The organism is Streptococcus pluranimalium, from assembly GCF_047785705.1.
Classification (GTDB): Bacteria; Bacillota; Bacilli; order Lactobacillales; family Streptococcaceae; genus Streptococcus; species Streptococcus pluranimalium_A.
Genome location: NZ_JBLOJV010000014.1, coordinates 1 through 42,029, shown reverse-complemented (window position 1 = coordinate 42,029; position 42,029 = coordinate 1). Strand labels below are relative to the sequence as shown.

Annotated in this window: 32 protein-coding genes and 1 other RNA gene; 27 read left to right on the top strand and 6 right to left on the bottom strand. The window is 40.8% G+C overall.

Going from position 1 to position 42,029, the window contains the following annotated elements; all coding sequences use genetic code 11:
- Positions 1-116: 116 nt before the first annotated feature.
- Positions 117-743, bottom strand: a complete 627-nt coding sequence (locus ACMZ6Z_RS05165) for a DUF3862 domain-containing protein (protein WP_416131538.1) — start codon at positions 741-743, stop codon at positions 117-119.
- Positions 744-852: 109 nt separating this feature from the next.
- Positions 853-1,464, bottom strand: coding sequence for a TVP38/TMEM64 family protein (locus ACMZ6Z_RS05160; RefSeq protein WP_416131537.1), 612 nt, complete (start codon positions 1,462-1,464; stop codon positions 853-855).
- Between the two features lie 76 nt (positions 1,465-1,540).
- Between ACMZ6Z_RS05160 and ssrA the strand changes: the two genes are divergently transcribed.
- From ssrA to pyk, 4 genes are all read left to right on the top strand, one after another.
- Positions 1,541-1,888, top strand: a transfer-messenger RNA (tmRNA) gene (ssrA, locus tag ACMZ6Z_RS05155).
- 79 nt (positions 1,889-1,967) lie between these two features.
- A complete protein-coding gene (locus ACMZ6Z_RS05150; protein ID WP_416131536.1) occupies positions 1,968-5,072 on the top strand; it encodes a DNA polymerase III subunit alpha in 3,105 nt (1,034 codons plus the stop codon).
- Between the two features lie 80 nt (positions 5,073-5,152).
- Positions 5,153-6,160 (top strand): 6-phosphofructokinase, encoded by a 1,008-nt coding sequence (gene pfkA, locus ACMZ6Z_RS05145; protein WP_416131535.1) that lies wholly within the window; start codon positions 5,153-5,155, stop codon positions 6,158-6,160.
- Positions 6,161-6,233: 73 nt separating this feature from the next.
- Entirely contained in the window at positions 6,234-7,736 is a 1,503-nt protein-coding gene (gene pyk / locus ACMZ6Z_RS05140; RefSeq protein WP_416131540.1) for a pyruvate kinase, read from the top strand.
- Between the two features lie 426 nt (positions 7,737-8,162).
- On the opposite strand, the gene guaA is transcribed toward pyk, so the two are convergent.
- On the bottom strand, positions 8,163-9,725 hold the full coding sequence (guaA, locus tag ACMZ6Z_RS05135) for a glutamine-hydrolyzing GMP synthase (RefSeq protein ID WP_416131534.1): 1,563 nt from the start codon (positions 9,723-9,725) through the stop codon (positions 8,163-8,165).
- A 335-nt stretch (positions 9,726-10,060) separates the two neighbouring features.
- Here guaA and ACMZ6Z_RS05130 point away from each other — a divergent pair, with 335 nt between their 5' ends.
- The 23 genes from ACMZ6Z_RS05130 to ACMZ6Z_RS05020 all read left to right on the top strand — a co-directional run bounded on the left by ACMZ6Z_RS05130 (position 10,061) and on the right by ACMZ6Z_RS05020 (position 38,137).
- Entirely contained in the window at positions 10,061-11,110 is a 1,050-nt protein-coding gene (locus tag ACMZ6Z_RS05130) for a BMP family lipoprotein (protein WP_416131533.1), read from the top strand.
- Between the two features lie 229 nt (positions 11,111-11,339).
- On the top strand, positions 11,340-11,717 hold the full coding sequence (locus ACMZ6Z_RS05125) for a VOC family protein (RefSeq protein WP_416131532.1): 378 nt from the start codon (positions 11,340-11,342) through the stop codon (positions 11,715-11,717).
- 274 nt (positions 11,718-11,991) lie between these two features.
- Positions 11,992-13,341: an NADP-specific glutamate dehydrogenase gene (gdhA, locus tag ACMZ6Z_RS05120; RefSeq protein ID WP_416131531.1), complete on the top strand. Its 1,350-nt coding sequence runs from the start codon at positions 11,992-11,994 to the stop codon at positions 13,339-13,341.
- Positions 13,342-13,504: 163 nt separating this feature from the next.
- The gene (yycF, locus tag ACMZ6Z_RS05115) at positions 13,505-14,212 is read left to right on the top strand and encodes a response regulator YycF (protein ID WP_416131530.1); all 708 of its coding nucleotides are present in this window, start codon (positions 13,505-13,507) and stop codon (positions 14,210-14,212) included.
- Positions 14,205-15,560 (top strand): cell wall metabolism sensor histidine kinase VicK, encoded by a 1,356-nt coding sequence (gene vicK / locus ACMZ6Z_RS05110; RefSeq protein WP_416131529.1) that lies wholly within the window; start codon positions 14,205-14,207, stop codon positions 15,558-15,560. The genes yycF and vicK overlap by 8 nt, the downstream gene beginning before the upstream one ends.
- Positions 15,553-16,362, top strand: coding sequence for an MBL fold metallo-hydrolase (locus ACMZ6Z_RS05105; protein WP_416131528.1), 810 nt, complete (start codon positions 15,553-15,555; stop codon positions 16,360-16,362). Before vicK ends, ACMZ6Z_RS05105 begins: the two co-directional genes overlap by 8 nt.
- 430 nt (positions 16,363-16,792) lie before the next feature.
- Positions 16,793-17,494: a ribonuclease III gene (gene rnc, locus ACMZ6Z_RS05100; RefSeq protein ID WP_416131527.1), complete on the top strand. Its 702-nt coding sequence runs from the start codon at positions 16,793-16,795 to the stop codon at positions 17,492-17,494.
- Position 17,495: 1 nt separating this feature from the next.
- Entirely contained in the window at positions 17,496-21,041 is a 3,546-nt protein-coding gene (gene smc, locus ACMZ6Z_RS05095) for a chromosome segregation protein SMC (RefSeq protein WP_416131526.1), read from the top strand.
- A 71-nt stretch (positions 21,042-21,112) separates the two neighbouring features.
- Positions 21,113-22,342, top strand: a complete 1,230-nt coding sequence (locus tag ACMZ6Z_RS05090) for an MFS transporter (protein WP_416131525.1) — start codon at positions 21,113-21,115, stop codon at positions 22,340-22,342.
- Between the two features lie 186 nt (positions 22,343-22,528).
- On the top strand, positions 22,529-23,281 hold the full coding sequence (locus ACMZ6Z_RS05085; RefSeq protein WP_416131524.1) for a DeoR/GlpR family DNA-binding transcription regulator: 753 nt from the start codon (positions 22,529-22,531) through the stop codon (positions 23,279-23,281).
- Positions 23,278-24,189 carry a 1-phosphofructokinase gene (gene pfkB, locus ACMZ6Z_RS05080; RefSeq protein ID WP_416131523.1) on the top strand — a complete coding sequence of 304 codons (912 nt, stop codon included), beginning with the start codon at positions 23,278-23,280 and terminating at the stop codon, positions 24,187-24,189. Before ACMZ6Z_RS05085 ends, pfkB begins: the two co-directional genes overlap by 4 nt.
- Complete coding sequence (locus ACMZ6Z_RS05075; protein WP_416131522.1) at positions 24,186-26,135, top strand: fructose-specific PTS transporter subunit EIIC; 1,950 nt, start codon at positions 24,186-24,188, stop codon at positions 26,133-26,135. The genes pfkB and ACMZ6Z_RS05075 overlap by 4 nt, the downstream gene beginning before the upstream one ends.
- Positions 26,136-26,403: 268 nt before the next feature.
- A complete protein-coding gene (locus tag ACMZ6Z_RS05070) occupies positions 26,404-26,964 on the top strand; it encodes a glucosaminidase domain-containing protein (protein ID WP_416131539.1) in 561 nt (186 codons plus the stop codon).
- 65 nt (positions 26,965-27,029) lie between these two features.
- A complete protein-coding gene (locus tag ACMZ6Z_RS05065; RefSeq protein WP_416131521.1) occupies positions 27,030-27,551 on the top strand; it encodes a hypothetical protein in 522 nt (173 codons plus the stop codon).
- Positions 27,552-27,651: 100 nt separating this feature from the next.
- A complete protein-coding gene (locus ACMZ6Z_RS05060) occupies positions 27,652-28,032 on the top strand; it encodes a DUF1149 family protein (protein ID WP_416131520.1) in 381 nt (126 codons plus the stop codon).
- Positions 28,032-28,883 (top strand): DegV family protein, encoded by an 852-nt coding sequence (locus ACMZ6Z_RS05055; RefSeq protein WP_416131519.1) that lies wholly within the window; start codon positions 28,032-28,034, stop codon positions 28,881-28,883. The genes ACMZ6Z_RS05060 and ACMZ6Z_RS05055 overlap by 1 nt, the downstream gene beginning before the upstream one ends.
- Positions 28,884-29,073: 190 nt before the next feature.
- Entirely contained in the window at positions 29,074-30,276 is a 1,203-nt protein-coding gene (locus tag ACMZ6Z_RS05050) for a CCA tRNA nucleotidyltransferase (protein WP_416131518.1), read from the top strand.
- 86 nt (positions 30,277-30,362) lie between these two features.
- Positions 30,363-32,234 (top strand): ABC-F family ATP-binding cassette domain-containing protein, encoded by a 1,872-nt coding sequence (locus tag ACMZ6Z_RS05045; protein ID WP_416131517.1) that lies wholly within the window; start codon positions 30,363-30,365, stop codon positions 32,232-32,234.
- A 16-nt stretch (positions 32,235-32,250) separates the two neighbouring features.
- The gene (locus ACMZ6Z_RS05040; RefSeq protein ID WP_416131516.1) at positions 32,251-32,724 is read left to right on the top strand and encodes an NUDIX hydrolase; all 474 of its coding nucleotides are present in this window, start codon (positions 32,251-32,253) and stop codon (positions 32,722-32,724) included.
- A gap of 3 nt (positions 32,725-32,727) precedes the next feature.
- Complete coding sequence (locus ACMZ6Z_RS05035; protein WP_416131515.1) at positions 32,728-34,095, top strand: MATE family efflux transporter; 1,368 nt, start codon at positions 32,728-32,730, stop codon at positions 34,093-34,095.
- A 3-nt stretch (positions 34,096-34,098) separates the two neighbouring features.
- Positions 34,099-34,578: a GNAT family N-acetyltransferase gene (locus tag ACMZ6Z_RS05030; protein WP_416131514.1), complete on the top strand. Its 480-nt coding sequence runs from the start codon at positions 34,099-34,101 to the stop codon at positions 34,576-34,578.
- 38 nt (positions 34,579-34,616) lie between these two features.
- Complete coding sequence (locus ACMZ6Z_RS05025) at positions 34,617-36,359, top strand: ABC transporter ATP-binding protein (protein ID WP_416131513.1); 1,743 nt, start codon at positions 34,617-34,619, stop codon at positions 36,357-36,359.
- Positions 36,359-38,137 (top strand): ABC transporter ATP-binding protein, encoded by a 1,779-nt coding sequence (locus ACMZ6Z_RS05020; protein WP_416131512.1) that lies wholly within the window; start codon positions 36,359-36,361, stop codon positions 38,135-38,137. The genes ACMZ6Z_RS05025 and ACMZ6Z_RS05020 overlap by 1 nt, the downstream gene beginning before the upstream one ends.
- A gap of 246 nt (positions 38,138-38,383) precedes the next feature.
- Here the strand turns inward: ACMZ6Z_RS05020 and rpsU are convergent, their stop codons facing one another.
- The 3 genes from rpsU to ACMZ6Z_RS05005 form a co-directional block, all read right to left on the bottom strand.
- Positions 38,384-38,560: a 30S ribosomal protein S21 gene (rpsU, locus tag ACMZ6Z_RS05015; RefSeq protein WP_002884573.1), complete on the bottom strand. Its 177-nt coding sequence runs from the start codon at positions 38,558-38,560 to the stop codon at positions 38,384-38,386.
- A 199-nt stretch (positions 38,561-38,759) separates the two neighbouring features.
- Positions 38,760-39,416, bottom strand: a complete 657-nt coding sequence (locus ACMZ6Z_RS05010; protein ID WP_416131511.1) for an ATP-binding cassette domain-containing protein — start codon at positions 39,414-39,416, stop codon at positions 38,760-38,762.
- Positions 39,417-39,420: 4 nt separating this feature from the next.
- Complete coding sequence (locus ACMZ6Z_RS05005; protein ID WP_416131510.1) at positions 39,421-41,622, bottom strand: ABC transporter permease; 2,202 nt, start codon at positions 41,620-41,622, stop codon at positions 39,421-39,423.
- Between the last annotated feature and the right edge of the window lie 407 nt (positions 41,623-42,029).

Sequence of the window (42,029 nt, the reverse complement as noted above, 5' to 3'; positions counted from 1 at the left end):
TATCATTGCTTTGAATATAAAAATGGAGAGGACCAACTCGGTTCTCTCCAGGTGTTAGCTTTTCATCAATCGACTACAGTCTTATAGAGCTTTTAGTTTTGATTGAGGCCGTTTCTTTACTCTTTTAGTCCATGTTGTGTTTTATTGCTTAGAATACCGTTTTTGAAGTTAAGTTCTATTTGTTTGCCTTTTTGGTTTCCTTTTAAATTGCTTGACCAGAGGGCTTGGATGTGTTCTCCATCTGATGATACGGATTGAGACATGACGTCAGGAAAGCCGAGAATGTCTGTTGCTTGGCTAAAGGTTAAATCGTTGGAAAGTTTGTCATCAAAGATAGCTTTGGTAATGGTTGCTTTGCGGTCAAAGGCAAAATTAGAGATGCTTTTGGCAATCGTGCTATCTTCAAAAAGTTGAGCATTGATGGTCACGTCATCAATTTTCCAGACATAGACATCAAGTGTGACATCACCTGCTGGTTTTGTTTCATAAGAAGTCGGCTCACCATATATGGCCTTGATGTCATCAAGGGTTGAACCACCTTTAAAGTTATCTTCAACGGTAGCAGTTGTGATATTATCAAAATTTAGCCTTACCTGAGGATCCTGCTTAAGTTCTGCTTGAGACTGTAGAGAGCTAATAGCTTTTTTTGGAGTATTTTCCGAAGCATTTTTTGGGGTTGAGCATGCCGAAAGACTTAACATCATAAGACTTACAGTAGCTAAGGGTAATACTTTTTTGAACATGATCTATATTCCTTTTAATAATTATTGTAATAAAGTTTGATGAGATATTGGCGTTGACTTGGGTTACATTTGGGCTAGATGACGAAGGCTAAAGGGTTTTCCTTAAAACTTATCGTAAGAATTTTTTTAACCAATTTCCACCAAACATCCAAAGGGCGCTGTAACCGATGATAGAAAAAGGTTTGGCGATGACAATAATAGTGATAAAGCGTTTTAAGCTTATGCTTGTCAAAGCAGTAACCATGACCATAATATCAGCAGGTGAGACAGGGGCTAGCATGCTTAGGATAAAGAGGTTTTCAAAATGCTTACTTTCTAACTTTTGCTCGTATTTGAAAAAGATATCTTCCTTAACAAAAAGAAGGATAAATTTTCGACCAAATTGTTTGACCAAAAGAAATAGTATAATACTTCCAATAATAATGCCAACGTAATTGTAGATAAAGCCTTGCCACCAGCCAAAGACCCAAAAGCCCACAAGAGTCGTGAGACCACCTGGAATAACGGGGAAAACCACTTGAATGATTTGAATAGCGATAAAGATGAGAGGGCCTAGAAGGTCGTGTCTTTGAATCACTTTTTTTAAAACGTTTGTGTCATTTAATATCCCAATATGATATAACCACAGAATCAAGACACCTGTAGCTAGCAAGCACAAAAAGCCAATCAGTCGAATGATTTTTTGAAACAATCGGTAGCGTTCGCTATATTTTATTTCCATAGCTTAATCATACCATAACAGACTTTTTTTTGCTATTTGAAATAACATTTGATATACTATGGGTATCACTTTGTTTGGGGTCGTTACGGATTCGACAGGCATTATGTGGCATATTCTGCGACTCATCGTGCGGATGTAAAACGTCAGTTAAATATAACTGCAAAAAATAACACTTCTTACGCTTTAGCTGCCTAAAAACCAGCGAGTGTGACTTGCTTGGAATTGCTTGTGTTTCTAGCTAAGTCTTATGTTAACAAGCTACGTTTAAGTATTGTCTAGCTACTTAAAAAGAGATTGATAGACTCGCTTAGTATAGGGTTGAGCTATGTGTCGATACTAAGCTAAATCAAGGCATAGCCTATGGTTGTAGACGAATATGATGGCAGGTGTTTGGACGTGGGTTCGACTCCCACCGGCTCCATATGTCCCCTTTATCAGAAATGGTAGAGGGGTTCTTTTGGCTTTTGCTAGTATTTGTTGTGATGAAAATAGTGGAGAAGGATATGTTTGTACCCTTAGAAACAAAGACTGTCTATAGTTTTATGGAAAGTCTGATAGATATTGATGCTTATATTTCTCGAGGGCGGGAATTGGGTTACTCGCGCTTGGGGATTATGGATAGGGATAATTTATATGCAGCCTATCATTTTATTCAACAGTCTCAAGCAGCTGGTATCCAACCTATTGTTGGTCTTTCTACTGCTTTGATTTATCAGGACAAGCCTTTGGAATCTCGTTTGGTTGCGTTAACATCAAGAGGTTATCAAAATCTCATGAAGCTCTCTACAGAAATTATGTCGGGGAAACGGCACTTAGAGGATTTGTTACCTTACTTTGAGGACCTACTATTGATCATCCCCTATGAGGATGGGGTGGATTCTTTGGAGTTACCCCTACCTTTTTCGATAGGTGTGTCTTTAGATACGCCAGTAATGGCCTTTCAACATCCTATTATTCCTCTACATGAGGTCAGGGCTTTTGAGTCATCTGATAGCGAAACCCTTCAAATGCTCCAAGCCATTAAGGCAAATAGTCCTTTAACAGAGGTTGTTTTAAGCTCACGAGAGGCTGTTTTAGCTGATGCTCAAACCATGACAAAAGCCTTTGAAGAGCGTTTTCCTGGAATTACCACTCAATTAGTCAAACAAATAGAACATATAAGGTATACTTTTGATACCAATCTAAAATTGCCACGATTTAATCGTGCTATAGAAGCTCATGTTGAGCTGAGGGAGCGTACCTTTGCTGGCTTGGCAGAAAAAGGCTTGGATACCCCCATTTATCAGGAGAGACTGGAAAAAGAGTTGACCATTATTCATGACATGGGGTTTGATGACTATTTCTTAATTGTTTGGGACTTATTAGCTTTTGGTCGCAGAAGAGGTTATTATATGGGGATGGGTCGGGGGTCGGCAGCTGGTAGCTTAGTTGCCTATGCTCTCTCCATTACAGGGATTGATCCTCTCAAAAATGACTTACTGTTTGAGCGTTTCTTAAATACTGAAAGGTACAGTATGCCTGATATTGACATTGATCTTCCAGATATTTATCGGAGTGAGTTTTTGCATTATGTCCGTGACAGATACGGCTCAAATCATACTGCGCAGATTGTGACCTTCTCGACATTCGGGGCAAAACAGGCTATCAGAGATGTTTTTAAGCGTTTTGGGGCGGCTGAACATGAGCTGACAACGATTACTAAAAAAATTTCATTTCGTGATAATCTATCAAGTGTTTATGAGAAAAATCTATCTTTTAGGCAGATCATCAACAGCAAACCTGAGTACCAGAGGGCTTTTGAGATTGCTAAACGTATTGAGGGTAATCCGCGACAGACTTCCATTCATGCCGCTGGAGTGGTGATGAGCGATGACTTATTGACAGACCATATTCCTTTAAAATCTGGTGATGAGATGATGATTACGCAGTACGACGCAGCAGCGGTTGAAGCCAATGGTCTATTGAAAATGGATTTTCTGGGCTTACGTAATCTGACTTTTGTTCAAAAAATGAAGGAAACGGTAGCTTCTGAGTTGGGGCAAGATATCATGATTGAAGCGATTGATTTAGAAGACCCAGAAACCTTAAAACTCTTTGCAGCAGGACGAACCAAGGGCATTTTTCAATTTGAGCAGGCAGGAGCGATTAACCTTCTAAAGCGCATTAAGCCAACTCGATTTGAGGAGGTTGTCGCAACGACCAGTCTTAATCGTCCTGGTGCCAGTGATTACATCGATAATTTCATTGCTCGAAAATATGGCAAAGAACCGATTGACTTGATAGATCCTGTAGTGGCTCCTATTTTAGAGCCAACATTTGGTATCATGCTTTATCAAGAGCAAGTCATGCAGATTGCACAAGTGTTTTCAGGATTTACTCTTGGTAAGGCAGATATGCTACGCCGTGCCATGTCTAAAAAAGATGCGACTGAGATGCAAAAAATGAAGGCTGATTTTTTAAATGGCGCATCAGAACTAGGGAGAGATCCCAAAACTGCCCAGCGTTTATTTGAGATGATGGCTAAGTTTGCTGGCTATGGCTTTAATAGAAGTCATGCCTTTGCTTATGCTGCCCTTGCCTTTCAATTAGCCTACTTCAAGACCCACTACCCATCTGTTTTTTATGATGTCATGCTAAATGACTCTAGTAGCGACTATCTCAGTGATGCTTTAACGGCAGGTTTTACCTTGGCCAAACCATCCATCAATCATATCCCTTATAAGGATCATATTGCCAATGGTCAGATTTATTTGGGGCTTAAGCACCTTAAAGGTCTCAACAAAACGCTAGCTCATTGGATTATTGAGCAGAGACCTTTTAGCAGTATTGAAGATTTTTTAAAGCGTTTACCTGCCCCATTTCAAAAAGCTGATAATCTGTTACCACTCATCCAAGCAGGTCTATTTGATGGTTTTGAAAAAAATCGTCGCCAAATTGAAGTTAACCTAGAGCCGTTGTTGTTATTTGTGCAAGAATTAGGCAGTTTATTTGCCGAATCCTCCTATAGTTGGATAGCGGTAGATGATTATTCTAATGCTGAAAAATACCGTCAAGAACTGGCTATATTAGGCGTTGGCATCAGCCCTCATCCTTTAAAAGAATTGATGGCAAATAGCTCTCGTGCCTTTGATAACATTTCTCATCTGATTGCTAACCAAAACGTTACTATCTTGGCGCAAATTGAGGCTATCAAAGTGATCAGAACAAAATCAAGTGGTCAGCAGATGGCTTTTTTGAGGGTAACTGATACCGAACATGACCTAGATGTGACTCTATTTCCAGAAACCTATCATCATTTATCTGTTCATCTCAAAGAAGAAGGCATTTATTACTTTACAGGGCGCACACAAGAACGTGATGGACGGGTTCAACTGGTCTTGAATGATATTGAATTGGTTAGCACTGAAAAGTGTTGGCTTCAAATCCAAAACCATGAGCATGACCATCTTATTGCAGAAATCCTAAAAGATTATCCTGGTTCGATACCTGTTGTCCTTCATTATCAAGACAGTCACGAAACCATTCAAAGTAAAATTTACTTTGTCAAAAAATCACAAGAACTTGAAACGAGGCTCAGTCCTTATGTCATGAAAACGGTTTTTCGGTAAATAATCAGCGAAAACCTCCCGTTTTAAGGCTAAATATGCTATAATGAAGAAGTTAAAAATGTAAAGGAGTAACATGCAAAATGAAACGTATTGCTGTTTTAACTAGTGGTGGTGACGCTCCTGGTATGAATGCTGCTGTTCGTGCAGTAGCGCGTAAAGCCATTACAGAAGGAATGGAAATTTTTGGTATCAATCGAGGTTATGCTGGTATGGTCGATGGGGATATTTTTCAACTCGAAGCCAGTTCGGTTGCTAATATTCTCTCTAATGGCGGAACCTTTTTACAATCTGCTCGCTATCCAGAGTTTGCCACTCTTGAGGGCCAGCTCAAAGGGATTGAACAATTAAAGAAACATGGTATTGAAGGTATTGTTGTTATTGGTGGTGACGGTTCTTACCATGGTGCTATGCGCTTGACAGAGCATGGTTTTCCAGCTATTGGACTTCCTGGAACAATTGATAATGATATTGTTGGAACAGATTACACGATTGGTTTTGACACTGCTGTGAGCACAGCTACCGAAGCTCTTGACCGTATTCGTGATACTTCGGCATCTCATGACCGTACTTTTGTTGTTGAGGTTATGGGACGTAATGCTGGAGATATCGCTTTGTGGTCTGGTATTGCATCAGGTGCAGATCAAATCATTATTCCAGAGGAAGATTATGATATTGATACTGTCGTTGCTAAAATCAAAGACGGTTATCGCCGTAAGAAAAAACACCATATCATCGTTCTTGCTGAAGGTGTTATGAGAGGTGAAGCATTTGCTGCTAAGTTAAAAGAAGCAGGCGATCAGTCAGACCTTCGTGTGACCAATTTAGGACATCTTCTTCGTGGCGGTGCGCCGACGGCGCGTGACCGTGTTCTAGCGTCATGGATGGGAGCGCGAGCTGTCGAACTTCTCAAAGAAGGCCGTGGTGGTCTTGCTGTTGGTATCCATAAAGAAGCCTTAGTAGAAAGCCCAATCCTAGGCAGTGCTGACGAGGGTGCTTTGTTCACACTTGAAGGTGATAAGATTGTGGTCAATAATCCACATAAAGCACGTTTGGACTTTGCACAATTAAACAGAGATTTGGCAAACTAATCTCTGAAAAATAGCTATCAAATTAAAGTAAACGTCAATCATTGACAAAAATAAAGGGAGTTTAGATATCATGATGAATAAACGAGTGAAAATCGTTGCAACATTAGGTCCGGCAGTTGAAATCCGAGGTGGTAAGCGTTTTGGTGAAGATGGTTACTGGGGAGAGCAACTTGATGTTGAAAGTTCTGCAGCTAAAATCGCTGAGTTGATTGAGGCTGGGGCCAATGTTTTTCGTTTCAACTTCTCACACGGTGATCACGCAGAGCAAGGCGCACGTATGGCAACAGTACGTCGTGCTGAAGAACTAGCACGTCAAAAAGTTGGTTTCCTTTTGGATACCAAAGGCCCTGAGATGCGTACAGAACTTTTTGAGAATGATGCTAAAGAGTTCTTGTATCTAACAGGTGAAAAAATCCGTGTGGCTACTATCCAAGGTCAAAAATCAACAAGAGATATCATCGCTCTTAACGTTGCAGGTGCATTGGACATTTACGAGGAAGTTTCTGTTGGCAATACCATACTTATCGATGATGGGAAACTTGGTTTGCGCGTGATTGAAAAAGATATCGCGAAACGTGAGTTTGTTGTGGAAGTTGAAAATGACGGTATTATTGCCAAACAAAAAGGTGTGAACATCCCTAATACCAAAATTCCATTCCCAGCACTTGCAGAACGTGATAATGCTGATATTCGCTTTGGTCTTGAGCAAGGTCTTAACTTCATTGCGATCTCATTTGTTCGTACAGCCAAAGACGTTGAAGAAGTACGTGCCATCTGTAAAGAAACAGGTAATGAACACGTTCAATTATTCGCTAAAATCGAAAACCAACAAGGGATTGATAATATTGATGAAATCATCGAAGCTGCTGATGGTATCATGATTGCTCGTGGTGATATGGGGATTGAAGTACCGTTTGAGATGGTGCCAGTATTCCAAAAAATGATTATCACCAAAGTCAATGCTGCTGGTAAAGCTGTCATCACAGCAACCAACATGTTAGAAACAATGACTGATAAGCCGCGTGCAACGCGTTCAGAAGTATCAGATGTTTTCAACGCAGTTATTGATGGTACAGATGCTACCATGCTCTCAGGTGAATCGGCTAATGGTAAATACCCTGTTGAAGCTGTTAGAACAATGGCTACTATTGATAGAAATGCCCAAGACCTTCTGAACGAATACGGTCGTTTGGATTCATCAGCATTCCCACGCAATAATAAGACAGACGCTGTTGCTTCGGCTGTTAAAGATGCGTCACATTCAATGGATATCAAACTTGTTGTTACGATCACTGAATCTGGTAACACAGCGCGTGCTATTTCAAAATTCCGTCCAGATGCTGATATTTTAGCAGTGACTTTCGATGAAAAAGTAGAGCGTGCGTTGATGATGTATTGGGGTGTGATTCCAGTATTGACCAATAAACCAAACTCGACAGATGACATGTTTGAACTAGCTGAAAAGGTAGCTCTTGAGACAGGTCTTGTCCAGTCAGGGGATAACATTGTTATCGTTGCAGGTGTCCCTGTTGGTTCAGGAGGAACTAACACCATGCGTATTCGTACAGTAAAGTAAGAAACGGCGAACAAAACGAATATGTCACTATCGACTAGTTAACCGATTTTCTGTCAAGTTGACAATGACAGCATCAAACATAAAGCAAGAGCCTTGTTCCTCATTTCAAGAGGAGCAAGGTCTTTTTGTTTTTCTTGGCATTATTTGAGAGATGTTCATACTGGTAAATAAGTCACTTTATTGTGATACCTATTTGAACGGCTATGAGATGTTTTTTAATGTTTATTGTAACCGCCCAATATACTCCGTTATTGGGCGGTTACGTTCATCGATGTCCTATCCTTAATTCAAATAAGGATACAAAAAAGAAGCCCTTAAAGGACTTCTTTGGAGATGGTTCAAACCAATTTATCTCATTTTAATACTTTATACAGTTGTTAAAATGCTCTTAAATCAAGAATTTTTAGCCAAAGTTACTCTTAGCTATTATTCCCACTCAACGGTTGCGGGTGGTTTGCTTGTAATGTCGTAGACGATACGGTTGACGTGGTCTACTTCGTTGACGATGCGTGTTGAGATTTTTTTGAGAACTTCCCAAGGTAATTGGGCAAAGTCAGCGGTCATCCCATCAATAGAAGTGATGGCACGAATGGCAATCGTGTAATCATAAGTACGTCCATCACCCATAACACCGACAGAACGAACGCCTGTATTGACGGTGAAGTATTGCCAAACATCACGGTCTAGTCCAGCTTTAGCGATTTCCTCACGCAGAATGGCATCAGATTCGCGGACGGTTTGTAATTTTTCTTCAGTGATTGCTCCCATGACACGAATGGCTAGTCCTGGTCCAGGGAAGGGCTGACGCCAGACCACTTCATCTGGCATTCCAAGAGCAGTTCCAAGAGCACGTACTTCATCCTTGAAAAGTGTGCTTAGGGGTTCAATCAGCTGGAATTGCATATCTTCTGGAAGACCACCAACGTTGTGATGTGATTTGATGGTTTGAGCTGTCTCTGTCCCAGACTCGATAATATCGGTATAGAGTGTTCCTTGTGCTAGGAAGTCTACGCCTTTAAGTTTACTTGCCTCATCATCAAAGACATAGACAAACTCGTTACCAATGATTTTACGTTTCTTTTCTGGATCTTCAACATCAACAAGAAGGTCTAAGAAACGTTTAGCAGCATCAACACGGATGATATTGAGACCAAACTTGCCACCAAGCATATCCATTACTTGATCGCCTTCATTTTGACGAAGCAGCCCGTGATCGACAAAGATACAGGTTAGCTGATCGCCAATAGCTTTTTGAAGAAGAACGCCAACAACAGATGAGTCCACTCCACCTGAAAGGCCAAGAAGTACTTTTTTATCGCCAACCGTTTGACGGATTTTTTCCACGGCCATATCAATGAAATTATCCATTGACCAGTCGCCTCTAGCCCCACAGATATTCATGGCGAAGTTACGTAGCATATCGTTGCCGTACTCTGAATGCCTAACTTCTGGGTGAAATTGGATGCCGTAGATTTGTTTGTCAGGATTTTCCATGGCAGCGTAGGGGCAATCAATAGAGTCCCCAACAGCTTCAAAACCATCAGGGATTTCAGTAACAGCATCACCGTGGCTCATCAAGACTAGTTGCTTGTCTGGTGTATTTGAGAAAAGTGGTGATTTGGCTGTTAAACGCAGTTGAGATTGTCCGTATTCACGATTGCCGGCCTCACCTGCAGGCACGACTTTCCCCCCAAGTGTATGAGTGATGAGTTGCATTCCATAGCAAATGCCTAAAATAGGGATACCTAGTGTCAAAATAGCCTCATCAATCCCAAAAGCCTCATCAGCATAAACCGAATTAGGTCCCCCAGATAAGACGATACCGATGGGATTGATGTCACGGATTTCCGCAGCAGTGATCTTATGGCTTTTTAGTTCTGAGAACACGCCAAATTCACGAATACGACGTGCAATCAACTGATTGTACTGGCTACCGTAGTCAAGAACAATAATTTTTTGAACCTCATTTAAAAGTGAGACGTCAGTCATGATTACCTTCCTTTTTTACGTCACATGGACTCTAGTCAATCTATTCTAGCATAATTGTTCTTGTTTTTCATTAGCCATGTGACAAGTTAAGGTTCTTACTTTAGAAAAAACAACTTCAAAACACTTCTAGTATGGTTAGCTCATTATAAAAAAAACCTTTTTTCTTTGGAATACTATTCTAATCAAGAGTGAAAATCACAATATTTCTTTAAAATCCGAACATCACGATATTATTTTTCAAAAAACGTTGCAAAAACAACATAAGCTTGTTATGCTAGTAGTCTAAAACAATAAGGCCATTTGATTGGCAAAACGATTAGGGAGATTCATTTATCATGAACAAAAAACTTGTAACAGTTGGTCTAGCTTCAGCGGCAGTATTAGCACTTGGTGCATGTAGCAACCGTTCTGAGAAAAGTCAGTCATCATCGTCTGATTTGAAAGTCGCTATGGTCACTGACCAAGGCGGTATTGATGACAAATCTTTTAACCAGTCAGCTTGGGAAGGTCTTCAAGCCTGGGGTAAAGAAAATGGTTTGAAAAAAGGTGAGGGATTCGACTACTGGCAATCATCGACAGAATCAGAGTATGCGACAAACTTAGATACTGTTGTATCAAGTGGTTACAATTTGATTTTTGGAATTGGTTTTAATCTTCAAGATGCTATTGATAAGGTATCAGCTGATAATCCTGATACTAAGTATGCTCTTGTGGATGCTGTTGTTGAAGGTAAGGATAATGTGGCAAGCATTACTTTTGGAGACAATGAAGCCTCTTATCTAGCGGGTGTTGCAGCAGCTAAGGCGACAAAGACCAAACATGTCGGCTTTGTGGGTGGTATGGAAGTCTCTGTCATCAAACGCTTTGAAAAAGGTTTTGAGGCAGGTGTGAAGTCTGTTGATGAGACCATCAAGATTGACATTGCTTATGCGGGTTCATTTGCAGATGCTGCTAAAGGCAAAACCATCGCAGCTGCGCAATATGGTGCAGGAGCAGATGTTATCTTCCATGCTGCTGGTGGTACAGGAGCAGGGGTTTTCAACGAAGCAAAACTAGAAAATGAAACACGTGACGAAGCTGACAAAGTTTGGGTTATCGGTGCTGACCGTGATCAAAGCGATGAGGGAGAATACACCTCAAAAGATGGTAAAAAAGCAAACTTTGTGCTAGCATCAACGATCAAGCAAGTTGGTAAAGCCCTTCAAATCGTTACAAAACAAACAAAAGACGGTAAATTCCCAGGTGGTAAGTTATCTGTATTTGGTTTGAAAGAAGACGGTGTTGGTCTTGCCATGACTGGTTTATCAGAGGACGGCAAAAAAGCTGTTGAAGATGCGAAAAAAGCTATTGTCGCGGGTGATGTTAAAGTACCAGAAGTAAACTAATGTCACTAAAGCATAAGGTTTAGCAAAAGGTCTCACTATCAATACCAGGCATCCTTCAGGTCTTTAACAACCATGATAGGATGCTTTTTTGGATAAAAAGATTTTCTCAAACCGGTTTTGATTGCTTTAGCGATGAGGTCTCAAATTTTTTTCGGAAATTAACTTATGTTTCTAAATAGTTGCTAAAAACTGTAAAAACGATTACACTACTAACTAGGAGGTTATTGTTATGAAAATGTTACATACTTGTATTCGTGTCCAAGATTTGGAGGCTTCTATTGCTTTTTACACCAAGGCTTTTCCACTGTCAGAAGTCCGTCGTAAAGACTTTCCAGATCACAAATTTACCTTGGTTTTTCTCAAAACCCCTGATGAAAGTTTTGAGATTGAGTTGACCTATAATTATGACCATGGGCCTTATGATATTGGTGATGGTTATGGTCACTTAGCTGTAGGTGTTGATGATTTAGAAAAAACGCATGATGAGCACAAGGCAGCTGGTTTTGAGGTCACAGACTTAAAAGGTCTTCCAGGACAAGACCCGCATTATTATTTTGTTAAAGACCCAGATGACTACAAGATTGAAGTTATTCGATTGTCTAAGTAAGAAAGTGACCATAGTGAGATGAGCCTAAAGGTTCATCCTTTTAAAATCATCAAAAAAGCTAGAGTTTTTTCACTCTGGCTTTTTGTTTGCTCAAGACTATCAGTAGCTTTTCATTAAAGGTTATAAGGACGGCCTAGCTATCCTTTGTTAGCTCTTGGTTTTTATCACCAAGCTGAGTGTTCAGATAAAAAATGAAGGCAAACACTTGACAGGAAAATTCAGAAAATTTATACTACTTAAGTAACTAAAATTATCATTTTGAAAGGATAAGTATATGGTATCAGGAAAAGCCTATGTTGCTAGTGTTTTTGAAAAAGTCAAGGAGCAAAATGCTCATGAGGAAGAGTTTTTACAAGCAGTCGAGGAAGTTTTTGATTCCTTAGTGCCTGTTTTTGATCAGTATCCGCAGTATATTGAGGAAAATCTCTTGGAGCGTCTGGTAGAGCCTGAGCGCATTGTTTCTTTCCGTGTTCCCTGGGTTGATGATAAGGGACAGGTTCGGGTTAATCGTGGTTACCGAGTGCAGTTTTCATCAGCTATCGGTCCTTACAAAGGTGGGCTTCGCTTCCACCCGTCTGTCAATCAATCCATCGTGAAGTTTCTTGGATTTGAGCAAATCTTTAAAAACTCTTTGACTGGTCAGCCTATCGGCGGTGGTAAGGGGGGATCTAACTTTGATCCTAAGGGCAAATCAGATCTTGAAATTATGCGTTTTACACAAAGTTTCATGACGGAATTGCATAAGCATATTGGACCAGACACTGATGTGCCAGCTGGTGATATTGGTGTCGGTGGACGTGAGATTGGCTACTTATTTGGTCAGTACAAGCGTCTTAAGGGCTATGAGAATGGTGTGCTGACAGGTAAAGGACTGACTTATGGTGGCTCATTAGCTCGTACAGAGGCAACTGGTTATGGTGTGGTTTATTTTGCTGAGCAAATGCTAAAATCTCGTGGTCAAGAGTTGGCTGGTAAGACAGCTATCGTCTCAGGATCTGGTAATGTGGCTATCTATGCGACTGAGAAATTACATGAGCTAGGTGCTAAAGTAGTGGCTGTTTCGGACTCATCAGGTTATGTTTACCATGAGGCAGGCATTGATCTTGACCTCCTCAAAGATTTAAAAGAAGTCAAACGTGCACGTATCAGTGCCTATGTGGACACCCATTCAGATGCTGTCTTTACACCTGCTGGCGGAGACTCGATTTGGACCATCAAAGCTGATTTAGCCTTTCCGTGTGCTACTCAAAATGAGTTAAACGAAGACGATGCCAAGGCCTTAATTACTAATGGAGTCAGCGCTGTTGCAGAAGGGGCAAATATGCCATCAACCCTCAAGGCTGTTGCAGCCTTCCATGAGGCTGGTGTTGCTTTTGGTCCAGCAAAAGCTGCCAATGCTGGGGGTGTGGCTGTATCAGCTCTTGAAATGGCACAAAATAGTAGCCGAACAGCTTGGTCATTCGAAGAAGTGGATGGTAAACTAAAAGAGATCATGACAGACATTTATCATCACTCGGCAGAAGCAGCCGAAGCTTTTGATGCTAAAGGTAATCTTGTTGTTGGTGCCAACATCGCAGGGTTCTTGAAAGTTGCAGAAGCCATGTCTGCACAAGGTATCGTTTAAAAAGCTTGCAGAATTTTATTAAAGTTAATAGCAATGACTCAAGCCTCCAAAGTCAGAAACGACTTTGGGGGCTTTTGAATTGTTTTGAATGAGTGGCTAAGCACGCGACATATTTCTCATTTAAGAGAAATTTTGGTATAATTAAGAAAAGGTAGGTGTCCAAATGAAAACAATTCTTGTGGTTGATGATGAAAGACCGATTTCAGATATTATCAAATTTAACCTTAGCAAAGAAGGTTATAAGATTGAGACAGCCTTTGATGGTCATGAGGCTGTTCAACAATTTGAGGCCATAAAGCCTGACTTGGTTATTCTAGATTTGATGTTACCAGGTATTGATGGTCTTGAAGTTGCCAAAGAAATCCGAAAAACAAGTCATACCCCAATTATCATGCTATCAGCTAAAGATTCTGAATTTGACAAGGTGATTGGCTTAGAAATTGGAGCAGATGATTATGTAACAAAACCCTTTTCTAATCGTGAACTGCTAGCGCGTGTCAAGGCACAACTACGTCGTATTGAAACCATCGAAACGGTGGCTGAAGAGTCTCTACAGTCTTCACCAACTGAGTTGACCATTGGAAATCTCACTATTTTACCAGAGGCCTTTATTGCCAAAAAAAATGGTGACGAAGTGGAGTTGACCCACCGTGAGTTTGAACTGCTCTATCATTTGGCACAGCATATCGGTCAGGTGATGACACGTGAACACTTGCTTGAAACGGTTTGGGGTTATGATTATTTTGGCGATGTCCGTACGGTGGATGTTACCATTCGTCGCCTTCGTGAAAAAATTGAGACCACACCAAGCCGTCCAGAATACATTCTCACTCGCCGTGGAGTGGGGTACTTTATGAAAGCCCATGATTAGTTTCACTTTTTTATCTTTTAGAGATATGATCATCGCAGGACTAATGTTCGTTTTAGTCCTGATTTATGTTTTTTTAATCATCCGAGATACCTTGAATAGTCGCCGCCTACAGCAATTAACGGAACAGGTGCAAGCCTTGATTTCAGGCGAATATGTGGTCAACCAAGTGACAAAAGGTTCCGTTGAGGTCAAGGATTTGGCGGGTCACTTGAATGACTTATCCGAGGTCTTTCGCTTGACGCATGAACATTTAGGGCAAGAAAAAAATCGTTTGTCTAGTATCTTGTCTTATATGAGTGATGGGGTCTTGGCAACGGATCGTCGGGGAAATATCATCATGATCAATGATATGGCGCGTCAGCAGTTAAATTTGTCTGACGAGGGTGATGTGGCCATCAATATCATGACGCTTTTGGAAGAGACTGCTTATACCTATCATGACTTAATCAGTAAGACACCAGAAGTGACCCTTAATCGTGTGAATGACTTTGGAGAATTTACCGTGTTGAGGGTTAACTTTGCTCTGATTAGGAGAGAAAGTGGCTTTGTTGCAGGCTTAGTTGCTGTTCTTCATGATACGACGGAGCAGGAGAAAGAAGAGCGTGAGCGCCGTCTTTTTGTGTCCAATGTTAGTCATGAATTGCGTACACCTTTAACCTCAGTTAAGTCCTATCTTGAAGCCTTGGATGAGGGGGCCCTGAAAGAGTCTGTGGCTCCTGGTTTTATCAGGGTATCCTTGGATGAGACCAATCGTATGATGCGCATGATTGCAGATCTATTATCCTTGTCGCGTATTGATAATAACAACAGCGAATTAGAAGTTGAGATGACTAACTTTACAGCTTTTATGACCTATATTCTCAATCGTTTTGATCGTATCAAGTTGCAAGAGACACACGCCGGCAAGACTTATGCCATCAAGCGTCAGTATGATTTAAGTCCTGTCTGGATTGAAATTGATAATGACAAGATGACACAGGTTTTTGATAACATCTTAAATAATGCCATCAAGTATTCCCCTGATGGTGGTGAGATTGCGGTCAATATGCGTACGACAGAAACCCAGTTGATTGTTTCGGTCTCTGATCAAGGCTTAGGGATTCCTAAAAAAGATTTGCCTCTAATCTTTGATCGTTTTTACCGAGTGGATAAGGCTAGAAGTCGAGCTCAGGGTGGTACAGGTCTTGGTCTTGCTATTACCAAGGAGATTGTCAAGCAGCATAAGGGGTTTATTTGGGCTAAGAGTGAGTATGGTAAGGGGTCAACCTTTACGATAGTCTTACCGTATGACAAAAATAGTATCGAAGTAGACGAAGAATGGGAGGAAACAGCAGACCAAAGTGAGTGACAAAGGATTTAAGTACAGCATTTTAGCGTCCGGTTCAACAGGAAATGCCTTTTATGTGGAAACGCCAAAGAAGCGTCTTTTGATTGATGCTGGCTTGACGGGCAAGAAAATCACCAGCCTTTTGGCTGAAATTGGTCGACGCCCTGAGGACCTGGATGCCATATTGATTACACATGAGCACTCAGATCATATCAAGGGCGTCGGTGTTCTAGCTCGGAAATATCATTTGGATATTTATGCCAATGAGAAGACCTGGGAGGTTATGGATGCTCGTCAGATGCTTGGCAAGATTGATCATAGCCAAAAGCATCTTTTTGCTCGAGAAAAGATCTTGACCTTTGGCGATATTGATATCGAGTCATTTGGTGTCAGTCATGATGCTGCTGACCCGCAATTTTATCGCTTGATGAAGGATGATAAGAGCTTTGTCATGTTAACAGATACAGGCTATGTCAGTGATCGATTAGCAGGAATGGTCGCAGATGCGGATGCTTATCTGATTGAGTCTAATCATGATGTTGACATTTTACGAGCTGGTTCTTACCCGTGGAAAACCAAGCAAAGGATTCTTTCTGATCTTGGGCATTTGTCTAATGAAGCTGGGGCTCAGGCCATGATTGACACTCTTGGGCAGCGGACGAAAAAAATATACTTAGGGCATTTGAGTCAGGAAAATAACCTGAAAGAGTTAGCACACATGACCATGGTCTCTCAACTAGAGCAGGCTGATTTAGGGGTCAATCATGATTTCAAGGTTTTGGATACCTCACCAGATACAGCGACACCATTGACAGTTATTTAAGGCATTGTTCAATAGTCTAGCTATAATAAGCTGGGCTTTTTTGATATAATAAACCTAGGCTCTCATCACCAGTGATTTGGAGCATTGATACCTTGTAAACATCACAAGGCAATCTCTTTGGCTTGCCTTGATGACTTTTAGTTCTTAGGTTTTGTTACCTCATTTAGAGTGATGTTTGGTGAGGATTGGTTTGATAAGCTGTTCAATGGTATTTGATGATTTGTCATTTGACCAGCGAGCTGATGGCAGGCTAAAGGTTAAAATGATGAGAATAGCATCATTTTCCATCTTGGGCTTTTGGTGTGTCAATAGCCATCATCAGTAATGTGATCGCTAGTATTTTCAAAAAATAATTGTAGATGGCCTGATGGTTGGGTCTATGTTTGAAGGATAAGCTACTGGTTTTGAGAGATATAAAAAGGAGTAGACTATGGCACCATTAGAGACATTAAAAGCGACGTTAGCGTCTCATTTTCACATTGTATTTGCAGATGAGAGTTTGCTTGATACTGCTTTTACACACACCTCGTATGCTAATGAGCATCGCCTCTTAAAGATTTCACACAATGAACGTTTGGAGTTTTTAGGAGACGCCGTTCTACAGTTGATTATTTCAGATTATTTGTATCATAAGTATCCTAATAAGCCAGAAGGAGACCTATCAAAACAACGCTCAATGATTGTTCGTGAGGAGAGTTTAGCGGGATTTTCTAGGGCTTGTGGTTTTGATGCTTTTATCAAATTAGGCAAGGGTGAAGAAAAGTCAGGCGGTCGTCAGCGTGAGACCATTCTTGGTGATCTTTTTGAGGCGTTTCTTGGGGCACTTCTCTTAGATCAGGGGATTGAGGCTGTTAAAGCATTTCTTTATTTGGTCATGATTCCTAAGGTGGAAAAGGGTCAATACGAGCGGGTCAAAGATTATAAAACAGCTCTTCAAGAGGCCTTGCAGGCCGATGGTGACATTGCTATTTGCTATGAGGTCATTGGTGAAGAAGGGCCTGCACATGCCAAATGGTTTGAGATTCGTGTGCTGGCTGATGGGAAAGAATTGAGTAAGGGAAGAGGGCGCTCTAAAAAAATGGCAGAGCAAGAGGCAGCCCAAAAAGCGCTTCATCAACTGGGTGAGGATTAAGATGCATTTAAAAGAAATTGAAATTCAAGGGTTTAAATCCTTTGCGGATAAGACCAAAATCACATTTGATCAAGGTGTGACCGCAGTTGTTGGTCCTAACGGCTCTGGCAAGTCCAATATTACGGAGAGTTTGCGTTGGGCTTTGGGAGAATCATCTGCCAAAAGTCTACGTGGTGGCAAAATGCCAGATGTCATCTTTGCAGGGACAGAGACACGTCGTCCTCTCAACTACGCTCAGGTTCGTGTGACCCTTGATAATAGCGACGGTTTTATCAAGGATGCGCCAGAGCAACTGTCGGTGGAGCGGCATATCTATCGTAATGGTGATAGTGACTACCTGATTGAAGGCAAAAAGGTACGTCTTCGTGACATTCATAGCCTTTTCATGGATACTGGTTTAGGCCGTGATTCTTTTTCAATCATTTCACAAGGACGTGTCGAAGCCATCTTTAACAGCAAGGCTGAGGATCGTCGAGCGATTTTTGAAGAGGCTGCTGGGGTTTTAAAATACAAAACGCGCAAGAAAGAAACCGAAACCAAACTCGATCAAACCCAGGACAATCTCAACCGCCTAGAAGATATTATTTACGAGTTAGAGCAGCAAATTCGTCCTTTAGAAAAGCAAGCACAGACCGCTAAGCAATTTTTAGCATTAGAAGATGACCGTAAAAAGCTCCATTTACAAGTCCTTGTCTATGATATTACAACTGGTAAGGAAAGGCTAAAAGCCCTAAGTGATGAGCTTAATCAGGCTGGGTGTGACTTAGAGCACTACTATCAGGAACGCCAAAAACTGGAAGACTCGAATCAGTCTTTAACAAGCAAACGTCATCAGCTATCTCAGGATTCTCAGCGCTTGCAAGATGATTTGGTTGCTTTAACGAGCTTGATGGCAGACTTGGAAAAACAAATCCAAGTCAATCAACTGCGGCAATCGCAGTCTCAAGAAAAAGAGACGGACTTAAAGGAACGCTTGGGTGAACAAGAGGAGTTGGTTAGCCATTTGGAAACCTCCGTCGAGGATTTGCAGGAAAAGCTTGCCACAGTTTTGACAGATTGTCAGGAGAAAAGCCTAGAGATCAAGCAGTTGGATGCTCAACGACAAGACTTTAAGCAATCTCCTGATCAAATTATTGAAGGGTTGCGTGAGCAGTTCGTGAATCTGATGAGTCAAGAAGCAGATACCAGCAATCAGTTGACGTCTTTGGAAAATCGTCTGTTACAAGAACAACAACAATCTCAACAAACTCAGGCGGAATTAGCAGACTTAAAAGAACGTCACGCTAGCATGACTGACTCCGCCAAGGAAAAATTGGAGCATTTGGAAGCTGCCAAAGCGGCTGTTAAAACCTTGTTAGATGAGTATCAAAAGCAGTGGCAGTTCGTGACAACGTCTGAGAAAACTTACCAAAATCAGCAAGCGTCCTTATTTGACCAGTATGATCATCTTAAAAGTAAGACAGCTCGTCGTCATAGCTTAGAGGCCATCCAAAAAAATCACAGCCAGTTTTTTGCTGGCGTTAAGGCTGTTTTGCAAAACAGTCAGTCTATTGGAGGAATCATTGGCGCTGTTAGTGAGCATTTGCATTTTCAAGCAGAGCATCAAGTGGCCATGGAGATTGTTTTGGGTGGTTCAGCCCAGCATATCATTGTCGAGAATGAGACGACTGCTAAAAAAGCCATTAACTTTTTAAAAGAAGGCCGTCATGGTCGGGCAACCTTTCTACCCCTAACCACAATCAAAGAACGGCAGTTGAAGCCTGCTTTGATGACCAAATTACCCCAACAAGTTGGCTTTCTTGGTTTGGCTAGAGATCTGGCCAGTTATGATCATCGTTTGCAGCATATTATGGGCAATCTTTTGGGGACGACAGCGATTTTTGATAACATTGATCATGCTAATCAGGCTGCGCGTGCCTTGCAGTTTCAGGTGCGTATGGTAACCCTTGATGGGACAGAGTTGCGTCCAGGTGGTTCTTTTGCAGGCGGTGCTAATCGGCAGAAAAACACCACTTTTGTAAAGCCAGAGTTGGAGCAATTAGATGCTGAAATAGCTCAGCTGTCCTTAGTAATCAAAAAAGAAGAAGAACAGCTAGGCCAGTTAAAGATGACCTTGGACCATGCCAGGGAGCAATTAGAAGTGCTAAAACGAGATGGTGAGGAGGCTAGACTTGCTGAGCAACAAGCAACCTTTGCTTATGAGCAGGCAGCTAATCAGCTTGCTGATCTCAATAAACTCTATGAAGCCAAACGCGCTAATTATCAGGACAATTCTCTTGGACACCATCAGGACCTCAAAAAAGAATTACAGGCAACCTTAGCAAGCATTCATTTGCGGAAGGATCAGATCACTCAGGATATTGAGGCCATCAAGGCGGATAAGGCTAACATTGACACCAAACGTCAATCTTTGGAACAACGCTTGTCCGATTTAAAACTAACTGAACGAGAGCTAGAGGCTGACAAGCAATATCTCCGTAGAGATTTAGCTAAGTACCAAAAAGAGTTAAGCCAGGCCAAGCAGTTAGCGGAGCAACTACAGTACGCCCTAGCTCACCACCATGATGCTTTAGACAGCCAATGTATCCCAGAATGGCAGGCTCAACTAGCAGAAGCCAAGGAGCGAAAGACTGAGCTGGAGCAACAACAGATTCGCTTGCGCTTTGAATTAGAGGACGTGGAGGCGCAGGGAGAGGATATTGCTGAGCAGTTGCGACAATTAAGCCAGCACAATGAGCGTCTTATCCGTCGCCAAGCAGAGCTTGATGGTCAAACCAAGCAGGCCAAGCAAAAACTACAGGCTTTGGCACAAGATTTGGTGGATGGCTATCAACTCTCATTTTCAGAAGCCATGGATCAGGTAAACCCTCTTGATAATGTCCATCAAGCCAAGCTAGTTTTAAAGGATTTGCAAAAAGCTATAAAAGCCTTAGGGCCAGTCAATTTGGATGCTGTTGATCAGTACAATGAGGTAGGGCAGCGCCTAGACTTTATGACTAGCCAAAAAGCAGACTTAGATAAGGCTAAAGCCCTTCTTTTAGAGACCATCTCAGAGATGAATGAGGAGGTAACCAGCCGCTTTAAGACTACCTTTGAAGCCATTCGAACGTCTTTTAAAGAGACCTTTACTCAAATGTTTGGAGGCGGATCCGCGGACCTGATCCTGACCGATGGTGATTTGCTCTTGGCAGGTGTTGAGATTTCGGTGCAACCTCCTGGTAAAAAAATCCAGTCTCTGAACCTTATGTCGGGTGGTGAAAAAGCCTTATCAGCCCTAGCCTTACTCTTTGCGATTATTCGTGTAAAGACCATTCCATTTGTGATTTTGGATGAGGTTGAGGCAGCACTTGATGAAGCTAATGTCAAACGTTTTGGTGACTACCTCAATCGCTTTGATAAGTCTAGTCAGTTCATCGTGGTGACCCACCGTAAGGGAACGATGGCAGCAGCTGATAGTATTTATGGAGTGACCATGCAAGAATCAGGCGTCTCCCAAGTCTTATCTGTCAGATTGAAAGAAGCTGAAAAACTTGAAGGCATGACGTAAACTTAGCGAAAGTTTTGGGCTGGATTAAACAAATAGAACACTTGACATCTTAAAAAGTGAGGTAACAATTATTGAAACAATATCAGTCTAAAAAACAATTGTTAATAGGAAATGCCCTAGGGCAATTTGGAAGTAGCATATTATCTTTTGTTCTAGGTCTTCATATTTTAAAAATCATGGAGTCAGTCTTTTTATATGGTGTTTCTCAGATGATTGGCCCATTAGTAGCCATCATGCTCTTACCTATTTTAGGAAGTATTATTGATAAGTATTCTAAAACGACAATCATCAGAATCTCTCAACTAGCAAGCTGTTTTGCCTTATTAGGCTTTGTATTGAGCAGTCACAGTATGACTCCTCATTATGCTCAGATTATATTTTTATTAATCATATTGAAACTATCTGATCAATTTTTGTCAACGACTCTAAATGCAGCGACCATGGCTCTCGTTAAAAAAGATGAGGTGCAACGCTTTCGCGCTCACTTGCAACTAATTCAAGCAGCCAGTATGATGCTATCTCCAATAGTTGCAGTCTTGTTGTTTGACAAACTCCCTTTGCTTAGCATGTTATGGCTAGAACTCCTTATCGAATGTTTAGTCTTGGCCATCTATTGGAGCATTGATTTTCAGCAAGAACAAAAAGAAGATGACATCACACAAAACCAAGGGCTGTGGTCCTTGTTTAAAGAGGGGCTTCATTTTATCGTTTCCTATCAAAAATTGCTCTTCGGATTGTTTTTTGTCCTCATGATTAATGCTGTCTTGGGCATTCTTAATGTTGGTCTGCCTTTTGTTCAAATCAAACAACTGGGGCTATCTCCTCAAGCTTATGCCTTAAACGACAGTGTCTTAGCTTTTGGCTTATTATTAGGTTCTTTATTGGCTTCTAAAATACGCCCCTCAAGCCATTTAAATACTGCTAGGTATGCCATCAGCACAGTGGCTTTAGCCACAGTTTTGCTTGGTCTCTTATTTAACCTGACCTTATCCAAAACGACATGGTCTTTTATTTTGATGGCCTATTTCTTTACAGTCGGCTTATCAATAACACTATGCAATGTCTTAATGTCTAGTTGGTCAATCCTTAAAATTCCACAGACTTTTCAAGGAAGAGTTTTTGCCGTCTTAAATGCCTTAACACAAGTCTCTCTTCCAGTAAGTATGTTATTATTTGGTCTTCTTTTTGATGTGATGGATACCGTTCTTATTTTTACCGTATCAGGGATTGTCTTACTCATAATGACCATCCTTGTTCCTTGGTTATTTAGGATTAACTTGGCTAACGATCAGTTAGAATAATTTTTCTCGATAAAACAACACTTTTGATGGCTGATTAGCTGTTAGAAGTGTTTTTTGATGATAAAAAATCAAAATAAGTCAGGTAAAATGATAGATGTTGATTGAAAAAGATAGAAAATGATATTTTTTCATTGACATTTGACTGTGAAAGGCTATAATAATAGTTGTAAACGATTGCAATAGGAGGTGAAACTTATCTTAAAAACAGAGCGTAAGCGCTTGATTATGGAAAAAATCAAACAAGATGATTATGTGGTTTTAGAAGATTTGGTTGATTTATTAGCATCATCAGAATCCACTGTTCGGCGTGATTTAGACGAGTTAGCATCTGAAGGAAAACTCAATAGAGTCCATGGGGGTGCGGAAAAAAGGCATGCCCTTCAGGATGAACCTCATATCCGCCAAAAAACCATCAAAAACGTTCATCAAAAACAAGCTCTTGTGCAAACAGCGGCTGATTTGATCCAAGATGGTGATGTGATTTTTCTGGATGCAGGATCGACAACAGAACTTTTGATTCCTCTTTTGAATCAGAAGAGCTTGACAGTCGTGACCAATGCTATCCATCATGCGGCGAAGCTGGTGGATAAAAACATCAAAACCTTGATTATTGGCGGTTTTATTAAAAACACAACAGATGCCAGTGTTGGACAAATCGCCGTTGAGCAAGTGAAACGACTGAACTTTGACAAAGCCTTTTTAGGGATGAATGGTATTGATGGCAACCATATCACAACACCAGAAATGGAAGAAGCTGTGGTCAAGCGAAGCATTATCGCTAGTGCTAAAAAAACCTATATCCTAGCAGATGCTTCTAAGTTGGGACAGGTTTCTTTTATCAATGTGGCCTCTCTAAGAGATGTTACGATTATCACCAACCGTTGTGATCATCCCCTTTTACCCATTATTAAAGAAAAGACAGGAGTTATTGATGTATGATTTATACCGTAACCTTAAACCCGTCTATTGATTATATTGTTCGCCTTGATGCTGTTGAGATTGGGCAAGTTAATCGAATGGCTAGTGATGATAAGTACGCTGGTGGTAAGGGTATCAATGTCAGCCGAGTTTTAAAACGCTTGGCGATTGATAGTAGGGCTACAGGGTTTATTGGTGGTTTTACAGGTCGCTTTATCACAGACCAGTTAGAAAAAGAAGGCATTTCAACGGCCTTTATTCCCCTATCTCAGGACACACGTATCAATGTCAAAATCAAGGCTGATCAGGAAACAGAAATCAATGGAGCAGGTCCTGTGATCTCTAAAGAAGAACTAGCAGCATTGAAAGATCAACTGGCACATGTAACAGCTGATGACCTTGTTGTTTTCGCTGGTTCTGCCCCAAGTAATCTTGGAAACCAAGTCTATAAAGAACTCTTGCCGATTGCCCAAAAAGCAGGAGCTGCTATTGTTTGTGATTTTGAGGGGCAAACGCTGTTGGATGCACTGAAGTATCAGCCATTATTGGTGAAACCTAATAACCATGAGCTGGAAGCTATCTTTGAGGTAACCCTAGAATCACTGGATGCTATAGAAACTTATGCGCGTAAAATCCTTGAAATGGGAGCCCAAAATGCTTTAATTTCAATGGCTGGTGACGGTGCTCTTTTGGTGACTGAGGATGCAACCTATTTTGCTAAACCGATTAAAGGTCAGGTGAAGAATTCTGTAGGTGCTGGAGATTCCATGGTGGCAGGATTTACAGGCGAGTTGGTTAGATCTGGTGATGCACTTGAAGCTCTCAAATGGGGAGTGGCTTGTGGAACAGCGACAGCTTTCTCAGACGATTTAGCAAGCATTGCTTTTATAAAAGAAACTTATGAAAAAGTAGAGGTGGAAAAACGATGACAATTCAAGACTTATTAAACAAAAAGGTCATGATCTTGGACCTTCAGGCTAGCACTAAAGAGGCAGCTATTGATGAGATGATTCAACGCTTGGTTGATCACGGTGTGGTTAATGACTTTGCGACTTTTAAAAAAGGGATTATGGCGCGTGAGGCTTTGACCTCAACAGGACTAGGTGATGGTATCGCTATGCCTCACTCTAAAAATACAGCTGTTGTTGAGCCGACTGTTCTTTTTGCCAAATCAAGTTCTGGTGTTGATTATGAAGCACTTGATGGTCAGCCAACCAATCTCTTCTTTATGATTGCAGCACCAGAAGGGGCTAACGATACTCACCTTGCAGCACTTGCTGAGTTATCAAAATACTTGATGACAGATGGCTTTGCGGCTAAACTGCGTCATAGTCAGACTCCTGATCAGGTGCTAGCAGCATTTGATGCAATGAGTGGTGTAGTAGGACAAGAAGTGATCGAGTTACCTTCTCAAGAGCAAGCATTTATCGTTGCCGTAACAGCATGTACAACAGGTATTGCTCATACTTACATGGCTGAAGAAGCACTAAAGAAACAAGCCGCTAAAATGGGTGTTGGCATCAAAGTTGAAACCAATGGTGCTTCAGGTGTTGGTAACCAATTAACAGCAGCTGATATTGCTAACGCAAAAGGCGTTATCATTGCAGCAGATAAAGCGGTTGAGATGCCTCGTTTCAACGGTAAACCTTTGATTTCACGTCCTGTTGCTGATGGCATTAAAAACCCTCAAGAGTTGATTCAAACAATTCTTGAGGGTAAGGCGGATACTTATCTTGCTAAAGAAGGTGCACAAGCAGTAACTTCAGGTGGGAAAACAAGTCTTGGTGGTGCTTTCTACAAACACCTTATGGGTGGCGTTTCTCAAATGTTGCCATTTGTTATCGGTGGCGGTATTATGATTGCCCTTGCCTTTCTTTTGGATAATCTTCTGGGTGTTCCTAAAGATCAACTAGCCAATCTTGGCTCATATAATGAGCTTGCAGCCCTTTTTATGAAGATTGGACAAGCAGCATTTGGTTTTATGCTTCCAGTTTTATCGGGTTATATTGCTTATTCAATTGCTGAAAAACCAGGTCTTGTTGCTGGTTTTGTAGCAGGTGCTATTGCTAATAGTGGTCTTGCCTTTGGTAAAATTCCTTACGCTGCTGGTGGCGAGAGCACTTTGGAGCTTGCTGGGGTTTCGTCCGGTTTCCTAGGAGCTCTTGTGGGTGGTTTCCTAGCTGGAGGTGTCATCCTTGTCCTTCGTCGCTTGCTTGCAGGCATGCCTCGTTCGCTTGATGGCGTACGCTCTATTCTTCTTTACCCACTTTTGGGGGCTGCAGCAACAGGCTTTCTGATGTTTTTGGTTAATATCCCTATGGCAGCTATCAATACAGCCCTTAACACTTTCCTTGAAAACCTTTCAGGTAGCTCAGCGATCCTAATGGGACTGCTGGTAGGTGGTATGATGGCAGTTGATATGGGTGGACCTGTTAACAAAGCTGCCTATGTCTTTGGTACAGGAACGCTTGCTGCTACTGTTGCTAACGGTGGTTCAGTGGTTATGGCTGCGGTTATGGCTGGTGGTATGGTACCTCCTCTGGCAGTCTTTGTGGCAACACTTCTATTCAAAGACAAATTCACAGCAGAAGAGCGTAACTCTGGTTTGACCAATATCGTTATGGGACTATCCTTCATCACTGAGGGAGCTATCCCATTTGGTGCTGCAGACCCAGCTCGTGCCATTCCAAGCTTTATCGCAGGTTCAGCGCTTACTGGTTCTCTTGTTGGTCTAGCAGGTATCAAATTGATGGCACCACACGGTGGTATCTTTGTTATCGCTTTGACAAGCAATCCGATCCTTTACCTTGCCTTTATTGTACTTGGTGCCATTGTTTCGGGTATTCTATTTGGATTGCTTCGTAAGATCAAATAATTTACTAGGCAAGTATTTGAAACATTAATTTCTCTGTGACTACTTCAGAAACATAACTTATCTAACGAACCGTTTTAGCTTTTTAAAGGATCACAAAGCTAATGACGTGTTCGTTTTTTAGTTGATGTTGTACAATCATGTTAGAGTCACTAAGGCTCATATGACATCATGGTTTATGAGAGGGTTGACTTGTGTTAGAATAGGGTATAGCTAAGATGGAGGACATAGGGTGAGAAGACGACATCATAAGTCAACCACTTTTTGGTTGATGAGACTATTGATAGTAGCTACGGGATTTTCAATAGTGATTTTTATCAAGCAGCTTTTACCAGAAAAAACAGTGGTAGTGGGAGAATTATCCGTCACAGAGCAATTTATCCAAGAAATCGGACCCAAAGCTCAGCTAATCGCTCGACAAAATGATTTATATGCTTCGGTGATGATTGCTCAGGCTATTTTAGAGTCTGATAGTGGTCGTTCTAGACTGAGTCAATCTCCTTATTTCAATTTTTTTGGCATCAAGGGAGATTTTCATGGACAGAGTGTATCCTTTGAAACTTGGGAAGATGATGGTCAGGGCAATCCTTATACTATTGTGGCTGATTTTCGCTCCTATGGCAGTGTGACCAATAGTTTGTCAGACTATGCTTCCATACTGCGACAGAATCTCTATCGCTTAACCCATCGTAGTCAGAGTCGCTCTTATCGCGATGCGACAGCAGCCTTGACTGGCACTTATGCCACAGATACGACTTATGGTCAAAAGCTAAATGACCTTATTCAACGTTACCACTTAACACGCTATGATAAAACTATCTTTATCAACTAATCCTTTCAAAGCCTAAAGGCATCATTTCATTGTGCTTTAGAGTTGTTCTTGCTATAATAGCCTTCATGAAAACAATCAAAGAAATATACCAACATCATTCTGAGATGCCTTATATTGCGCCAAAGTATGAGCAAGAATTGCGGCAAAAACCAATTGCAAAACGTCAAATGCAGCGAACAAAAGAAGGTTATTTACCAGGTCATATCATTTTATTATGGCGTATTCAGTTTGGTACTTATACTACTAAAAGTCAGCACCATAAGTATTTTTACACCACCTATGGTATTGATGCCCAAGCAGCTTTGGAGCGTCTGGTAGCAGATGGCTTGGTAAACATCGACACAGCTTTTGAGTCATTGAAGTTGTTATCAGTCTTGACCTTAAAAGAAAGGTTAAAAGAAAAGGGCTTTAAAGGCCTTAGTAACATGAAACGCGCCGAATTAGTGGCTGCTATACAGGACACCTATACGGAAGAAACATTAGCCAAGACATTTGATGAGCGAAGCTACTCTCTGACCCAAGCAGGAAGAAAAGTATTAGATTCCCACCCAGACATTATTGCCAAACATCCCCAAAAGAAGTATTAAGGCATTAGTGTTTAGGAGTCGCTTTCATAAGCATTCGTCGCCTTTTATTTTAGGAGATTTTATGCTATAATAAATACAATCGTATCTAAAGGAGAATCTTATGGAAGTCGTATGTGAAAAAGAGTTTGTCAATCAGTATCATTATAATGCTCGTAATCTGGAGTGGGAAAAAGAAAATGGCACCCCAAAAACCAATTTTGAAGTGACCTTTCAGCTTGTCGAAAAAAACATGGAAAAAAATGAGACGACTATTGTTGCTGTCTTGCAATTCACCATTGTCCGTGATGAATTTATGATTTCTGGTGTGGTTTCTCAAATGGCTCATATTAAAAACCGTATTGTCAACAAACCAAAAGATTTTTCTCAGGAAGAAGTAGAGTCACTGGCAGCTCCTCTCCTTGAAATGGTCAAACGCATGACCTATGAAGTCACTGAAGTAGCTCTGGATCGTCCAGGGATCAAACTGGAGTTTAGCAATTAATGAAATTGGCAGTTGTCACGGATAATTCAGCATTTCTTCCTCAAGGGATTGAGAAACATGCTGATTTATTTTGTTTAGAGATACCTGTTATCATCGCCAATCAGACCTATATCGAAGGTCAAAACATGACCTTGCCAGAATTTTATGAAAAAATGGCTAAGCATGATGAGCTTCCAAGAACCAGTCAGCCAAGTTTAGCCGAATTTGATGACCTACTGATGACCTTAAAGGTCAAGCAGTACACGCATGTCATAGGTCTTTTCTTGTCTAGTGGTATTTCGGGCTTTTGGGCCAATTGTCACTCTTTAAAGGATAGCCATCAGGAGCTAGTTATTGAGATTTTGGACACCAAGATAACTTCTGCCCCTCAAGGTAAATTGGTGGAAACTGCTTTAAGCCTGGCTCAAGAGGGTGCTGATTTTGCCAGCATTTTAGCCAAACTAAAGCAACAAATAGCGAGCACAAAGGCTTTTATTTTAGTAAATGATCTAAAGCATCTGGTCAAGGGTGGTCGTTTGTCAAATGGTTCAGCCCTTTTAGGTAACCTTTTGTCCATCAAGCCTATACTGCACTTTAATGCTGATGGTGTTATTGAAGTCTATGAAAAAGTTCGAACTGAGAAAAAAGCGATCAAGCGTTTGGTGACGATTCTTCAACAGATGACTGAGGCTGGAGACTATAGTGTTGCCATTATTCATGCCAATGTTGAGGATAAGGCTCAGGAACTTTATGACACGTTGAAGGCGTCAGGTTATGAGATGGATCTGTCTATTGTGCCGTTTGGGAGTGTCATTGCGACGCATCTGGGTGAAGGAGCGATTGCTTTTGGCATCACTCCAAAAGTATCATAGCGCTATTTAAGAAGTTTACTTGTTTAGGGAAGTTGAGAATTGCTACTGATTCAGAAAAAAAGCAACTCTCACTCCCCTTTTTCTAAAGACGAAAAGTAATCGGAGTCTATCAGTTCTTGCGAATCACTCTAAAGAGGAGTGACAGATTGTGAAAACTGCTCAAAGAGTTTATGGATTGGAAAAAACCTGAATGAAGTTACAAGAGTTACCGATGGAGTTTGAAGAGGCCTTGCCCCTTCTTGAGAAGATCAAGAGGGCTGGTTTTGAGGCTTATTTTGTTGGCGGATCTGTTCGTGATGTTTTACTGGGGCGTCCGATTCACGATGTGGATATTGCCACCTCATCTTATCCGGAGGAAACCAAGGCTATTTTTGAGCGAACTGTTGATGTTGGTATTGAGCATGGCACGGTTCTTGTTTTGGAAAATGACCGAGAATATGAAATGACAACCTTTAGAACAGAGGATGTCTATGTTGATTATCGTAGGCCTTCTAGTGTTTCTTTTGTGCGATCCTTAAAAGAAGATTTAAAGCGCCGTGATTTCACTATCAATGCCTTTGCGCTTAATGACAATCGTCAAGTTATTGATTTATTTGATGGTTTAAATGATTTGAAAAATGGTCTTTTAAGAGCAGTAGGTGTGGCCTCGGAGCGTTTCAATGAAGATGCTTTGCGTATTATGCGAGGGATTCGTTTTTCAGCCAGCCTTCATTTTGAGATTGAAGACAAGACCTTAGCTGCCATGTCAGAGTGCGCCCCCCTTTTGGATGAAATATCTGTGGAACGTCGTTTTATCGAGTGCGACAAACTATTGATGGCTCCGCATTGGTCCAAAGGGTTGCATTACTTAATCGCCACCAAGGCCTACAATTACCTACCAGGTTTTTCAGAAACAGCGACCAAATGGTTGGCATTTCAAGAGCAGATTGACAATGATTACCAGTTTCTTAGTTCTGAGCAAGCTTGGGCAGGAGTTGTTATAGTCTTAGGCATTAAAGAGGTCAAGTCTTTTTTGAAACAATGGAAAACTTCCCAACAGTTTCAAAAAACAGTGCTTCAAATGGTGACGGTGTTTCAGGAAAGAAAACAGTCACCATTAACACATTGGCAGGTCTATCAGTATGGTAAGGATCTTATCAAGCAAGTGGAGTCTTTAAGAGAGGCATTTGGTTTGGCTCCTGAGTATGAGCGTTTAAGACAACTCGATCAATCCCTCCCCATCCATAGCAAGCAAGAGATTGTGGTGAATGGAGGCGATCTGATAGCGCTACTCGGCATGACACCAGGCCCCGCTCTAGGCGACTGTCTCTATCAGGTAGAGCAGGCGATTGTCAAAGGAGCACTTCCTAATGATAAAGCCGCTATTTTGGCTTTTGTTGAGCAAATTCTCTGATACTAAAGGATTGAACAAAGGAGCTGGCTTGATTTTTTCAAAGGTCATGTTTTCCTTGACCCTTACTAGCTAGAAAAGAAGATGATATGAGTGATTTTATTGTTGAGCAATTAAGCAAATCAGTTGGTGATAAGACTGTTTTTAAGACGATTTCCTTTATGATTCATGAGTTTGATCGTATTGGGATTATCGGTGTTAATGGCACGGGAAAGACCACTCTTTTAGATGTGATTTCTGAAAAAATAGGTTTTGATGGGGATGTGTCGCCCTTTATCAAGCCCAGTGGTTATAAGATGGCTTATTTGACACAAGAACCCATCTTTGACGAAAGTAAAACCGTTTTGGATACAGTGCTGTCTCTGGACTTACGAGAAATGCGCTTGATTCGTGATTATGAGGCGATAATGGCTGATTATTCACAAGACAAGCAGTCTCAGCTTGAAAAAGTGATGGCTGAGATGGATGCACTTGATGCTTGGTCGATTGAAAGTGACCTCAAGACAGTTCTCTCAAAACTTGGGATTTCTGATGTCACCAAAAAGGTTGCCGATTTATCGGGTGGTTTGCGTCGTCGGGTGCAATTAGCCCAAGTCTTGTTGGGTGATGCGGATTTATTGTTATTAGATGAGCCAACCAACCACTTGGATATTGATACCATTGCTTGGTTGACCCATTTCTTGACCACGACCAAAAAGACAGTTCTTTTTATTACCCATGATCGCTATTTCTTGGATAATGTGGCGACACGCATTTTTGAGTTGGCTGATAGTAACTTGACGGAATACCAAGGCAATTACCAAGATTATGTGCGTTTGCGTGCCGAGCAGGACGAGCGTGACGCTGCTAGTCTGCATAAGAAAAAGCAACTGTATAAGCAAGAGTTGGCTTGGATGCGGACTCAACCGCAAGCGCGTGCGACCAAGCAACAGGCTCGTATCAATCGTTTCCATGATTTGAAAAAGGATGTGCATCAAGACACTAGCCCAGAAGACTTGAAAATCCATTTTGAAACCAGCCGTATCGGGAAAAAAGTCGTTAATTTTGAGCATGTGGACTTTTCATACGATGATACCAAGCCAATCCTCTCTGACTTTAACCTGATTATTCAAAATAAAGATCGGATCGGAATCGTTGGGGATAATGGGGTCGGAAAGTCAACCCTTCTTAACTTGATGAGTGGGGAATTGACGCCAACTGCTGGTAGGCTGGACATTGGTGAAACCGTTAGAATAGGGTATTTCTCGCAGCAAATCAAGGGGATGGATGAGAGTAAGCGTGTGATTTCTTACTTGCAGGAGGTGGCTGATGAGGTCAAGACGACTGTTGGGACAACCAGTATCAGTGAGCTTTTGGAGCAGTTTTTATTTCCACGTTCAACCCATGGCACGCAGATTGCGAAGTTGTCTGGTGGTGAGAAAAAACGCCTTTATCTTTTGAAAATCTTGATTGAAAAACCCAATGTTCTCCTTTTAGATGAGCCGACCAATGATCTTGATATTGCGACCCTGACCGTTTTGGAACATTTCTTGTCAGGTTTTGCAGGTCCTGTCATCACTGTTAGTCACGACCGTTATTTCCTGGATAAGGTTGCCAATAAAATCCTAGCTTTCGAAAATGGCAAGATTAGAGCTTTTTATGGGAATTATACGGATTATCTTGACGAAAAAGCCTTTGAGGCTGATAATGCTGCCATGATGGCGAAAGCTGAAGCACCAAAAACACAAAAAAGACGCCAAGATAAAAAACGCATGTCCTACTTTGAAAAACAGGAGTGGGCAAGTATCGAGGATGACATCGCTCAGTTAGAAGAAGAGATTGAAAGCATTGAAGCAGCCATGATAGAAAATGCTAGTAATTATGGGGAGTTAGCGACCTTACAGCGTGACTTAGATACCAAAAATGAAACACTGCTTGAGAAATATGAACGATATGAGTATTTGAGTGAACTGGCTGATTAAATAGGAGAAATGAATTGTGACGTATTTAACCCATTTTGGTGTTTACGGCATCTGTATCAAGGACGGTCAGTTACTATGTATCCGTAAAAAGAGAGGACCTTACACTGGTCGTTATGATTTACCAGGTGGTAGTCAGGAATCTGGTGAAAGTTTACTGGAAACACTTGAGAGAGAACTAAAAGAAGAAACGGGATTTGAACTCAAAGTTTCTTCTCATAATCGTATTTTTGACACTTTTGTTAAAGCAAAAGGAGAACAGGAGACCGTTCATCACATTTTTGCGGTTTATGATATTGAGATCAATGATATGCCCATTCAAGAGCTTGCTAGCCATTTAGCAGCTGGTGAGATAAATGATTCAAGAGGCGTTGAGTGGGTTGAGCTTGACCGACTAACGCCTAAAAATGCTTCGCCACTGATTTTAACATTATTAGATCCGAGTTTAAAAGCCAGCTATTTTTTAGACTGGGAAATCTTATCAGAAAGTTAACCCATGTATCAAACAAAAACCTTAAAGGAGAAAATCAGCTTATTTCTTAAGTTGTTTTTCCCTATTTTAATTTATCAATTTGCCAACTTTTCGGCGACCTTTATTGACACCATGATGACGGGAAAATATAGCACGGTTGATTTGGCGGGTGTTTCCATGGCAGGTAGTTTGTGGAATCCTTTTTTTACCTTACTGACAGGAATAGTATCAGCCCTGGTTCCCATTATTGGGCAGCATTTAGGACAGGGAAACCGCGATCAAATCAAGAATAACTTCCATCAGTTTAGTTATATTGGCTTGATTTTATCCGCTGTGCTTTGGCTGTTGGTGCACTTTGGAGCGATTCCAGCTTTGGCGTATGTTAATTTAGAGCCGTCTGTAGTAACCATTGGTCAAGACTATTTATCATGGCTTGCGGTAGGGATTTTGCCCTTACTCTTATTTAGTGTCTGCCGATCTTTCTTTGATTCGCTGGGTCTCACTAGAATTTCCATGTACCTCATGTTGCTCTTGTTACCCTTTAACGCTTTTTTTAATTATATCTTGATTTATGGCAAATTAGGACTTCCTGAAATGGGAGGAGCAGGTGCTGGTTTAGGAACAGCTCTAGCCTATTGGTTGCTTTTGTTGGTGGTTATAGCTGTGATGTTGGTTCATCCAACTATCAAGGCTTTTCAGCTCTGGCAGTGGACGCCACCTCATAAAACCTTATTGCGACAAGGTTTTTTACTAGGACTACCGATTGGTTTACAGATTTTTGCAGAAGTGGCTATTTTTGCAACCGTTGGTCTTTTTATGGCAAAGTTTTCAACAGAAATCATCTCTGCCCACCAAGCTGCCATGAACTTTACAACCTTGCTTTATGCCTTTCCACTTAGTATTTCCATCACCATGCCTATTGCCATTTCCTTTGAGCTTGGAGCAGGTGATGTCAAGGCGGCGCATGATTTTGCTAATATCGGGCGTTTGACAGCAATGGTCTTTGCGCTTGTTACCTTGACTGTCTTATATATCTTCAGAGCGCAAGTCGCTTACCTCTATGGAACAAGCGATACCTTTATCCAGCTAACAACAGAATTTTTGATATACGCCTTCTTTTTCCAACTAGCAGATGCTTTTGCGGCTCCTATTCAAGGGATTTTACGTGGCTATAAGGACACCACCTATCCCTTTGTCATTGGTGTTTTGGCTTACTGGGGGATTGCCCTTCCTGTGGGTTGGGGACTTGATTTCATGACAAGATTAGGTCCCAAGGCTTACTGGATAGGACTGATTGTTGGTCTTTTTGCCTGTGGCATTCTCCTACGTCTACGCATGGCTCAGATTGAAAAGCCTTATCAGGCTGAGAATCCTTTAGAGGAAGTGGTGTAAGGTATGGAGATAAGACCTATTCAGTTTAAGGACAATGAAGAGATGGCTAGGATTATCCGTGACAGTTTAGAAGCAGTAGGACTTGATAAACCAGGAACAGCTTATGTTGACCCATCATTAGATGATTTGGCTGCCGCTTATGGTCAAGACCAATCGTCGGCTTATTTTGTAGCTGTGGAAGAGGAACAAGTTCAAGGTGGTGCTGGATTTGGAAAAATCACAGAAAGGATTTGTGAGCTCCAAAAACTGTATGTCGCTGAACAGGCTAGAGGCAGGGGATTTGGACGTCAGTTAGTAGAAGAAGTTATCATTTTGGCTAAAGAAGCTGGCTATGATAGTCTGTATTTAGAAACGACAGAAGTCTTGGCACAAGCCCTTAGCTTATACGAGAGTTTGGGCTTTAAACACATGAATGCCCCCTTGGCTAATGCTAATGAACACCATGCCATGACCATCTGGATGATGAGAGATTTGAAAAGATAAGGTTTAGCAAAACAGAACGAAACCAAGAGAGGAAAAAAATGTTATTTATTTGGTCTTATTTGAAAAAATACCCAAAGTGGATTGTTTTGGATATGTTGGGAGCCTTTCTCTTTGTTCTTGTTAACTTAGGTCTACCGACCATTTTGGCAAGAATGATTGATGAAGGCATCAATCAGCACAACACCCAAAGGCTTTATTTTTGGGCGTGGCTGATGTTTATCGTCATTGTTTTAGGGATTGTGGGGCGCTTGATTTTGATTTATGCTGCTGGAAAGTTAACTACTACCATGATTCAAGACATGCGCAATGACATGTATGATAAACTACAAGATTATTCGCATCAGGAGTACGCTCAAATCGGTGTCTCCTCATTGGTGACGCGAATGACCAGTGATGCCTTTGTTTTGATGCAGTTTGCAGAGCAAAGTCTACGTATTGGGATGGTCACTCCGATGATGATGTTTTTTTCAGTGATCATGATTTTTACCACCAGCCCTTCAATGGCCTGGATTGTCGCTGTAGCCATTCCATTTTTAGCATGGGTTGTGGCTTATGTTGCCCTAAAAACCAAACCACTATCAGAAAAACAACAAGGCATACTAGATGTCATCAATCAGTATGTGCGTGAAAATCTAACAGGCTTACGCGTCATTCGTGCCTTTGCAAGGGAGGACTTTCAGCAAGAGCGTTTTGATGACCAAAATAAAGCCTACGCCAAAACCTCAGAATCCCTCTTTATGTTGACTGGTTTGACCGAACCTCTCTTTGTGCAAATCATTATTGCCATGATTGTTGCCATTGTCTGGTTCGCTTTAGAGCCATTACGTCAAGGTCAGTTACAGATTGGAAATTTAGTCGCCTTTATTGAGTATAGCTTTCATGCTCTTTTCTCATTTTTATTATTTGCCAATCTCTTTACCATGTACCCTCGTATAGCTGTTTCTAGCAAAAGATTGACTGAAGTTCTATCCATGCCCATATCAATTACTAAAAATGAGGATGGCATTACCGAAACCAAAACCAAGGGTTACTTAACTTTTGATAATGTCACCTTTGCCTATCCAGGAGAGACAGAATCACCAGTCTTGCATAATATTTCCTTTACCACCAAACCAGGAGAGACAATCGCCTTTATTGGATCTACTGGATCAGGAAAATCTTCCTTGGTCAATTTGATCCCACGTTTTTATGATGTGACATTCGGACGCATTTTAGTGGATGGGGTTGATGTGAGGGATTATAACCTCAAAGCCCTACGTCAGAAAGTTGGCTTTATTCCCCAAAAAGCCTTATTGTTCACCGGCAGCATCGGAGACAACTTAAAGTATGGTAAATCAGACGCTACGACACAAGAACTTGATACAGCAAGTGATGTGGCACAAGCACTGAGCTTTATCGAGAGCCGTGAGGAAGGTTATGATACCCACTTAGCAGAAGGGGGATCCAATCTATCAGGTGGTCAGAAACAACGCTTATCCATCGCGCGTGCTATTGTCAAAAAGCCAGATATCTACATCTTTGATGATTCCTTTTCTGCCCTAGACTATAAAACGGACGCTATTCTTCGTCGCCGCCTAAAAGAAATTACAGAAGAGGCTACGGTTTTAATTGTTGCACAACGTGTGGGGACCATTATGGATGCTGACCAGATTATCGTGCTAGATGAGGGTGAGATTGTTGGTCGTGGCAAACACGAAGAACTCCTGGCAACTAATGACATCTATCGTGAAATTGCCAATTCACAATTAAACAACAAGCATTTAGAGGAAGGGGGCGCCTAATGACCAATCAAAAACCTGTTTTCAAGCGCCTATGGGCCTATGTCAAAAACTATCAAGTTGCGGTTTATTTGGCCATTTTTTTGAAAACCTTGGCTGCCGTCATGAATGTGTTAGAGCCAGTTGTACTGGGACTTATTATCACAGAATTAACCAAAAATCTACTGGCGATGGCTCAAGGTCTTGCTGGAGCAGCAATCAATGTCAACTATATCCTTTGGGTATTGGCGCTTTATGCTTTTCGTGCTTTGCTGTATGAAGTTGGGGCTTATGGGTCAAACTATTTTATGACCAAGGCCGTACAAAATAGTATCCGTGACCTACGTCGTGACCTCAGTCAAAAGGTCAATAGACTTCCGATAGCTTATTTTGATACCCATCAGTTTGGTGATATGTTAGGACGTTTTACCAGCGATGTCGAAGCGGTGTCCAATGCTCTTCAACAGAGTTTTTTACAGATTATCAATGCCTTTTTAAGCATTATTCTCGTTGTTGGTATGGTGATTTACCTGAACTGGAAGTTAGCTATTTTGGTTATTGTGATGATTCCCTTGACCTATATGACTGCACAGGTCATCGTTAAGAAGTCACAACCCTATTTCAAACAACAGGCAGATGTTCTTGGTGCAATGAATGGCTTTGTGCAAGAGACATTAACCGGTTTTAACATCCTAAAACTCTATGGCCGTGAGGAAGTTTCGGCTCAAGAATTTCGTGATATCACTCAAAAATTACAGGCTGTTGGCTTTAAGGCTAGCTTTATTTCTGGTCTAATGATGCCTATCTTAAATGGGATTTCAGATTTGATTTATCTGCTCTTGGCGGTCTTTGGAGGACTTCAGGTCATTTCAGGTCAGATGACCATTGGTAATCTCCAAGCCTTTGTCCAATACACTTGGCAAATTTCCCAGCCCATTCAAACCCTCTCCCAGTTAGCTGGACTTCTTCAAAGTGCCAAATCCTCTTTGGAGCGTATTTTTGCCGTCTTAGATGAAGCCGAAGAAGGCAACCAAGTGAGTGAAACACTGGCTCATGATTTGACAGGACAAGTCAGCTTTAATCACGTTGACTTTGCATATGTTGAAAACAAACCGCTCATTCGGGATTTCAACCTTGATGTGAAGCCAGGTGAGATGATTGCGATTGTTGGCCCGACAGGTGCTGGCAAAACGACCTTGATCAATCTCCTCATGCGTTTTTACGATGTGACATCAGGCTCTATCACAGTGGATGGGCATGACATCAGGACGCTATCACGTCAAGCCCTTCGCCAGCAGTTTGGCATGGTGCTGCAAGATGCTTGGCTTTACCAAGGAACGATTCAAGACAATCTACGCTTTGGGCATTTATCAGCAAGTGATGACGACATTGTCGAGGCGGCAAAAGCAGCCAATGTGGACCACTTTATCCGCACCCTCCCTGGCGGTTACAAGACGGATATGAATCAAGAGTCAAGCAATATCTCACAAGGGCAGAAGCAGTTGTTGACGATTGCTCGCGCGCTTTTAGCAGATCCCAAAATCTTGATTTTAGATGAAGCTACATCTTCTGTTGATACCAGGTTAGAGCTTTTAATTCAAAAAGCCATGCGCCGCTTGATGCAAGGACGAACCAGCTTTGTTATAGCGCATCGCTTATCAACCATTCAAGAAGCTGATAAAATCTTGGTGCTTAAAGATGGTCAAATTATCGAACAAGGTGACCATGACAGTCTTTTAGCTACTAAAGGATTCTATCATGACCTCTACATGAGCCAATTTGCCTCACAAGATGATGCTTAGGCTCGATAAGAGATCGACATCATCAATATAAAAACAAGAGAGAGCCAAGAGGGCTATCTCCTTTTAACGATGCTTATGATGACAGTAGAAGCTAGTGTTTTTTAAACCTCAAAACGAGATATATGATTAACTTGTCTCGAAAACCTCCAGTTCTACCTTAGGCATCATCATCTCGGTTAGTTGACAATCAAAAAACCGCTATTGTCATCGAATGGATCATTCAAGGACAATAGAGGTTGTTAGGTTTTAGAATTTTTTGCGTTTACGAGCTGCTTCTGATTTACGCTTACGTTTTACAGATGGTTTTTCATAGTGTTCACGTTTACGTGCCTCTTGAAGAGTACCAGCTTTCGTCACAGAACGCTTAAAACGACGAAGTGCATCATCGAGTGATTCATTTTTACGGACAACTGTTTTTGACATTAATTTCACCTCCTCAAGATAAGATACCATTTACAGGCACTCAACTATTATACCTTAAAAGAGTTTATTTAGCAAGATATTTTACTGACTTCAATTGATTTCAACCTATTGGCAGTCCTATCCCAATGTTGTCATAGTTGAATGTTTCCAACTTTGATACTCCATAAAGTCACCCTATTAAGTGATAATAATAGTTGAGCTAATGGACAAAAGCTGGCTCCAGTGAAATCATCCGATCACACTGCATTGCTTGCTCCATATTATGCGTAACAATCAAAATGGTTTTACCAAATTGATCTCTCAAAGTTCGAATCAAATCAAATGCTTTTTGTGACATTTCAGGATCCAACGAGCCAGTAGGTTCATCAGCTAGGACAATATCGCCTGGCTTTAAAATGGCTCTCACAATAGTAATTCGCTGTTGTTCACCACCAGATAATTCATTGATCTTACTATTTAACCGATCTTGTAGACCAACAAAGCTTAGCGTTTCCTTGATTCTCTGCTCTTTTTCTTGCCTAGAGAAAGGCGTAAAAGTCATGGCGAGCATCAGGTTATCTTTGACACTAGATGTCGAAATGAGTGCATTAGATTGAAAGAGGTAATTGATGACATTTCTTCGGTAATGCACTGCTGATCGTGAATTGACTTTAGGCAATACTTTCTCATTGATGAGGATTTTACCACTGTCAACATTGTCCAAGAGTCCAATCATATTGAGTATCGTTGATTTTCCAGAACCAGAAGGTCCTACTAAAGCTACAAATTCATTTTCCTCAACATCAAAGCTCAGGTCTTTGAAAACCTCTCTTGAACCAAATATTTTTGATACATTTTGTACTGAAATGCTAGACATGAAATCACTCCTTAAATGATTGTATGATACTCTTACCTTCTTGACGAAAGAGACTGAAGTAAAGAAGCATCACCTGAAAAGTAAAGGTAGCCAGTGTCATGATGATTGCCAACTTAGAAACCAATAACATCGAAACCAATAGTTCTACCACAGAAAAACCAACCACAAGAGAAAGAACACCACTATACCGTCTCCATGGCGAAAATCCCATAAAATACTGAACATGCAAGCGCTCTTCAAATAATAGCCGATAAACCAAGACAAAACTCCAGAAAATAGCCATCATTGTAATGATGATAATAGCTATTATAGTACCGAAAAGATAGAAAGTATAAGTCAAATCTTTTTGCAGTCCATTAATAAAATTCTTGACCGTTGTAAAAGTCAACTTATTGTCTGCTAAATCAGGAAAGCCTGTTTCTAAAATTGATGTTACCTGATTCATTGTTTCCTTATCACGGATTTTTAAAATACCATTATACCCACTTACGGCTAAGTTTGCTGACTCCATAAAATATAAATTTTCTGGTGCTGATACAAAAATAACTGGATTCTTACTAGTTACACCTTGAGAAATGGAGGTTGACCAAGTAAATATTGGCTGAGACGATTGATAAACTCTAAACATGAATTTAGGATTTTCTGTAAATTTAGTCTGTAAATCTCCTGATTTTACCTTTACCCTCTCCTGTAAATAGGCCTTCATTACCTCAAGTTCTTCTGAACTGAGTGTGTCAGGTAAGAGATATAGACGAGTACCATTGCGTACTTCTAATAGCTCTGTATCACTTAATGTTATACCTAGATCCTGTAAGTAATTGTAAGAATAATTTAAATACCAAAATGGTTTTCTAGGAATATGTGAGTAAGTACCATAGATGGTGTCAAGGTAGTTCTGACCAAGATACTCACCATGCGCAATATAAACACTAGGAAAATCCGAAATCCGTCGATAAAATTGGTACATACTGCTCTCGAAAGAGTTAGTTGTTCCGGCATAGGTTCCTATATCATCTCCCTCAACAAAACCTGAGATAACATACATGTCTTCCACATTTTTCCATTCTCTAGATACTTTTATATTATCAATAAACTGATTCATTGGTGCATCTAAAGAATGACTAACTGTAATTAATAAACCAGCCACCAAAGCATAAAATAACAAACTAATTGCCATTAGTGGTTTCATTGGCAAACGTTTATGAATTGCAGCTAATGGAGAAACTGAATAAATAATGGTACTTGGAATAATTAATGTCAGTAGAAGTAAAAAGACAGAAATACTCGCACCCGAAAAAACTGGAATTAAGGATGATAATCCAATATTAGCCCAGCCTGATAAAAACCAAATGACTACAGATACGATAGGAATAATATAAATAGAAAATTGTAGAGTATCCTTGAAAAAAGCTAACCACAATTCTTTTCTGTTCCATCCTAATAGAATCAATGTTCCAAAGTGCTTAAACGACTGAAGAACACAAAGCAAAAATAGAATAAGTAAAATGAGAGAATTAACCAAAACACTAATGGCTAGTACTATTCCCCAAATCCCCTTGTCAGTATTACTTCCAAACCTTTCTTTCATTAAATCATCAGCTGAGATACCTGTAATTGTTGAAAGATTTGTCAGAAAATTATTCCGTTCGTTATCACCCTGAAGACCATTAATATAATATATCCCACTAATCGTATTTGTATTTTGGAAAGTATAATCCAATCGTTTGATAACTACACGTGTGGTAAATAGTAAATTCGGTAATTCATAAAGCATATTATTGGAACCTTTGTCAAGTCCAATAGTCATACTGTTATCACTCTGGGCTAATAACTCTGCGAATTGTTGTTGTGATACAACAATTTTTCCGCTGTTTACAAAATCTGAAAAACCAGTATGACTGCCAAGGATATCGATATAAATCCTATTTAACCCCTTGCCTAGATCACTGCTTTCAGAACGTTTTGTCCAAATAGATAAGTCTTTTTGTTCTAAAAAATAATGAAAAACATTTTGTGATTGCTCTTTTGTTAATCTCTGGAGATAGACCGTTACTGTCCCAGAATGATGATTATAGCTCTGCCAAGAGTTTTGATACTGCAAACCTGTCAAAAAAATTGCCATCAGAGTCAATAAAATGCTCTGAATGGCCACCAAAAACAGGATTAAGTATTTTACCTTACCTAATAGCATGTTTTTGTAAATCATAGGCACTTACCGACAATTCCAGTAGTATTATACCACACTGTTGTTGCTGAAACGATCGGATCATCTGCACCCATCAAAGTCAGTGCCAGTAAAGAGATCGTAAGCATCCTTTTCTTCATCGTAAGGTCTCCATTTCTTTCAGTAAAACAAGACATAGTAAGCAAAACATATAGTAATTGCTACTGTAGTATTTTTACTCACTAATCGCATAAGACTTTTTAACATAAAACATAAAGAAGGGAAATCGGGATTACTAGAGCGATTATTAACAATAGTCCTGATGAAACGGTAAAAATAAACGATTAATTATTGTTACATATTGAAATCGCTTTCAATTCTTCTTAATTCTATTCTATCATCAAACCTATTCCTTATCAACTATTTATAAAAATAAGGATTTATTTTGG

Coding starts and splice junctions, on each gene's coding strand:
- ACMZ6Z_RS05165 (WP_416131538.1), bottom strand. CDS start 743: ATGTTCAAAAAAGTATTACCCTTAGCTACTGTAAGTCTTATGATGTTA.
- ACMZ6Z_RS05160 (WP_416131537.1), bottom strand. CDS start 1,464: ATGGAAATAAAATATAGCGAACGCTACCGATTGTTTCAAAAAATCATT.
- ACMZ6Z_RS05150 (WP_416131536.1), top strand. CDS start 1,968: ATGTTTGTACCCTTAGAAACAAAGACTGTCTATAGTTTTATGGAAAGT.
- pfkA (WP_416131535.1), top strand. CDS start 5,153: ATGAAACGTATTGCTGTTTTAACTAGTGGTGGTGACGCTCCTGGTATG.
- pyk (WP_416131540.1), top strand. CDS start 6,234: ATGAATAAACGAGTGAAAATCGTTGCAACATTAGGTCCGGCAGTTGAA.
- guaA (WP_416131534.1), bottom strand. CDS start 9,725: ATGACTGACGTCTCACTTTTAAATGAGGTTCAAAAAATTATTGTTCTT.
- ACMZ6Z_RS05130 (WP_416131533.1), top strand. CDS start 10,061: ATGAACAAAAAACTTGTAACAGTTGGTCTAGCTTCAGCGGCAGTATTA.
- ACMZ6Z_RS05125 (WP_416131532.1), top strand. CDS start 11,340: ATGAAAATGTTACATACTTGTATTCGTGTCCAAGATTTGGAGGCTTCT.
- gdhA (WP_416131531.1), top strand. CDS start 11,992: ATGGTATCAGGAAAAGCCTATGTTGCTAGTGTTTTTGAAAAAGTCAAG.
- yycF (WP_416131530.1), top strand. CDS start 13,505: ATGAAAACAATTCTTGTGGTTGATGATGAAAGACCGATTTCAGATATT.
- vicK (WP_416131529.1), top strand. CDS start 14,205: ATGATTAGTTTCACTTTTTTATCTTTTAGAGATATGATCATCGCAGGA.
- rnc (WP_416131527.1), top strand. CDS start 16,793: ATGGCACCATTAGAGACATTAAAAGCGACGTTAGCGTCTCATTTTCAC.
- smc (WP_416131526.1), top strand. CDS start 17,496: ATGCATTTAAAAGAAATTGAAATTCAAGGGTTTAAATCCTTTGCGGAT.
- pfkB (WP_416131523.1), top strand. CDS start 23,278: ATGATTTATACCGTAACCTTAAACCCGTCTATTGATTATATTGTTCGC.
- ACMZ6Z_RS05075 (WP_416131522.1), top strand. CDS start 24,186: ATGACAATTCAAGACTTATTAAACAAAAAGGTCATGATCTTGGACCTT.
- ACMZ6Z_RS05070 (WP_416131539.1), top strand. CDS start 26,404: ATGAGACTATTGATAGTAGCTACGGGATTTTCAATAGTGATTTTTATC.
- ACMZ6Z_RS05065 (WP_416131521.1), top strand. CDS start 27,030: ATGAAAACAATCAAAGAAATATACCAACATCATTCTGAGATGCCTTAT.
- ACMZ6Z_RS05060 (WP_416131520.1), top strand. CDS start 27,652: ATGGAAGTCGTATGTGAAAAAGAGTTTGTCAATCAGTATCATTATAAT.
- ACMZ6Z_RS05055 (WP_416131519.1), top strand. CDS start 28,032: ATGAAATTGGCAGTTGTCACGGATAATTCAGCATTTCTTCCTCAAGGG.
- ACMZ6Z_RS05050 (WP_416131518.1), top strand. CDS start 29,074: ATGAAGTTACAAGAGTTACCGATGGAGTTTGAAGAGGCCTTGCCCCTT.
- ACMZ6Z_RS05045 (WP_416131517.1), top strand. CDS start 30,363: ATGAGTGATTTTATTGTTGAGCAATTAAGCAAATCAGTTGGTGATAAG.
- ACMZ6Z_RS05035 (WP_416131515.1), top strand. CDS start 32,728: ATGTATCAAACAAAAACCTTAAAGGAGAAAATCAGCTTATTTCTTAAG.
- ACMZ6Z_RS05030 (WP_416131514.1), top strand. CDS start 34,099: ATGGAGATAAGACCTATTCAGTTTAAGGACAATGAAGAGATGGCTAGG.
- ACMZ6Z_RS05025 (WP_416131513.1), top strand. CDS start 34,617: ATGTTATTTATTTGGTCTTATTTGAAAAAATACCCAAAGTGGATTGTT.
- ACMZ6Z_RS05020 (WP_416131512.1), top strand. CDS start 36,359: ATGACCAATCAAAAACCTGTTTTCAAGCGCCTATGGGCCTATGTCAAA.
- rpsU (WP_002884573.1), bottom strand. CDS start 38,560: ATGTCAAAAACAGTTGTCCGTAAAAATGAATCACTCGATGATGCACTT.
- ACMZ6Z_RS05010 (WP_416131511.1), bottom strand. CDS start 39,416: ATGTCTAGCATTTCAGTACAAAATGTATCAAAAATATTTGGTTCAAGA.
- ACMZ6Z_RS05005 (WP_416131510.1), bottom strand. CDS start 41,622: ATGATTTACAAAAACATGCTATTAGGTAAGGTAAAATACTTAATCCTG.